General features: G+C 55.7%; 52 protein-coding genes and 1 tRNA gene (1 of these 53 running past the window's edge). 29 read left to right on the plus strand and 24 right to left on the minus strand.

Annotated features, from left to right (window positions below; genetic code table 11):
• Positions 1-150: 150 nt before the first annotated feature.
• The 4 genes from HZB34_14650 to HZB34_14665 all read left to right on the plus strand — a co-directional run bounded on the left by HZB34_14650 (position 151) and on the right by HZB34_14665 (position 4168).
• Entirely contained in the window at positions 151-1641 is a 1491-nt protein-coding gene (locus HZB34_14650) for a DUF692 family protein (protein ID MBI5317200.1), read from the plus strand.
• Positions 1638-2795, plus strand: coding sequence for a tRNA-dihydrouridine synthase (locus HZB34_14655; GenBank protein MBI5317201.1), 1158 nt, complete (start codon positions 1638-1640; stop codon positions 2793-2795). The genes HZB34_14650 and HZB34_14655 overlap by 4 nt, the downstream gene beginning before the upstream one ends.
• Positions 2796-3428 (plus strand): septum formation protein Maf, encoded by a 633-nt coding sequence (maf, locus tag HZB34_14660; GenBank protein ID MBI5317202.1) that lies wholly within the window; start codon positions 2796-2798, stop codon positions 3426-3428.
• A 68-nt stretch (positions 3429-3496) separates the two neighbouring features.
• The gene (locus HZB34_14665; protein MBI5317203.1) at positions 3497-4168 is read left to right on the plus strand and encodes a hypothetical protein; all 672 of its coding nucleotides are present in this window, start codon (positions 3497-3499) and stop codon (positions 4166-4168) included.
• Between the two features lie 39 nt (positions 4169-4207).
• Here HZB34_14665 and HZB34_14670 read toward each other — a convergent pair whose 3' ends face one another.
• Genes HZB34_14670 through HZB34_14680 form a run of 3 tightly spaced genes read right to left on the minus strand, consistent with a single transcriptional unit; the run spans position 4208 to position 8477 of the window.
• The gene (locus HZB34_14670; protein MBI5317204.1) at positions 4208-5800 is read right to left on the minus strand and encodes a hypothetical protein; all 1593 of its coding nucleotides are present in this window, start codon (positions 5798-5800) and stop codon (positions 4208-4210) included.
• Between the two features lie 40 nt (positions 5801-5840).
• Positions 5841-7589: a cytochrome c3 family protein gene (locus tag HZB34_14675; GenBank protein ID MBI5317205.1), complete on the minus strand. Its 1749-nt coding sequence runs from the start codon at positions 7587-7589 to the stop codon at positions 5841-5843.
• A gap of 54 nt (positions 7590-7643) precedes the next feature.
• Positions 7644-8477, minus strand: coding sequence for a hypothetical protein (locus HZB34_14680; protein MBI5317206.1), 834 nt, complete (start codon positions 8475-8477; stop codon positions 7644-7646).
• A gap of 512 nt (positions 8478-8989) precedes the next feature.
• Here HZB34_14680 and HZB34_14685 point away from each other — a divergent pair.
• The 6 genes from HZB34_14685 to HZB34_14710 all read left to right on the plus strand — a co-directional run bounded on the left by HZB34_14685 (position 8990) and on the right by HZB34_14710 (position 19304).
• Complete coding sequence (locus tag HZB34_14685; GenBank protein ID MBI5317207.1) at positions 8990-10525, plus strand: hypothetical protein; 1536 nt, start codon at positions 8990-8992, stop codon at positions 10523-10525.
• 209 nt (positions 10526-10734) lie between these two features.
• Positions 10735-13035, plus strand: a complete 2301-nt coding sequence (locus HZB34_14690) for a hypothetical protein (protein MBI5317208.1) — start codon at positions 10735-10737, stop codon at positions 13033-13035.
• 83 nt (positions 13036-13118) lie between these two features.
• The gene (ccmI, locus tag HZB34_14695; GenBank protein MBI5317209.1) at positions 13119-14396 is read left to right on the plus strand and encodes a c-type cytochrome biogenesis protein CcmI; all 1278 of its coding nucleotides are present in this window, start codon (positions 13119-13121) and stop codon (positions 14394-14396) included.
• A gap of 15 nt (positions 14397-14411) precedes the next feature.
• Positions 14412-15725 carry an NAD(P)-binding domain-containing protein gene (locus HZB34_14700; protein MBI5317210.1) on the plus strand — a complete coding sequence of 438 codons (1314 nt, stop codon included), beginning with the start codon at positions 14412-14414 and terminating at the stop codon, positions 15723-15725.
• 134 nt (positions 15726-15859) lie between these two features.
• A complete protein-coding gene (locus HZB34_14705) occupies positions 15860-16483 on the plus strand; it encodes a sel1 repeat family protein (protein ID MBI5317211.1) in 624 nt (207 codons plus the stop codon).
• Between the two features lie 511 nt (positions 16484-16994).
• Positions 16995-19304: a multicopper oxidase domain-containing protein gene (locus tag HZB34_14710; GenBank protein ID MBI5317212.1), complete on the plus strand. Its 2310-nt coding sequence runs from the start codon at positions 16995-16997 to the stop codon at positions 19302-19304.
• A 212-nt stretch (positions 19305-19516) separates the two neighbouring features.
• Here the strand turns inward: HZB34_14710 and HZB34_14715 are convergent, their stop codons facing one another.
• The 6 genes from HZB34_14715 to HZB34_14740 all read right to left on the minus strand — a co-directional run bounded on the left by HZB34_14715 (position 19517) and on the right by HZB34_14740 (position 25618).
• On the minus strand, positions 19517-19660 hold the full coding sequence (locus HZB34_14715) for a hypothetical protein (protein MBI5317213.1): 144 nt from the start codon (positions 19658-19660) through the stop codon (positions 19517-19519).
• A 136-nt stretch (positions 19661-19796) separates the two neighbouring features.
• Positions 19797-20570 (minus strand): c-type cytochrome, encoded by a 774-nt coding sequence (locus tag HZB34_14720; GenBank protein ID MBI5317214.1) that lies wholly within the window; start codon positions 20568-20570, stop codon positions 19797-19799.
• 11 nt (positions 20571-20581) lie between these two features.
• Positions 20582-21958, minus strand: a complete 1377-nt coding sequence (locus HZB34_14725; GenBank protein ID MBI5317215.1) for a hypothetical protein — start codon at positions 21956-21958, stop codon at positions 20582-20584.
• Between the two features lie 151 nt (positions 21959-22109).
• Positions 22110-24014, minus strand: a complete 1905-nt coding sequence (locus HZB34_14730; GenBank protein MBI5317216.1) for a PAS domain S-box protein — start codon at positions 24012-24014, stop codon at positions 22110-22112.
• Positions 24015-24056: 42 nt separating this feature from the next.
• Complete coding sequence (locus HZB34_14735; protein MBI5317217.1) at positions 24057-24785, minus strand: hypothetical protein; 729 nt, start codon at positions 24783-24785, stop codon at positions 24057-24059.
• A 44-nt stretch (positions 24786-24829) separates the two neighbouring features.
• Positions 24830-25618 carry a response regulator transcription factor gene (locus HZB34_14740; protein ID MBI5317218.1) on the minus strand — a complete coding sequence of 263 codons (789 nt, stop codon included), beginning with the start codon at positions 25616-25618 and terminating at the stop codon, positions 24830-24832.
• A gap of 890 nt (positions 25619-26508) precedes the next feature.
• On the opposite strand from HZB34_14740, the gene HZB34_14745 reads away from it, so the two are divergent.
• The 5 genes from HZB34_14745 (at position 26509) to HZB34_14765 (ending at position 31442) form a co-directional block, all read left to right on the plus strand.
• Positions 26509-26982: a hypothetical protein gene (locus HZB34_14745; protein MBI5317219.1), complete on the plus strand. Its 474-nt coding sequence runs from the start codon at positions 26509-26511 to the stop codon at positions 26980-26982.
• A 117-nt stretch (positions 26983-27099) separates the two neighbouring features.
• Positions 27100-27579 carry a hemerythrin domain-containing protein gene (locus HZB34_14750; GenBank protein MBI5317220.1) on the plus strand — a complete coding sequence of 160 codons (480 nt, stop codon included), beginning with the start codon at positions 27100-27102 and terminating at the stop codon, positions 27577-27579.
• A 70-nt stretch (positions 27580-27649) separates the two neighbouring features.
• On the plus strand, positions 27650-28285 hold the full coding sequence (locus HZB34_14755; GenBank protein MBI5317221.1) for a hypothetical protein: 636 nt from the start codon (positions 27650-27652) through the stop codon (positions 28283-28285).
• A gap of 303 nt (positions 28286-28588) precedes the next feature.
• Positions 28589-29770: an amidohydrolase gene (locus HZB34_14760; GenBank protein ID MBI5317222.1), complete on the plus strand. Its 1182-nt coding sequence runs from the start codon at positions 28589-28591 to the stop codon at positions 29768-29770.
• Positions 29771-29789: 19 nt separating this feature from the next.
• A complete protein-coding gene (locus HZB34_14765) occupies positions 29790-31442 on the plus strand; it encodes a GNAT family N-acetyltransferase (GenBank protein ID MBI5317223.1) in 1653 nt (550 codons plus the stop codon).
• Positions 31443-31741: 299 nt separating this feature from the next.
• Here HZB34_14765 and HZB34_14770 read toward each other — a convergent pair whose 3' ends face one another.
• Positions 31742-31981, minus strand: coding sequence for a hypothetical protein (locus HZB34_14770; protein MBI5317224.1), 240 nt, complete (start codon positions 31979-31981; stop codon positions 31742-31744).
• Between the two features lie 29 nt (positions 31982-32010).
• The gene (locus HZB34_14775; protein ID MBI5317225.1) at positions 32011-32187 is read right to left on the minus strand and encodes a hypothetical protein; all 177 of its coding nucleotides are present in this window, start codon (positions 32185-32187) and stop codon (positions 32011-32013) included.
• A gap of 551 nt (positions 32188-32738) precedes the next feature.
• Here HZB34_14775 and HZB34_14780 point away from each other — a divergent pair.
• Positions 32739-33467: a cytochrome-b5 reductase gene (locus tag HZB34_14780; protein ID MBI5317226.1), complete on the plus strand. Its 729-nt coding sequence runs from the start codon at positions 32739-32741 to the stop codon at positions 33465-33467.
• A gap of 126 nt (positions 33468-33593) precedes the next feature.
• Here the strand turns inward: HZB34_14780 and HZB34_14785 are convergent, their stop codons facing one another.
• Both HZB34_14785 and HZB34_14790 read right to left on the minus strand, forming a co-directional pair.
• Positions 33594-34631: a methionyl-tRNA formyltransferase gene (locus HZB34_14785; protein MBI5317227.1), complete on the minus strand. Its 1038-nt coding sequence runs from the start codon at positions 34629-34631 to the stop codon at positions 33594-33596.
• A gap of 317 nt (positions 34632-34948) precedes the next feature.
• Positions 34949-35593, minus strand: coding sequence for a hypothetical protein (locus tag HZB34_14790; GenBank protein ID MBI5317228.1), 645 nt, complete (start codon positions 35591-35593; stop codon positions 34949-34951).
• 335 nt (positions 35594-35928) lie between these two features.
• On the opposite strand from HZB34_14790, the gene HZB34_14795 reads away from it, so the two are divergent.
• The gene (locus HZB34_14795) at positions 35929-36141 is read left to right on the plus strand and encodes a hypothetical protein (GenBank protein MBI5317229.1); all 213 of its coding nucleotides are present in this window, start codon (positions 35929-35931) and stop codon (positions 36139-36141) included.
• 50 nt (positions 36142-36191) lie between these two features.
• The gene (locus tag HZB34_14800; GenBank protein MBI5317230.1) at positions 36192-37010 is read left to right on the plus strand and encodes a HEAT repeat domain-containing protein; all 819 of its coding nucleotides are present in this window, start codon (positions 36192-36194) and stop codon (positions 37008-37010) included.
• Between the two features lie 11 nt (positions 37011-37021).
• Here the strand turns inward: HZB34_14800 and HZB34_14805 are convergent, their stop codons facing one another.
• The 4 genes from HZB34_14805 to HZB34_14820 form a co-directional block, all read right to left on the minus strand.
• Positions 37022-37477 (minus strand): hypothetical protein, encoded by a 456-nt coding sequence (locus HZB34_14805; GenBank protein ID MBI5317231.1) that lies wholly within the window; start codon positions 37475-37477, stop codon positions 37022-37024.
• A 125-nt stretch (positions 37478-37602) separates the two neighbouring features.
• Positions 37603-39015, minus strand: a complete 1413-nt coding sequence (locus tag HZB34_14810) for a HEAT repeat domain-containing protein (GenBank protein MBI5317232.1) — start codon at positions 39013-39015, stop codon at positions 37603-37605.
• Entirely contained in the window at positions 39009-41168 is a 2160-nt protein-coding gene (gene glgP, locus HZB34_14815; GenBank protein MBI5317233.1) for an alpha-glucan family phosphorylase, read from the minus strand. Before glgP ends, HZB34_14810 begins: the two co-directional genes overlap by 7 nt.
• Before the next feature lie 145 nt (positions 41169-41313).
• On the minus strand, positions 41314-42177 hold the full coding sequence (locus tag HZB34_14820; GenBank protein ID MBI5317234.1) for a hypothetical protein: 864 nt from the start codon (positions 42175-42177) through the stop codon (positions 41314-41316).
• Between the two features lie 154 nt (positions 42178-42331).
• Here HZB34_14820 and HZB34_14825 point away from each other — a divergent pair, with 154 nt between their 5' ends.
• Complete coding sequence (locus HZB34_14825) at positions 42332-42694, plus strand: response regulator (GenBank protein ID MBI5317235.1); 363 nt, start codon at positions 42332-42334, stop codon at positions 42692-42694.
• 56 nt (positions 42695-42750) lie between these two features.
• Here the strand turns inward: HZB34_14825 and HZB34_14830 are convergent, their stop codons facing one another.
• Both HZB34_14830 and HZB34_14835 read right to left on the minus strand, forming a co-directional pair.
• Positions 42751-43605, minus strand: a complete 855-nt coding sequence (locus tag HZB34_14830) for a hypothetical protein (GenBank protein ID MBI5317236.1) — start codon at positions 43603-43605, stop codon at positions 42751-42753.
• A gap of 46 nt (positions 43606-43651) precedes the next feature.
• Positions 43652-45427, minus strand: a complete 1776-nt coding sequence (locus HZB34_14835) for a SagB/ThcOx family dehydrogenase (protein MBI5317237.1) — start codon at positions 45425-45427, stop codon at positions 43652-43654.
• A 170-nt stretch (positions 45428-45597) separates the two neighbouring features.
• Here HZB34_14835 and HZB34_14840 point away from each other — a divergent pair, with 170 nt between their 5' ends.
• The 8 genes from HZB34_14840 to HZB34_14875 all read left to right on the plus strand — a co-directional run bounded on the left by HZB34_14840 (position 45598) and on the right by HZB34_14875 (position 50707).
• Entirely contained in the window at positions 45598-46479 is an 882-nt protein-coding gene (locus tag HZB34_14840; protein MBI5317238.1) for a Dyp-type peroxidase, read from the plus strand.
• A gap of 48 nt (positions 46480-46527) precedes the next feature.
• The gene (locus HZB34_14845; protein ID MBI5317239.1) at positions 46528-46950 is read left to right on the plus strand and encodes a hypothetical protein; all 423 of its coding nucleotides are present in this window, start codon (positions 46528-46530) and stop codon (positions 46948-46950) included.
• A 77-nt stretch (positions 46951-47027) separates the two neighbouring features.
• Positions 47028-47783 (plus strand): tetratricopeptide repeat protein, encoded by a 756-nt coding sequence (locus HZB34_14850; protein ID MBI5317240.1) that lies wholly within the window; start codon positions 47028-47030, stop codon positions 47781-47783.
• 194 nt (positions 47784-47977) lie between these two features.
• A complete protein-coding gene (locus HZB34_14855) occupies positions 47978-48583 on the plus strand; it encodes an acyloxyacyl hydrolase (GenBank protein ID MBI5317241.1) in 606 nt (201 codons plus the stop codon).
• A gap of 8 nt (positions 48584-48591) precedes the next feature.
• Positions 48592-49332, plus strand: coding sequence for a hypothetical protein (locus tag HZB34_14860; GenBank protein ID MBI5317242.1), 741 nt, complete (start codon positions 48592-48594; stop codon positions 49330-49332).
• Positions 49333-49569: 237 nt separating this feature from the next.
• Positions 49570-49645, plus strand: a tRNA-Arg gene (locus tag HZB34_14865).
• 90 nt (positions 49646-49735) lie between these two features.
• Positions 49736-49864 (plus strand): hypothetical protein, encoded by a 129-nt coding sequence (locus HZB34_14870; GenBank protein MBI5317243.1) that lies wholly within the window; start codon positions 49736-49738, stop codon positions 49862-49864.
• Positions 49865-49966: 102 nt separating this feature from the next.
• The gene (locus tag HZB34_14875) at positions 49967-50707 is read left to right on the plus strand and encodes a flagellar motor protein MotB (GenBank protein ID MBI5317244.1); all 741 of its coding nucleotides are present in this window, start codon (positions 49967-49969) and stop codon (positions 50705-50707) included.
• Between the two features lie 214 nt (positions 50708-50921).
• On the opposite strand, the gene HZB34_14880 is transcribed toward HZB34_14875, so the two are convergent.
• The gene (locus tag HZB34_14880) at positions 50922-51302 is read right to left on the minus strand and encodes a hypothetical protein (protein MBI5317245.1); all 381 of its coding nucleotides are present in this window, start codon (positions 51300-51302) and stop codon (positions 50922-50924) included.
• A 337-nt stretch (positions 51303-51639) separates the two neighbouring features.
• Between HZB34_14880 and HZB34_14885 the strand changes: the two genes are divergently transcribed.
• On the plus strand, positions 51640-52827 hold the full coding sequence (locus HZB34_14885; protein ID MBI5317246.1) for a class I SAM-dependent methyltransferase: 1188 nt from the start codon (positions 51640-51642) through the stop codon (positions 52825-52827).
• Positions 52828-53104: 277 nt separating this feature from the next.
• Positions 53105-53845 (plus strand): YggS family pyridoxal phosphate-dependent enzyme, encoded by a 741-nt coding sequence (locus HZB34_14890; GenBank protein ID MBI5317247.1) that lies wholly within the window; start codon positions 53105-53107, stop codon positions 53843-53845.
• Between the two features lie 18 nt (positions 53846-53863).
• On the opposite strand, the gene HZB34_14895 is transcribed toward HZB34_14890, so the two are convergent.
• The 4 genes from HZB34_14895 to HZB34_14910 all read right to left on the minus strand — a co-directional run.
• Positions 53864-54694, minus strand: a complete 831-nt coding sequence (locus tag HZB34_14895; protein ID MBI5317248.1) for a formylglycine-generating enzyme family protein — start codon at positions 54692-54694, stop codon at positions 53864-53866.
• A 211-nt stretch (positions 54695-54905) separates the two neighbouring features.
• A complete protein-coding gene (locus tag HZB34_14900; GenBank protein ID MBI5317249.1) occupies positions 54906-55577 on the minus strand; it encodes a formylglycine-generating enzyme family protein in 672 nt (223 codons plus the stop codon).
• Positions 55578-55828: 251 nt separating this feature from the next.
• Positions 55829-56341 carry a DUF4112 domain-containing protein gene (locus HZB34_14905; protein ID MBI5317250.1) on the minus strand — a complete coding sequence of 171 codons (513 nt, stop codon included), beginning with the start codon at positions 56339-56341 and terminating at the stop codon, positions 55829-55831.
• A 132-nt stretch (positions 56342-56473) separates the two neighbouring features.
• Positions 56474-57671, minus strand: partial view of a methane monooxygenase/ammonia monooxygenase subunit B gene (locus HZB34_14910; GenBank protein MBI5317251.1) — the 3' portion only. It continues 65 nt past the right edge of the window; only the last 1198 of its 1263 coding nucleotides appear in the window; its start codon lies off the right edge, out of view; its stop codon occupies positions 56474-56476.

Here is a 57671-nt window from a genome sequence, read left to right on the forward strand (position 1 = left end):
GCGCCCGGTCACGCCGAGGCCGGATCATCCGTGGCGCCGACGCCTGCGACCGGAGCGACGAACACAGGCAACGGTGGCGACCACATAAACCGGACATTTCTACTTGGGGGGAAAGCGGACATTTCTAAATTGGGTTGACAGGGGGGATCGGTGGTTGATTTGGATTTCATTCATCAGGACTTTCAACGTCGCCTCAGGGAAATTCCAGCACAGGGGATGGGACTGTCAGTCGATGTCTATACTCCCGATCTATTCGAACTGGTGAACAGACTCAGAGAGCGAGGGCTCCAGCCCGGCTATCTGGAAGTCTTTAAGGCGACGACGACCGCAGTGACAAAGGTTCGCCGGGAACTATCGGACATACCGTTGGCCTACCACGGTGAAGGTCTGTGGATCACGCAGCCGGACGTACAAGCGTCTCCGGTTTTTGAGCAGGACCTCGAAGAGATGGTTATGCAGCTGAATAGCTTGCAGAGCCTCTGGTTGAATCATGAATGCGCGACGAAGCAGATGGCGGGCTACTCGTTTGGTACCTATCTCCCTCCACTCTATACACCATTGAGTGCCCGGGTAGTGGCCGGCAACATCGAGCTGGTTCAGCAGGCAATGGATCGGCAGGCTGCTCGGGCAGACGGAACTGCGCCGCTCTTTCTCTTGGAGATGCCACCCCTCACATATTTTGCTGCCGGCACGATACCGATTTCCTATTTTTTCCGGCTCGTTACGGGCTCGGTGCCCTGCGGTCTTGTGCTGGACATCGGACACCTCTGGACGGTGTATCGTTATACGTCCGTCTGTCGACGGATCTCTCTCGAACGATTCATCGAGGAATTTCTCGCCGAATTCCCTCTGGAACGGGTTGTAGAAATCCATCTGGCAGGGCTGGCCTGCCATGAATCGGCTGATCAGCCACAGGGAGGAGAAGGACTTCCCGAATGGATCGACGCCCATGCTGCTCCGATTCCCTCGATCCTCTTTGCCATGCTCGAGCAGGTTCTGGCCCATCCAAACCTTGTCAGTCTCCGGGCGGTCGCGCTTGAAGTAGATACCAAACCGATTGAGGTGATTGTGGAGGAGTATGCAGAGGCAGTTCGGCGCTTCTCCTTCCTCGTTCAGCAGGCGATGGCCCGAGACACGCCGGTAGGACAGTTGAGGAAGGCGACGTGTTGTCCAGTCTCAATTCAGGAGTCTGTATGCCAGTCCGAACGGCAGCAGTTGTGCGACGATTATGAACGGTATGCACGGATCATTATGGGGCAAACTCCGATAACAGGTCCGGAGTGGCAGGAAGTCGCCGTGGAAGGGAGCGGGTTAACACGGTATCGCACGTCCTACGTTCCGCACGAGATTCTCCATTGGGGAGGAGACCTTGAAGGGATGTTTCCGCAGGCCTGCCGGGCTCTAGCCGAGCGGGGCGTCTGTCTGGCTGAGTTCGTGGATTTCTGGTTTCGGTCTCCAAGACCGCTTACCCACTCCTACGATTTTTTCCTCCTCAAGATCGAACGGTTTTTCGAATTTGTGACGGAGCGCGTACCGGATATGCGTGCCTCCGTACAACAGGAATGCGACCTGTTGCGCCTGGCCTATGGTCAAGCCAATGAGGCGGGAGAATCGATGATGGAGATGGAGCGGATCAGATGAGTTTCTGGCAATCACTCCCCAAGCCGATTATAGGGATGGCGCCGATGGATGGGGTGACCGATGCAACGTTTCGCCATACCGTCGCGATGCAGGGAAAGCCGGACGTCTCCTTCACGGAATTCACTCATGTCCATGATGTCTGTCGTGGCCCGGAGTTCCTGTTGGACTCCCTCATCTACCATGAGGCTGAACGACCGGTTGTCGCGCAGTTGTATGGAAAGGAGCCGGATCTTTTCTATCAGGCGGCCCATGCAGTCTGTGAATTGGGGTTCGACGGATTGGATATCAACATGGGCTGTCCTTCGCGGAGTGTCGCTTCATCGGGATCAGGGGCAGGGCTGATCAGAACGCCAGATGTCGCTCAGGCTATCATGCAGGCTGCCAGACAAGGAATTGCCGATTGGGCGGCCGGTCAGACCCTTGAGGGAGCGGGGCTCAAGCCAGGCAGGGTGGCGGCAATCCATAGGCTGAACGAGCGGCGGCAGGACGGCCGCCCGCTCGTCCGACAGAAGATCCCCCTGTCGGTCAAGACACGTCTTGGCTACGATGTGGTCGTTGTCGACCGGTGGATCGGACATCTCCTCACAGAACGGCCTGCGGTCATTTCCCTGCACGGCCGTACCTTGCAACAAATGTATCGAGGGGAAGCAGATTGGAGTGCCATTTCCCAGGCTGCGGGAATCGTTCGGGGGAGCGGGACTTTGCTCTTCGGCAATGGGGATGTGCACAGTTATCATGATGTCATCCGCCGTGTGCGGGATACCGGAGTTGATGGGGTGTTGGTGGGACGAGCCGTCCTCGGGTCCCCCTGGTTCTTCCGAGAAAAAGAGGAGGCGCGACTCGTTCTGCAGCAACATGTGTCTGAAGAGGGGCTTGAGCCGTGGGTTCCTCAGCTGGACTATCGCTTCGAGGTGCTGCTCAATCATGCGAGACGATTTGAAACGATCTGTGGACAAGGCCAGTTTCGACGAATGCGCAAACACTTGGGCTGGTACTGCAAAGGATTTCCTCATGCCGCCTCGCTTCGAGCCGATATGTTTCGAGTCTCATCGGTTGCCGATCTGGAGCAGGTGCTTACCGATTTTCGCGTGCGCAACGCGAGCCTGACCGAGGTCTCCAACCAGGTGCTGCCTGAACCTTTTCCGATGTTGTAGATGCCACTCATTCTGGCTTCCACGTCCCCACGCCGTCGCGAGTTACTTGCTCTGCTGGGTGTCCCCTTCAAGGTCGTGGACCCATCTTTCGAGGAACAGCTGGTAACCGACCGTTCGGCGGTAGAACAGGTGACATCCTTCGCGCTCGCCAAGGCCCAGTCGGTCGCGAGATACGAGCCGGAGACGATTGTGCTGGGGAGTGATACGGTGATCGAGTTGGATCATGCCGTGCTTGGAAAACCAGCTGATCTGCTGGAGGCCCGTGCGATGCTTCGACGCCTGGCCGCTCGTGACCATTACGTACACACGGCTGTCGCGCTCGTCGGTTCAACTCAGAAGGTCGAGGTTACCGCTCTGTCTACCGCTGTCGTTCGGATGAGGTCCTTTGATGCACAGGCGCATGAACGCTATCTGGAGACGGAGGAAAGTCTCGGCAAAGCCGGTGCATACTCGATTCAAGGAGAGGGCGGCGATTTGGTCGATTCCATTGATGGAGATTTTCCAACGGTAGTCGGTTTGCCCCTCCGTCTGGTCGCTCAACTGCTTAGGCAATGCGGTATAGAAGTGCCAGTTGATCTCGACGAACTCTACGCCAGCAAACCCTACGCTAACTGGGATCACTTTTCAGGCTGATTGCAAAGGGATGGGGGCTTTCGTACAATGCCGCCTCATTGATCGCTGTCTCGCTGATGGAGGGAGTCTTGAGTGTGCGATGTGTGACAAGGTTGGCGCAAGTCGGCCCCGTTGTTGCCTGTACGGTTGCGGGTCTGGTGACAGTCTTTGGTGTTCAGTCGGTCTTGGCGATCGATGTGAAGGTTTCAATAGAAGAGGCGCAGAAGGCCTTGGAAGCCGGGCGGGCTCCCATGGAGAAGGCCAACACCCCAGAGGAGGTCAAGAAAGTTCTCCAGCAAGCTTCCATGGTTACGCGTGTAGGAGCCCATCCAGAGAAAGACCCTTGCGGAGCCAGCGCCATTCTCCGGACCAAACGCTATCGACTTGAAGCCTTTGGCCGACAGGAGGCGGCGGAGTCCAAGAAGAGGAAAATGGATGTGCGGATGCCAGACGAATTCATCAGGAAAGTCGTCGACATGCCCAACATGGAGATTGAAGTTCAGCTCTGTGGCGATGACGAATACTTTGCAGAAGGCGCCTTGATCGAGCTGCAGCAGGGCTCCAAGAGGATCAAACCCATCGACATCGGTAAAGCTGAACGTGGTCGAAAGAATGAGGGAAGCGGTCCGATCTACCGGTCGCGTTTTACTGCTCTGTTTGCATATGAAACCTTTGATCCCACCGCCGCGTCCACTTTCGTCATTAATCTGCAGGACGGAAGTGAAGCGAGGATAGCCGCTGATTTCTCCAAAGTGAAGTAGACACTTCTTTCGCTCTCTGACGACCGATTAATTAAATCATTAGGACTCGCGCTCGTTCTCGTGGTGCTTGTGGCTTTCCGCCGACTGGCGTTGAAACTGTTCGTACGACAGGGACAACTTCTGCTGCATTGCCCTCTCTAGCGGCTGTCCGGCCAGGAGCACAGTCATCAGCTGGCGGATGGTGTACATGCTATGTCGATCAACGAGGTATCGAATGGCAGCGGTTGCCGTGAGGTATGCGGTCGGTAATGACGTTGAGGGGAGCCGAACCCATGGTCCGTGCAGGGAAGGCAGAGGCATGAGGGCAGGGTTATGCTGTCGGGACTCTTCAATGTCGGGCCAGGGGTCCTCCGTCAGATGGATGGCCAGACCCTCCATGAGCCATGTTGGAGGAGAGGGGGTGTTCTGTTTAGCCTGTTCGTGAAAGAGGGCATGAACAAATTGATGACGGACCACGCGGCTGAACAATGCGAGATCGTCGAGTGCGCCTTCAGTGGGGAGATGGATTGAACCAGACTTCTGATCGAACAAGGTATCGGCCAAATGGGGGGTTCCCGCCGGACCGGAAAATTTCTCTCCTGTATGGAGGACAACCTTCACTGGTCTGGCGGGTACTTGTCCGAACTTCGGAGGGATCTCCTCATAGGCGTATTCGAGTATGGCACGGATGCGCACCCACGTTTCCTGATCGTCAGGGCCGTCGAATTGAACGACGAAATGAGCGGAGTCTCGATGGGATGACGGTTTTTGCGATGGTTCCACCTGAGTCGTGATGGATGCGGGCGGTGGATCAGCGGATGGCATTGAGGGAGGAGGTGCGAGGTTTCCACGGGGATTCGGAGTTGATAAGGGATCATCTGCTGCTGGTTTGACTGAGGGGGAGAGTGCTTTTGCCACTGCGAGAGGTTGCAGGGAGTTCCCGGTATTCGTTTTTGCGACCAGCGTATTTCTATAAGACCGGAGATGGGGATCATATCGGGCCTGTGTATCCGCGATATTGAGATGGGTTATTGCCGAGGTCTTGTCGCCTTTCTCCAAGAGGAGTTCAGCGAGGGCAAGATGAGGGAACGGATCGGTGGGGTTCAGTCGAATTGCCCTGTTGAGGAACTGAGATGTCATTGCCGGGTCGCGGAGTTCCCAGTACGCTTGTGTCAGGTTCATGTAGGCGAGCGGATTGGCTGGGTCCGACGCAACGGCTTTCTTAAAGGCTTTGACGGAAAGTGCGCTCCCTCCGAACTTTTCCTGTTGCACACCGAGATTGTTCCAGAGTGATGCGGTGTACCGCCTGGCCTCGGCTTTTCCCACCCTTTTGTTCGAGAGGGCCATTAAACGGCGTTCTGCTTCCCTGAAGTTTCCCTTATCCACTTCGTCGCGAATGATCCCGAGCGCATCAGTCGGTGCTTGACCGAGATCAATCAGTCGTGATTGCGGAACATCCCACGACGGGTATTCGTGCGTTCCCGACAACGCGAAGCTGGGTGGGCGTTGTAGGGGGAGAGGCTCCGGGGTCTGCCGCGATACTGGCCCCGAAGTCAAATATGCCGGTTTCAGCCACGTGTGGTAGCCGATAAACAGCACGAGCGCGAGGGCGAGGAATTTGAGGATAGAGGAGATATCGCGCTGATATTTCACAACACAGTGTCCTCGTAGTTTTCAAACGGTCTGTTTGAAGCTATCGGCCGCGAAAGATATTGCTGCCGGATTTCACCGTCTTCCAGAGCGTTGTGTCGTGACACCGATCACATTGTGGGCCGAAACTTCCCTCATGCTTGTCGTCCTTCTTATGACAACTGACACAGGAGGAGGATGAGTTGACCTTCTTGTCCATACGCTCGGTATGACAGGCATAACAATCGAGCCCGTTATGACCACCGTCAAGTTTGAAGCGGGTTCGCGTGTCATGATTGAAGTCCCAGAGTTTCCAATCCCGTAGGCTGTGGCAGTCCTGGCATTCCGTGCCCAGCCTGCGCCGGTGCACATCGTCCTTGTTGTGGCAGGCATAGCAGTCTGTGGGCGTCTTGTCTTGATACAGCCGTCCCTTGTGACAACTCTCGCAGGTCGCTGCGCGATGCTTGGCGAGGAGAGGGTATTTGGTGTCTCGATCATGATCGAATGAGACCGTTTTCCATCGTTCCTCGGCGTGGCATTTATCGCACTTCACCCCGAAGTTGGACCGATGGATATCGTCTTTCTTGTGGCAGGCGTAGCAGTCGGTCGGTGTCTTGTCTTTGTAGAGGGTGCCTTTGTGGCATCCGTCGCATTTGGTCTTCCGGTGGTAACCCTTTAGCCGATACGGCGTATCACGATCATGATCAAAGAGCAGGACTTTCCAGCTCCGTTCGGTGTGACAGCTCTCGCATTTTTCGGTAAATCGTCCCTTATGCTTGTCGTCCTTCTTGTGGCAGGCATTGCAGTCGGCCGGAGTCTTATCTTTATAGAGGTGCCCCTTATGGCAGGACTCGCACTTGGTTGTGATATGCCGCCCCCGTAGCGGGTATTTTGAGTGCAAGTCATGGTCGAACATGATGATTTTCCAATCGCTCTCCGAGTGGCAGGTCTCGCATCTCTCTCCGTACGTCCCTCTGTGTTTGTCATCTTTCTTGTGGCAGGCAAAACAATCTGACGGCGCATCTTTGAATGCGGGAGTCAGATGACATTTCGTGCATTCGACCTTGGCGTGTTTACCCATCAATGGGAAACGAGACTTGTTATGGTCGAAGGGCGCCTTCTTCCATGACCGGTCGTCGTGACAGTCCTCGCACTTCGTGCCTTCCTGTCCTTTATGCTTGTCGTCTTTCTTATGGCAGGAGTAACAGTCCATGGGGGTTTCCTTGTAGCGATCGTTCGCGTGGCAGCCTTTGCAAGGCACCTCCGCATGCTTGTTCCGAAGCTTGTAGCGAGTCTTGTCGTGATCGAACCGGATCTCTTTCCAATCCCTATCCGTATGACAGGCGGAGCAGGCGCTACCGACCTTCCCTTTGTGCTTATCGTCTTTCTTGTGGCAAGCGTAGCAATCTGACGGCGTATCGCGATACTTGATCTTGGGTGTGTGACAGGCCTTGCACTCGATTTTCTTAGAGTTGGCATGGGCGCCCTTGAGTGGGAAGTCAGTCTGTCCGTGATTGAACGTCTGCTCCGTGATCGGTGCGATGTTCTCCGTTCTGCCTTTGTGATCTGTGTGGCAATCCTTGCATTCACGCTGTTCCTTGAATCGTCCGTGCGATCCCAGCTTCTGCTCAACGTCCGTGCGAATGTCTTTGTGACAATCCTGGCAGAGACTATTCATTGCTGCCTTGTCGAACCGTTTGTGGCACTTGGTACAGTCTTCTTCCCATTTGGCATGGCCCTCGATTACTTGCCCTGGCATCAAGGCGGTCTCGACATTGTCTGCCCGGGCCGGTGCTCCTATGAGCATCAACATGCCGAAGAGAGTAATGAGCAGGTAGCAGGGTGAGGCCAGCACAGTTGATAGGCCTCAGTACATGTATGCGGCCACGATGTGAAAAATCGTACAGGCGGCCAGGATGTAGATGAGTGGAATGTGGAGCACGTGCCACCACGAGAAGAGACGTTCGTAGGTACTAAACTGGGCGACGCGCTCGCTTTCTCTCAAATACGAGGACGCCAATTGAATCGCTTCTGATGCCCCGTGATGGAATTCTGGGTGCCGTTCGGTTTTCAGAATTCTGCGCAGCTCTCTCGCGCAGCGAAAAGCCAGGATGTGTCTTCTCAGGCCGATCGTCAGGGGGCTGAAGAGGTGCGAGGTGAAGGAACGGTCGGGTTGCGTCGAGTCCCGCTCGAAAGATTTGAGCCATTGTTCGACTCGAGGCGCAAAGTGTAGTCGGGACTTGGCATCATGTGAATCGCTTGAAAATTTCTCCTGAATTTCCCCCAGCGTGGCACGACGGCCGTAGAGACCATGGTGAATCTTCGTGTAAACAAAGCGGCCGATAATGCCACTGATGACGACACCCAGCATGCTGACGAGAGCTATCGTGGCGTTCAGGGACCTCAGATGAAAGGTTGAGTGAAATAGGATGAGCGTGGGCCCGACGATCCCCATGATCATGTGGATACGAAACCAGTGTTTCAGCGCACCCCAGCGATGCATGAAGCGCACATGCTTGCGCAGTGGATAGGCCAGCATCGCAAGCATCATCACTGAACCGGTAACTCCCAGGTAAAAGCCAAAGTTCGAGCGGGGAGTGTAATAATTACCGGCGGCCACTTTGTAGGCTACCCAGATCGATAAGCCCGCGAGTACGCAGGCCAGCAGTCGCCCCGGCAGGGGGGGAGAATCGGATGTCACGTTTTCATCCGGTCTTGAAGCGCGCCGAGTTGCCGGGCGAGATGTTTCGATTGTTCGCCTTTGGACTCGAGGAAGAGGTTCAGCGATGGCCATAGCAGTTCATCCTCTGTTTGTTGAGAGAGTGTTGGTTCCCTGCATCGAAGATCCTGATTGCATAGAGCAACTCCCGCGCCCGTGTTGCGGTGCACGATCCTTGCGGGGTTTCGAACATTTATGACCTGTAGGTCTGTATAGAGTGTAGGTGCCGGCCTGCAAACTTGTACAGGAAGAGACCTGCGCCTATGGGTAGATCTACCCAGGCAGAATCTACGCCCCTCTTAAGAAATCAGAAGCTTGCGATGTTTCAGTTGTAAGAGGTACGTCGCTTGCTTTGTCCACTTACTTATCCGTGCTGTTGGGATCGCATTTTCGCGATCTGCTCATGAGAGCGTATACCTAGTAATTATAACTAATTGGTAAAACTGGCGCACCCAAGAGAGATTGCGCCAATGCCGAATGCACGAATGACTAGGATGACTAGCCTGACAGGACATCGGTTCTTTGCCTGGACAATTGTTTTCGGGTTTCTGGCGGTATGCAGCACGATGTTGTTGATGCCGGAGGCCGCGTCTGCCCAGGGAAGTAGCCGCACAGGCATTGAAATCGATCACAGTAGTACCGGTTTCCCGCTCAGCGGGGGGCACGCGCAGGTTGTGTGCGAGCGGTGTCACTTACAGGGCATCTTTCGGGGAACCCCCACGCAATGTATGCAATGCCACTCCCCCGGCGGACGAGTCGTCTCCACTTTCAAACCGACGAATCACATACCGACCACTGTTAATTGCAGCAGCTGCCACAGGACGACAAATTGGACGCCTGCGTTTTTTACGCACAACGGCGTGGCGCCGGGAACCTGTTCCAGATGCCATAACCAAACTATCGCATCAGGCAAGCCTGCGACCCATATTCCGACGACCATGGCCTGCGACAGTTGCCACCGGACGGTTGGCTGGACTGGTGCGGCCTTCAAACATACTGGAGTTGGGCCAGGTACTTGCGCTACTTGCCACAACGGTATCCAGGCTCCGGGGAAGTCGGCTGGGCACGTGGCTACTACTGCTTCGTGCGATTCCTGCCATCGAGTGGGTGCGGCGAATTGGGTACTTACCAGCACAGGTTACAATCACGCGGGTGTGGTGCCGGGCACCTGCGCCACCTGCCATAACGGCTCGACAGCGCGGGGTAAATCGGCGAGTCACGTCCCGACGACGCAGGCCTGCGATACCTGCCATAAGTCGACGACGACGTTTGTCGGGGCCGGGTTCAATCACACGGGGATCGTCAGTGGCTGTGCGACCTGCCACAACGGCTCGACAGCGCGGGGTAAATCGGCGAGTCACATCCCGACGACGCAGGCCTGCGAGACCTGCCATAAGTCGACGACGACATTCCTGGGCACCGCATTTAACCACACGGGGATCGTGAGTGGCTGTGCGACCTGCCACAACGGCTCGACGGCGTTGGGCAAATCGGCGAGTCACGTCCCGACGACGCAACCCTGCGAGACCTGCCATAAGTCGACGACGACGTTCCTGGGCACCGCATTTAACCACACGGGGATCGTGAGTGGCTGTGCGACCTGCCATAACGGCTCGACGGCGCGGGGCAAATCGGCGAGTCACGTGCCGACGACGCAACCCTGCGAGACCTGCCATAAGTCGACGACGACGTTTACGGGAGCACAGTTTAACCACACGGGCATTACGACTGGTTGTGCGACCTGCCATAACGGCTCGACGGCGTTGGGCAAACCAGCGAACCACATCCCGGTCACCACGGCTTGCGAGACCTGTCACAAGTCCACAACGGCCTTTTCCGGATCGAGATACCACAGTTCGGTGGTGGCCACGCCAGGGCAATGCAACACCTGCCATGAGCGCGGCATGAATTGGTTAGGGGTGCAGGGTACTAGACCGTCGGACCATACGAGTACTAAACCCAAACCCAACTCAAACGCGCCAAACTCTTGTGACAACTCAGGCTGCCACAGGGTCGGCGGCAGCTTCTAGAAAGTCAGAGGTGATGTGTCTATAGGTGGAACGAACGGGGTGCATTCCGGAGTATGACGGGGCTGTGTCCATTGCGAGAATGTGAAAACGATGTTGGAAAATATGTGATGGCTCGCGATCAGGGATTCACATGACAGGCCAGGGTCTACACCGAGACCTTTCCAGATTCAACTCCGATCAACCGTCATTAAACGCAGAGAGGGTATGTATTGAGATCATGTCGTGGTGGTACGTTGCGCCATGCCCTGGCGGGGCTCGTGCTCTGTGGAATTATGACCTGCGCTGGGCTGTTGTCTCCTGCGTTGACAACTGCCCAAGTGCTCGACCGTATCGAAATTATTGAAACTCCCACGGCGGCCGAAATTCACATCATCTTCAATACCAGAGCGTTGTACTTGAGGCATACGCCTTCTGAAAAGGGTGATTACGTCACCATTTTCCTCGACTTTCCTGGGCAGGATCGCTCCCGTCGATTCGCACGAGAATTGGCCGTCTCGCCGCCCAGCGATTTGATCCCGAAATTTAGGGTCACCTTTCCCGACCAAGGGACGAATGGACTTTCCATCCAATTTGAAAAACCGGTGCGATTCAGAATCAGTCAGCGGGGTATCCCGAGCGCCAGCCGAATTGTGGTTGCGGTTAAATTGGATCGACCGGCGGCGCTCCCGCCAGTCCCGCCTGAAATGAAAATTCCACCGGCTACTCCTCCCGCGGCCAAGGACTCCAAGCTGTCGTTTGATTTCCCGCCGTTCGCTCCCGGGAAGGATGTTGAGACATATGCTGAGGATTTGATGAAGCTAGGCCGCAAGGCGCTGAACGTCGGAGAGAATGAGGCGGCATTGAAGATCTTCAATGCGATCCTCAATCTCCCGCCGAATAAACAATCACAAGTCGCTCAGGAGTGGGTCGGAGTGGCCAGGCAACAAAGCAGAGAATATGAGAAAGCAAAAGCGGAATATGAACTCTACCTCAAACTCTACTCCGAGGGAGAAGACGCGGCGAGAGTACGAGGACGGTTAGCATCGTTGCAGGAGGTCATCGATCAGCGGGCACAAGCCAAAACTGCCAGACCGGCTAAGAAGATCGACGAAATGCAGGTCTATGGCAGTCTGTATACGTACTACTATGGTGGGTATTCTCAGACAAAAATTAAAGACAAGGTAGCGAATACAACCACAACTTCTAACCTTCATGACCAATCGTTGATTCAGTCTGCCCTCGATTTCACCAGCCGCTATCGAAAAGACGAATATGACAACAAGTTGGTTGCCCGTGGCACGCAGACCTATAACGAGCTCGCAACCTCCGATAGCCAGCGGAACATCAGCCGTCTCCGGGCACTCTTTTACGAACATTCAAGTCAGGATTCGTATCTGGTTCGTGTCGGACGGCAACCAGGCAATAGCGGCGGTATTCTGGATTATCGTTTCGATGGCGCATGGGTTCGCTACATAGCCGTGCCACAATTGCTAAGCCTCAATCTGGTCGGAGGGCAGCCGAGGCAATTCAATTTCACCTCCAATTATGTGCCCGATGATCCGCGCAACTTCAGCTTGAACGGGGAACGCTATTTTTATGGTGCGAATGTGGACATCGGGCCACTGTGGCAAGCCTGGAGTGGAAATGCCTATTACATTAATCAGATGGTGAACGGAGTAGTAGATCGACGGGCAGTCGGCACGGAACTTCGGTATGCCGCAAATGGCAAGAATGCCTTCGGTTTGATCGACTATGACATATCCTATGGCGCACTCAATATCGCGATGCTCAATGGTTCATGGGTGACAGAGGGCACAACCTACACTATCTTGGCCGATCATCGACGAACTCCTTATCTCACAACCACCAACGCCCTATTCGGAGTCCCCAATGCCTCACTTGACCTCATTAACACGGCGAATGAATCTGCGCTTCGCGCCCAAGCAAAAGCCATCACCGCAACCAGCGATTTATTTCTGGCGGGAGTGCTCCACGCGGTGAGCCAGAACTGGCAACTCGGCGGGGATGTCCGTTACAACCGGATCTCTGGGACGTCGGCTAACAACTGTCTGGTCATCTTGCCGGGAACAAGCACCATCTTTCTCAATCCGAATGCGATAACGGATGCACCATGCTCCTTACAGGCACTCCCCGGGACTGGAAATATATGGACGTATTCGGCTCAAGCAATTGGGGCGAACTTTCCGTTTGAGGGTACGACCTTCGTGGCGAATGCCAGCTATGTCACGAGCCAGGCATACAGAGGTCAATCACTTACATTAAATTCATTGGCTCGTCTCGGACCGCGATTGCAGTTCGATACCCTTCTCCTCCTCTATCACCAAACCGATAGCTTCGACGTGGAGCTGTACCGCGTGACTCCGACGGTTCGGATAAACTATCGCTTTCTCGACAGCTGGACCTTCGAAGCCACAGGCGGATTTGAGAAAACGCAGTCGGAGAGTTCGACGCAAAAGGATACGACGTCGAGACAATTCTTTTTCTTTGGTCTGCGGTGGGACTTTTCATAGCTCGCATAATATGACCATTGGTACAGGGGTCTGTGAGACCCTCGTATCGGTGCTCAACTGCTTCCGGGAGGAATTACAGGCGCATGACGCTCATATTCTGGCTCATCGCATCAGCTATGACCTTAGGCATAATCGGGCTCCTCTTGTGGCCATTGCTAAGGCGGACCACTGTGATGGCAACGGGAGAGTGTGAGAGCAGACTGGCGGTCTATCGGCAGCAGTTTGCTGAACTGGAGCAGGACCGTAAGAATGGCACGTTGAACGATGAACTGTTTCAGCAGGCACAGCGTGAACTCGAGCGACGGTTGCTCGATGAGTCCGGGAGCACGGACCTAGTGCCGGCTGTGGTGCGACGGCGGGTAAACAGTCTGTTGGTGGCGGTCCTGTTGGCTATTTTCATTCCAACAGCGAGTCTGGGGTTGTACTGGGAACTCGGGAATCCGCTCGCAGTGATCCATCCATCTGTGCCCGCGTTGTCGGCTCAGGGAAACGCGGATTCCGGGCACCAAACTGCTGAAGGGATGGAGGTTCTGTCGGAACGTCTGAAGGCAAAACTCGAGCAGAATCCCGATGATGGCGTGGGATGGGCGCTCCTCGCCCGTTCCTATGTCGAAATGGGCCGGCACAACGATGCCGTGATGATTTACGAGAAAGCCATGAAGTTGCTCCCCGATGATCCTCAGCTGCTCGTCGACTACGCCGATGCTCTCGGCGTGCTGCATGGCCGAAAGTTGATGGGGAAGTCTGAATGGTTGATTCGGCAGGCGCTCAAACTCGATCCGAACCATGTCAAAGCGTTGATGCTGGCCGGGACTGTGGCGTTTGATCGCAAAGAGTTCAGGCAGACGGTGAGGTATTGGGAACGGGCCAGCGCTAACCTTCCGACAGATGCGGAGGGGGAGGTTCGGCAAGAGTTACTCTCCGGTATCAATGAGGCCAAGAGATTCGCCGGCGAAAAACCGACGATAGTCAAGGCGGTCAGTGATGCGGCATCTTCGACGATGCCAGGTAGTCAGGCTGCCGCAATCAGCGGGACTGTGAATCTGGCGCCGCGTCTTGCTGCGAAAGCCGTCTCAATGAATACATTGTTCGTATTCGCGCGCGAGATAAATGGCCCGCCCATGCCGGTTTCGATCGTGCGGGCTACGAAACAGGATATGCCCTTTATGTTCCGGCTCGATGACTCAACGAGTCCCATGCCCTCCAGAAAACTCTCCAGCGCAGGAACGGTAATGATTGTGGCCCGTTTGTCGAAATCCGGCCAGGCCATGCCACAAAGTGGAGACCTGGAGGGGGTGAGTCAGCCGGTGAGACCGGGAGCGAATAAGATCACCGTCGTCATCGATCATGAAAGACCCTAGCACTGAAAGGGCAGCATGTCGCAATCCTATCTCATCACGCTCCTCTATATTCCGCCGGTGATCGTTGCGCTGGCTCTGTATTACCGCCGCCATCGTAAGAAGGACACGCACCATCGCGCTCGCCTAGCAGAGACGGTGAAAGCCGGCATCCCGGAGCCACTCAGTTTGCATCCCGTCATCGATACCAACAAGTGTATCGGCTCAAGCGCTTGCATCAGTGCCTGTCCGGAACAGGCGCTGGGGATAATTAGGGGAAAGGCCACGCTGGTCCAACCAGATCACTGCATCGGCCACGGGGCCTGTGCGGCGGCCTGTCCGGTTGAGGCGATTACGCTGGTGTTTGGGACGGAGAAGCGCGGCATCGATATCCCTCAGGTCAAACCGACCTTTGAAACTAACGTCTCCGGCATCTTCATCGCCGGGGAGTTGGGCGGGATGGGGTTGATCCGAAAGGGAGTCGATCAGGGAAAACGAGCGATCGAGACGATTCGGAAAAACAAGAGCAAGGGGGGCGAGCTGGATGTAGTGATCGTCGGCGCCGGGCCGGCCGGTATTTCCGCCTCGCTGGCGGCCAAAGAGTCAGGATTGCGATTCGTGACGGTCGAACAGGAAGACTCACTCGGCGGCGCAATCTACCACTACCCGCGTCGGAAAGTGGCCATGACAGCGCCCATGACGCTGCCCATTGTCGGCAAGTTCAATAAGTTCGAAATCAGCAAGGAGGAATTGCTCGAGTTTTGGAGCGGAATAATCAAACAAACCAGCATCAAGATCAATTTTTCTGAGCGTATGGAAGCAATCACGAAAACGGGAAGCGGATTCCTGGTGAAGACGTCAAAGGATGGATACAAAACCAAGAACGTACTTCTAGCCATTGGCCGGCGTGGCACGCCCCGCAAGCTCGGTGTGCCTGGCGAAGAGCAAGAGAAAGTCGTCTATCGCCTTATCGACGCCGAACAGTATCGTGGGATGCATGTGTTGGTGGTAGGAGGGGGTGACAGTGCGGCGGAGGCTGCTCTGTCCATCGCAGCTGAGCGAGGGACCACGGTTACCATTTCCTGTCGCGGCGATGAAATCTTTACCCGCCCGAAAGAGAAGAATCGTCAGCAGCTCAAACAAGGCGTGGAGAAAAAGAGGATGACGGTGTATCTGAATGCCAACGTAAAAGAGATCGGAACAGACCGCGTGACACTGATTCACGAGGGAAAAGAGATCGAAATGAAGAACGACGCCGTGATCGTCTGCGCGGGCGGTACGCTCCCGACTCCCATGCTTAAAGAAATCGGCGTCATGGTCGAGACTTACTATGGCACGGCTCTGGCCAAATGAATGTACCCTCTTTCCCTGAAACGTGTCTCGGGAGAATCGTGTCTTGCAAAGAACTATAGTCCTGACCGTGAACGACGATTCATGCTTTCACGAGTAACGAGGTGCCAGAGCAGATGATAATGAAGGAGGTGCCGATGAGAAATCGAGTGATTGGACTTTGTGTTATTGCCTTATTTTCGGCGTCGTGCGTCACCTCTCAGACCCTCCCGCTGGCGCAGGAAGGCCCCCCACAATCCTCCAGGGGAGGTTCGGCTCTGTCCGCTGTGCAGGCGTTACGCGCCAGCGCCGAGCAGGGGAATGCCGAAGCGCAGTTCCACCTGGGTCTCTTGTACGACCATGGCCGCGGGCTGCCCAAAAATAAAGGCGAAGCGCTCCGGTGGTACCGCCGCGCGGCCATGCAAGGGGATACGTTTGCCCAAAACTCTCTCGGGGACAATTACTGGGAGGGCACGGGTGTGCCGAAGGATGATCGAGAAGCCGTAAGGTGGTGGCGGCTTGCGGCAGACAAGGGATTTGTCCCAGCACAGCATAGCCTGGGGAAGATCCTGGCAGGTGGCGGACAGGGGGTGCCGGCGGACAAACCTCACGCATATATGTGGTTGATGCTGTCTGCTGCTCAGGGTGACGACGAAGCAGCCAGACAGAGCGACCTCCTCGCCAAGCAATTGGGGCCCTTGGGAGTCGCGAACGCAAAGAAACTGGTTAATCAGTGGAAGCCGACTCGCGCCAGGATGACAGGCAACAAGATCATGCAGTAACGTAACGACAGAGTCCCATTCGATCCTCTTACCGCCAAATGACCTTCGCAATCCACTTAGCCGAGCAACACCCGTAATACCCCTCTTGAGTAGGGCGAGCCTCTCCGAAAGTAGTGCGTAGCTATCCCCCTTCAAAATTGGGTGGCCTCCCACTCGAAAAGTCGTAGTTGCGCGACTGCGTCGTGAAGTCGCAGGCGCGTATACCTGTGCCCAGGGAAACAATCATCAGTCGCCAGCCGAGATATCAAGGGATGGATGAACGATCAATGAGGGAGATGAGGCGTGGGCAAATCGGAAGAGTCGAGGTGGTGCGCCTCAACCTCGGATAAGGCCAGAAAGCGAGAGTCGCTTCATCACAGTTCTTCACAATGGAGGTCGTATCATGGAGAGTCGGACGAAAGAGTTTGTGGCAAGGCTAATAGTACGTGCGGATCGGACATCCCGATCCTTGCTTCAGGTGAGAGTGCGCCGAAGGCGAATTCGCGTGACAGCAGGGTTCATTGGCGTGGCCATGGGCATCTTGTTCGCCGGCAATGCCTATCAGGTGTTGGCGGACCCGCTGCCGGGCGGCACATTGGATCCCCTGCTTATTCCGAAGTATGTCACGCATCTCGTCATTCCGCCGGTGATGAAGCAGACTGCCTCTGCGCCGGATCAGACGGACGACTATGCGATCTCGGTCCGGCAGTTTAAACAACAGATCCTCCCGAGCGGGTTCCCGGCGACCAGGGTCTGGGGCTATGGCCCTGAAGAGGATCCCACACCGACTGTTGCCCCAGACCCCAATTCACAATTCAACTACCCTGCCTATTCGATTGAGACGACGGCCAACCGACGGGTCAATGTCCGATGGATCAACGGCCTTGTCGATAAGAAAGGGAATTACCTGCCTCACCTATTGCCGGTAGATCAGACGCTCCACTGGGCGAATCCTTCCCAAGACTGCATGCATGGATCGGGCACTGATTGCATGGGGAAGAACCCTGAGCGTTATCGAGGACCAGTGCCGATGGTGCCGCATGTGCATGGGGCACATGTGGATCCGCACAGCGACGGATATTCCGAGGCCTGGTGGCTTCCAGCAGCGAAGAATATTCCTGCTGGTTATGCGCTATCCGGCAAGCTATTCGATGACGCTACGGGAACCAATCCTGGTACGCGCGGTTATGCGGACTACTCCTACCGAAACGATCAGCCGGCGACCACCCTTTGGTACCACGACCATACTTTGGGGATGACGCGGAACAATGTCTATGCGGGACCAGCAGGTTTCTGGCTGATCCGCGGAGGCCAATACGACCGCGCAGTGGATGTGTCTGATCGGCAGCCAGCGGTATTGCCCGGGCCAGCACCGGTTGCAGGGCAGGGGTTGCTGGAACTCAACACACCGGGGAATGCGACGCGCAAAGCCATCCGTGAGCTACCCCTCGTGATTCAGGATCGCTCGTTCAACGCCGATGGATCCCTCTTTTACCCTGGTGATCGTGCTTTCTTCGAAGGGCTCAAGAAGAGTCAGCTCCAGATCACGTTCGCCCCTGAATCTGACGTGGCGCCGATTTGGAACCCCGAGACCTTTTTCAACACGATGGTAGTCAATGGGACGACCTGGCCGAAGCTGAACGTGGCGCAGGCCCGTTATCGCTTCCGGTTGCTGAACGGGAGCAATGCCCGGATGATCAATCTCGCGCTGTTCGTGGTGAACCCGAGGACAAACGAGATCAACAGACGTCGCGAGATCCCCATGTATCAGATCGGCTCGGATCAGGGGTTCCTGCCGCGGGTCGTTAGAATCAGGACCGGAGAACAGATTGCCTTGATCCCTGGTGCCCATGAGCCGGTCCCGAATCCCAATCCGAATGATCCGACAGCACTCCTGATGGGTCTGGCAGAGCGGGCTGATGTCATCGTGGATTTCAGTGGCCTGCCGGATGGGACCATGGTGCGGATGATCAATACTGCGCCGGATTCTCCATTCGGCGGGTTCCCGGCGGATCCGTCCGATCCTGGGACGACGGGCCAGGTCATGCAGTTCGTGGTCAAAGCAGCCTTGACTGGGGCTAAAGGATCGACGGACGGCAAGACGACGGCGCCCGGCAATCTCAACCTGCATGCGGAGCATCCACTTGCTACACCAACCGCGACGCGGTTGGTGTCATTGAACGAGGACGGCGGCATGAAGGTCTGTGTAAAGGTTGATCAGGACGGAGAGTTCGTGTTGGATGAGAGCGGCAATCTCCTGCAGGTCGACTGTGTCAGCGCCGACGCCGGGCCTTTTGGGCCGACTGCTGCCCTGGGCGGCAAAGTTGTTGGCACCGGTGTGAACGCCGTAGGCAACCCGTTGCGCTGGGCAGATACGACGGGAGCTAGCCAAGCCACGAATATCAAGTTGATGAACGGAACGACGGTCACGGTGAATGTGACAGAAAGCCCGAAGCTCGGCGAGGTGGAGGAATGGCAGATCTATAACTTCACGGAAGATGCGCACCCGGTCCACCTGCATCTGGTGAGGTTTGAGGTGATTAGCCGGACACTCATGGACGGAAGCCCGGGTTCGAGCGGCAGCCGGCATCCATGGGAACAAGGCCGCAAAGACGTGGTGATTGCCTACCCGGGCGAGATTACCACAGTGAGAGCCAAGTTCGACATCGACGGGCTCTATATGTGGCATTGCCATATCCTCGAACATGAAGACAACGAAATGATGCGTCCCTATGTGGTAGGAGCCCAGTCTCTGGCGTTCAACTTCCTGACCATGGCGATCAACGATCGGCCTCACCACGAGAGGGTGATGCCCGAGCACCAGAAGGCCCATCAGAAGTAATGATGAGCGGCATGATGTAGGAAGATTCGCTGCACGATCCTGCAAGACGGACGCGCGGAGGACTAACAGCCCTCCGCGCGTTCCTACGATGTGGGCAGCCTCCTCTGACCGGACACAGGACATTATCGAAGCGCCTGATCCCGTATGAATGGATCGGGTATCAGATGAATTTAAGCGTGAGGGAGGCGTTGCCCTCTGTTGGTACGGCGACCTCACGCTGCAAGGTTTCCACCGGCTATCACACGTCCGACAAGGGTCGCGCCGGTCTGTTCGGCAAGACTGATCAGAGGCACTGCGCTGGTCCCGGTCACGAACAGAATGGCGACGGGCAGCCGGGCCAGAACCGCGAAGCGCACGAAACGACCAATGGCTAGGCAAGGGTGTTTCCGTCAGTGAAACAAGAAGATGAGGGCGCCGCACAATAGGGTGTCAATTACCTAAACGTGAGCCGTCGTTTGTTGCCTATGAAGGGGGGCACGACCAGGGGGCCGGTCAGGGGAGGGATTCGCCCGACAGGGAACGAATATAGTGGGCGAGGTCCCAGGCATCGTGGTCTGCCTCGGTCAGGCGGGCAGCATACGAGGGCATCGGGGTGCCGTCGAGCCCAGTCAGGAGGGTGCGGACTAGGTCCTGGAGTGTGGCGCCATTCTTAAAGGACGAGGGGCGGCTGAGATCGGTGGCCTGGATCTGGAGCCCGGATACGTCCCGTAGGTCCCCGGCTTGAGCGACCGGGCCGTCCCCACGCCCCTCGACCCCATGACAGGTCTGACAGTCCAAGCGTCCGTACAAGGCCCGTCCTCTGTCAAGGCTCTCTGGTCCCAGCGGTGGTGGCGTGTCCGTGAACGACAGGGGGACGGGTGTTTCCAAACGAAACGCCGACGAGAAACTCTTTAGGTAGGCAATCACCTGCCAGCGTTCCGCCTCGGTCAGGCTTGCAAAGCTGGGCATATAGCCGGGAATACCTTTCGTGACCGTCCGAAAGAGGTCCTGGTCCGTAGGCAAGTCCCCGGAGGGGGTGCTGCGAAACTTGAAGCTTCCCGTGGTGAAATTGCGGGGGCGCGGGGCGGCGTAGCGGCCTAGAAACCATCCGGCTGGCCCATCCCCCGCGCCGGTCACGCCATGACACCAGAGGCAGGTGCGGTCAAAGATCACCTTGCCCTGTGCTCGGGTGGCCGGATTGTCATCTGGCTTGACAGCGTGGGCCGTCGAACTGGCACCCAGCATCAGGATTAGGACCGCGGCAATAGCAAGGTGATGGCGACGCATAGGGAGCTTCCTTAGAACATGATATCGATGCCGGCGAAAAAGGCGTTTCGAAGATTCCTCGCGGCGGCCTCGCCTCCATCGGCTTTCCGCAGGTTAAAGTCATTGCGGACAAAGATGGCAACGTTGGTGCGGAGGTACTGTTTGGCTTGGACCCCGATGAACGATGCCGACGTGCGTTGATCCAACATTCCACCGGCGTCTATATTGTCGTACCGAAGGGAGAGAAGCGTGCTGTTTGCCACATAGGTATCCACCCCGATCGTCTCGCCGGTAGCCGTAGCATCGAAGTTTCCGCTCACGCCGGTCGGGACCTTATTGATCCGGTCAATTGAGTAGGCGGCGTAAAGATCGACCATCTTATAGGTCGCACGCGTGGAGATCCCATAGCGATTCCAATTCACGTCCTGGTGCGATTGGACCTGCACGTTGCTGTTACCCTGATAGATAAAGCCGGAGAAATTCACTGCAAAGTAATCCGATATGGCATAGTCGTACCGCAGCATGGCGTAGACATCCTTGCCTTTGTTGGTGTCGCCAAAGTTTTCGTTGGCCCCGTTTAACACCCCTACCTGATACAAGAATGAATCGCCGAAGGGCCGGCCATGGACATCGATTCCCATCTCACCGCCTGAATTGTAGAGGGTCGACGCGAACGGCGAAATGGCGCTGCCGCTGCGATCGTACAATCCGTAAAACTTGGTGGCGAAGGCACCCGGGCCCAACCCCACTCGATTTAACGAACAGGAGGCAGAGGGGGTACAGCCGCTTGTTGTACTCTCCCCGATATCATTCAATTGCTGACGAATCGTCACAACTGAGTAGAAGGCCGACGGGTCGAATTTTCCGATACGGACATGGGCCAGGTTGTGAGCGCCCAGATTGTTGAACGAGACGAATCCTCGTTCTACATCCGTTTCTCCCGCCTCGAGATCATGCCCCAGCTCCACCATAAACCCGACATTCTTTGCCACCGTTCCGCCGGCAAATAGTACAAAGTTCTCCGGGAACGTCAACTCCGTCTTGTTTTCAACCACACCGGCATCGGCCCCGGCCGGATTCTGCTGCTGAAAGCTCCAATTGCGCACAGCGTTGCCGACGAGGCGGAAAGCGAGGTACTTCCCGACATCGTCGAGTGTGACGTCTCCGAGTTTTTTCTTTCCGGTGAACCCACCGTCTTCCGTCCCAGGCAACTGATAGCCGTTTTCCAAGAACCGTTGACCAAAGGTATTAAGAACCGGCGGCGCCGTATGACAGGCGGTGCAGTTCACGTCGTACTTCCGGGCAAAGGCCGGAATCGCCTGAGCCTTGTATGGCAACACCAGACAGGACAGTGCGATCAGGATAAGGACCCCTGTCCCCACGGTCAGGATAAATGCTCGGCGCAACATGTACGTGCTTCTTACCTCAAAACAATGTGCTGGCTGTTCAGGCGGGCAGGTAAGTCTGGTTGGCCCATCCCTCCGTGTGACTACGTAGAAGACTAGTACCGACCTGCGAGTAGGCAAGCAATTCAAGAAATTTGACTCTGTCCTCTAACGATCAGAGTGCATAGGCGGTTCCCCCCATGAGCTGTGTCTCTTGAGGTTGAGGAATGGTAACCAGGATTGTCGTCCCTTTCCCTGGAGCAGATTCGATGGCCAAGCGCCCTTGAAGTTTTCTGGCATGAGTAGCCATGTTTATGAGCCCAGGGCTGTTGTTTCCGATCTCGGAGAATCTGAATCCAATCCCGTCATCCTGGATTTCCAGCCTAGCGGCTCCCTCCCCTGGCCCGAATCGGATCGTTCCGGAGCCGGCTTGCGCATGATGCACGACGTTACTGACCGCTTCCCGTGCGAACGCGAGGAGATGGATTTCTTGCTCCACGGACAGTCGGCCAGCGGCAACCGGGTCAACGTCGATCAGGAAGGGGGGGCAGGGCCAAGAGTCGTTCCGCTGGACCAGCAGCTGCAGCGATTGCAATAGACTATCGTGGGATGCCGTTCGAGGCTCAAGCCGTGAGATAAAGTCACGGGTCTCTTGTATGACCCGATGCAGATGAGACAGTGCCTGATCGAGTTGTTTTGGGGCGCGATCCGGGGCTTGAATAAGTAGGAGCTTTGAGGTTTCCAGCCCCATGCTCACCGCCGAGAGAGACTGCAGCAGGCTAGCATGCAGATCGTAATACAGCTGAGCCCGTTCTTCTCCGAGCTGGTGGAGCCGCTGTGCGCTACGCTCTTTCATTTCTTCCATATACCGTCGTTCGGTCACATCACGGACGATGATTGTGTAGTGGGAGACTCCGGCTATGTTCATTTTGCTCACTGAGAGTTCGACGGGGAACGAGGTGCCGTCCATACGTCGACCAACCGCTTCTTCGTTGGATCCGACCACTAGGTGCAGCTGCTCATAGCCGTTTTTTAGACGGTCGGAGTCACGTGGTGTTCGGAAAAGGAGATGTTGAATCCCGCGGCCGAGCAATTCGGCCACGCTATGACCGAAGAGGGCACATGCCGCTGGATTGACCGATTCAATGATCCATTGGGCATCTGTGACCAGGATCCCGTCTGCGGCATTGTCCACGAGGCTGCGGAGGCGAGTTTCCTTCTCGCGCAGCTCTTCCAGCGACCGGACCGCCTGCGCGTGCGCCTCCTCAAGGTCGTTTGTCCGTGCGATGACCTTGGCTTCAAGAGACTGCGCGAGGTCCTGGAGGGCATGTGTCTGTGCGCCCAGCGCAGATGCTGTATCGGTCGCCACTGCGAGGAGCCGTTCAAAATCCCCGCGAGGAGCGCTCTGAGATACGGAGAGTTCGAGTGAAGGTCTCCCATGCCCTAGCGGGACACCTGCCGATTGTAGTGTCGCCACGACGCCCTGCAGCACTGTAGACGTTTTTCGAAGGACCCGACGGATGGCATATAGACCGACCAGCATGATGGCCACCGTGACAGCGAGAAGCTGCCAGAGTGTTAGATCTCGCTCGCGTTCAATCTGGGAGAGAGAGACAACCAGGCGGACCCAGGCCGTGAGTTCATCTCGGTCAAACAATGGTTCGATAATGACGAGCGTCGGCTGTCCCTCGTTCAATGATGTTTCAAGGATGACTTCGCGTTTCGTTTTCCGGGCTTCAAGCCAGGCAGGATCGTTCAGAACGGTCCCGATCCGCCCCGGTTGCTTTGCGGCAACGACCAGGCTGTCGTTGTCCACGATGTCGATTTCGAGTAGAGAGTCGTCTTGCACGTATAGCTGCAACGATTCCTGGAGGCGATAGAGATTGTCGAGTACGGCGGCAGAGCCAACGACGGCGAATGTGCGGGCGACGGCACGCGCCCTCTCTTCTGCCGCCTGCCGGAGCGCATGACTTTGCTGAGCGATGAGAACTCCTGTTCCTGCTCCCATGACAAGGAACAGAATGAGACTGAGACTCACCCCGAGTCGAAGACCGTAGTTGTGAGTCCATGCATGTCGCATGCGTCCCGTGATTGAGAGGGAAGGAGTCTGCATTGGTTCAACTCACCTGTTCATGTGCCGGCCGTGACCGGTCCCGTCTTCACGAAACTCAAATGTGGCGATCGTTTCTCCGTTGGGGGGAACGGATACATGTGTCTGGAGTTGCCCCAGACGTTCATGCCAGACGGAGATGTCGTGGTGGCCCGCCGGCACGTTCAGGATTCTGGTATTTCCATGATCATCAGTCACTCCAAAATATGGATGTGTCGAAGCCAGCACGTAGCCGCCCATGAATTTATGGACATCACATTGCACTCGATACAGGCCTGGTTTCGCCACGGTTTTGGCAACCGGGCGGCCGTTTACCACCATGGCCACGTTAATGAAGGTTCGCATCTCATTGCTAATATGTGTGTTGTGCATGATCGGATCTTGGTTGTGGATCTCGAGCGGCGACCCCGTCTGAAGGGACATCACATGGGGCGAAAAAGAACATCGAGAGTTCGAAAGAACCTTCGGCGACATTCCTGTCTGTGCTGTTTCCAGCGCAGGAATGCCATCGATTGTGACCACTGCATCCTTGAGTCCACCTGAGGGAGAATGGACCGTCAGGGGCTGGAGGAGGATCTTGGTGCCACAGACCTCAGGATCGCGGGTGACGTTCACGTCTGTCGGGGGTGGTATCGTGCCATGATAGAGCACCTGCACGTTCACCACCCCCTGTTCCATCTGTGCCAAGGCCGGCGGCACATTTGAAATAATCAGTGCGAGGAACAGAGTAACCAACAGCATGGGGTACCTCCTCGATCGATGATCGATCCATGAGTAGGGCAGATTCATGAGTTGTCCTCCGACAGGAGGTCGAGCTTGAGCACGCCGGCGCTTGTGACGAGTTCATTCTTAATGGCATAGGCTGTCAGGCCGGCTGTGGTCCTCAAGTTGAGCTTGGTCATGAGGCTCGCACGGTGTTTTTCTACAGTTCTGACACTGATGCAGAGACTCTCGGCGATCTCTTTGCTCGTGGCCCCTTCGGCAACCAATTTCAAAACTTCACGTTCACGATCGGATAGCCTTTGCCATGGACCCTCTTCAATAGGGAGCTTGGGTTGTTTTCCCAGATATCCACAGAGCACTTTGTCCGTGATCATCGGGCTTAGGTAGGTTTTCCCCTGAGCCACGCTGTGAATGGCTGTTCTAAGTTCTTCGAACGACGACTCTTTGAGGAGATATCCGGCGGCCCCTGAATGAAGAGCAGCCCGCACGATGGGCTCGGACATGTGAACGGTGAGAACCAGACACTTGACAGTGGGATGGGAAAGTCTTACCTGGCGGATTATTTCGGTTCCATGCATTCCGGGCAAAGAAAGATCCAGAAGAACGATCTCCGGTTGGAGTGTGGCGACCAAGCGTAGTGCATCGGTCCCGTTGCCGGCTGCGCCGATGACACGAATTTCTTGATCGAGGGCCAATAGAGATGCCAATGCTTCTCGAACGATTGTATGGTCGTCCACCAAGAGAATCTGAATTCGTGGCTCTGACACTGAGCGTCTCTCTTCTCCTTGGAGGGCGTGATTCGAAGTTCCCTTGAGGCTTGGAGGCTTCTTGTCATTCGATCGGTTGTTCATGAGAGGGGTGCTTCACTCTGTTCTCACCCAAGGAGCCTGTCTTGATTGCCGGGCGGGGGAGACCGGTTCCAAGATTATTTATCCCACAGCAGAGCGGTGTCACAAAATACATTCGTAAATCCAACAGGTTGAGCCTCTGGTGGATAGGGGGATGTAGTTGCGCAGTCCCCCTTATGATGCAGATCCATTCGAAGATTCCGTCCGAGTAGCGTCAGCCTATCGTGGCGAACGATCCGCAACCATCTGCGACGTTCTCGGATCCCAGAATCCCTAACAGGTTCCCACAAACAAGCCTCCGATTTTTCCAGGCCTTCGGTCACTATTCTGTACGCACCTCATTTCCCTCATGACGATCGGTTTTTTGTCGAGCCGCCATACAAGACAATGGAGGCGGCCTGAAACTCTAGAGGCCTGTCGGGTTGTTGCCTTTTGCCACTGCACTCTTTTATCCTAGGGTCTAGAATGCCTCATGGTCATCTTTCCTACCTTCAAACGCTTCCTCAGGGGCTTGTTAATTCACAGGAATTAGAGATTCCCTGGGTCAGCTTGTCTGGCACGGCCTTCGCTTTTCAATGGGGCAAGTCACGTTACTCCAAGGAAGAATCGCGATGGACAATCACCATTTGGAATGTTCGTTACAGGCTGGTGCAGTCGCATACTCAGAGGGAGTATGGTTGGAAGGGAGAGGTAGTGGCAAGGTCGAGCAAGAGCCCTTGAATGAGAAAGATGATACCTGTCGTAATTGAGGGCATGTTGTGGTTGTCACTGTGAGCGCATGAGTCCGGCTGAGGATCGAGGTCCCGGCATCCATCCTTTGATGTGATAGCGGGGACTTCAAAATGGCTTAGAACGATGTCCGGTCATTCCGATATGTCATGTGAGGAGAGAGAATGAATAGATTGATGAGTGCCGCTGTGCTGTTTGCCGCTCTGATAGTATCTCAGCCTGTTTGGGCGCATACCGACGAGTCTCTGGATGCGATGCCGGCGCCACATGGTGGACAAGTCCGTGCGGCAGGCCCGTATCATTTGGAGCTTGTTGCCAAGGATGGAGAGCTCGTACTGCATGTAACTGATCATGCGAATAATGAGATAAACACCACCGGCGCAGAAGGTACGGCAAACATTCAACAGGGTAAAGCTGGCAGCAAGACAAAAGTCAAACTGGAACCGTCACAGACCAACACATTGGCTGGTAGCGGCGAGTTTCAAGTCAATCCTGAGACCGTGATCGTGGTATTTGTTAAAATGCCGGAAGAGGAGGCCTATGCCGCTCGGTTTACCCCGCTCAAACCAAAGTCTGTCGGGACGGGAAAGCAAACGGGGGGAGACCATGGCCATGGCGATCAGCATAAAGGGCATTGAGCTGTAGAAGGTTGCGTCGTCAGGATCATGGGGAAGGATATTGTTTCTTGAGTCTGGATCATAGGCGCTCGTCCGTCTGCCTATAGGGTTGCCGTCGGCGTCGATGAAGGAGACATCATGAGTGAAAGGGAAACAATCAGGGGGTTTTTTGAGCAGGATCATGACCGGTTGGACGAGTTGTTCAAGACCTTTCAGCAACTGAAGCGGTCTGACTTTACGAAGGCTGAGCAAGCGTTCAAAGAATTTAAGGTCGGCTTGCAGCGCCATATCGTGTGGGAAGAGGATCTGCTCTTTCCTCTCTGGGAAAAGAAAACCGGCATGTCCGATAGCGGGCCGACGCCCGCTATGCGGAACGAGCATCGCCAGATCGGGCAACAGCTTGAAGCCATTCACCGCAAGGTGGAAACCCAGAATGTGGATAGCGATCAAGAAGAGCAGGGTCTGTTGAACCTGCTCGGCTCCCATAATAGGAAGGAAGAGCGTGCGCTCTATCCCGCCATCGATCAGGTTGCCAGTGCGGAAGAGCGAGAAGGAGTGTTCCTCAACTTGACCAATATCCCAGAAGAGCGTTACAAACTCTGTTGTGGAGAGCACTGACTGGTATAGCTAAAACACGCGATGTGGTGACTGGTGTCTATGGTCCGTCTTACACACAGAGGAGGGTGTTATGTCGAGAATTAAGGAACTCAGAGCCTCGTTCGACAAGAAGTTGGATGCCTTGGAGCACCAGGCGTTGGCATTTGAGGCACAACTGACCCAAACGAAAGATGAGGCAATGCAGCGACTGGAGCAGCGTAAGCAACAACTTCAAGATTTGCTTACGCAGGTCCAGACTGATGTGCAGCAGTCGAAGGAGATGGCAGAGCAAGCGAAGACTGAAGTGCGGGCCAAGCTCGAACATCTTCAAGTGCAATTAGCTCTCGGTAAAGCTGATGCGCGCGACTCGTTTGAGGAGCAAAGAACGAAGATTCTTAAAGCCCTGACCGAGTTTGAGTCCGTAGCGGACCAGAAACTAAAGGGGGCCGCGTTTGAATCGGGCAGGGTCTGGGAGGATCTGGTCGGGCGGGCGAGCACGCTCGAAGCCGAACTTGAAGCACTCAAGGGCCGGTTTGAAACTGAGAAAACCAAGCAGCAAGTCACGCTGGAATCAAAGAAACAGGAGCTACTCACCGAATTGGTGTCGTTCAAGGACCGGCTCAAGGCCAAACGCGCATCCATGCAGGCCAAGACCGATGTATTTGAGACCGACTTGCGCGAGGGACTGGACCAGATTAAGACGGGGTTTAGGAAATTGTTCGAATAGAGGAAAGGGGGGGAGTGGCCAGGCGCCCTTTTTTGCTCGCGGTGCTGTGCAGGGTGAAACTGTACTCGTTCGATGCGCGCAGGAAAGGGCAGCCTCGGCTACTCCCTTAACGAGAGGTGAAGAGGAATGCAAGGTACTCGCCCGGGCTCATGGCACGTCTCGGGGAATCGATGGCGAGGCAATCGAGGGGTAGGGTGAGTCAAAAATGTTCCCAGTGGCCAGTTTTTCAGATCGGCGGTCTGGCCGGACCCGGCGAATCGTAAACCGACAGGTCGTCGTACGTTCATTGCCTAAGTCCCAATCATGCCGTTAATTCCTGAGCCGCTACAACACCGTCTCATTCAGCTTCGCCGCGTGCTCCACGAGTATCCGGAACTGAGTGGGCAGGAAGCGAACACCGCCGCCGTGATCTGCAAGTTCCTCGATGGGCTGGACATCAAGTATCGGGCTAATGTCGGGGGCTACGGAGTCATTGCTGATATTCCGGGATGCGCCGGTGTTCCCCACGTCGTCTTGCGCGCTGATACCGACGCGCTGCCGATTCAAGAAGACACAGGCTTGGAATTCGCATCGGTCCATGCCGGCGTTATGCATGCCTGCGGTCATGATGGACACACCACGATGTTGTTGGGTGCCGCGGCGCTCCTGTCCGAGGAGAAAGACCTGCCAGCTCCTGTTCGATTGATTTTTCAGCCGGCAGAGGAAAAAGGGACCGGGGCGTTAGCCATGATTGAGGCAGGAGCGCTGGAGGGAGCCGGGATGATTTTCGGCGGCCATCTCGACCGCCACTATCACCCGGGGACCATCGTCGTGGCCGAGGGTCCGGTCAATGCGTCGTCGGATAATTTTACGATTGAGATTATCGGACAGGGCGCACATGGAGCCCGCCCCCATGAAAGTATCGACGCCGTCGTGGTCGGAAGTCTCATGATCATGGCGCTGCAAACGATCGTCTCGCGCGAAGTCGATCCGGCCCGCCCGTCGGTCGTCTCCGTGGGTCAGTTCCATGCTGGGACTGCGCCGAATGTCATTGCAGGACAGGCCAGGCTGGAAGGGACGGTTCGTGCTCAGGATCCTGCTGTCCGGCAGCAACTCCTCGCCTCTGTCCGCCGCATTGCCGAATCGATCGCCCAACTACACGGCGCCAAAATCCAGATCACTGTGAACGAAGGTACGCCGCCACTGATCAATATGCCGGAGATGGCAGGTCTGGCACGCCGTGCAGCCGTCGCGGCGGTGGGGGAGGCTAATGTATTGCCGCTCAAGACGGCTAACATGGGGGCGGAGGATTTCAGCTACTACATGGAACGCATTCCGGGCGCCTATGTCCGGTTCGGGAGTCAGGTTCCGGGCAAGGAAGGATTTCCGGCGCACTCCAACAAATTTGATTTCGACGAAGGAGCTTTGGCCGTAGGCGCAGCCTATTACCAGGCGATTGCCAAGATAGCCGGCCAGCGACTCAGTGAGCAAACGAGCCGTTCCTGACCACTCGCAGAGGGCTGTCATGATCCGGATCAGAGAAGCCCGCGAAGAAGATGTCGGCCAGATCCGCGAGGTCTTTCTTGCTGTCTACGGGGCCGACTATCCCCATCATGAGGTCTACGACGAACTCTGGTTGAAGCGTTCGGTTTTCACCGACGATGCGCTGATTCTCGTCGCAGAAGAGACCGACACAGGCCGGGTGATCGGCACAGCCTCTGTGCTGTTTGACTTCGGGGCCCATTCCGATCTCGTCGGAGAATTCGGCCGCCTCGCTGTCCATCCGGACTATCGCCGGTTGCAAGTTGGCAAGCTGCTCATGGACAAGCGGCTCGAAGCCATTCACAACCGCTTGCACGTCGGCCTGGTTGTCGCGCGCACCGTGCATCCCTATGCCCAGCAGATCAGTCTCGCCCAAGGGTTCATTCCCACCGGCTTTCTGCCGCTGAAACATTTTTTCCGCCACCGCGAGAGCTTTGCGTTGCTGGCCCGGTATTTCGGGGACGCACTGGCCCTGCGCCGCAACAATCCCAGGATCATTCCTGAGGCCTATGCCTTAGCCAATCTCGTGATGAGCCAGCCGCCGCTTACGCCGGACTTTATCGTCGACGAGGATTCCGCGTCGTACCCCACCGAGGGGGACTACACCATTGAACAGCTGCAGGCCGAAGGCTATCCGGCCCTGCTTCGCATCGAACGGGGACGGGTACGCAACCGGGAAATCTTCGGTCCCATGCGGCTGGATTATGGATTCTTCAAACTCCATGCGCGGCAAACCACTTACTTTCTGGCCCGGTCAGGCGGCAACATCGTCGGGGCTGTCGGTTACACGATGGATCCGGTCGAGCACACCGTCCGCGTGTTCGAGTTGATCGCCCTGGCCGACAACGTTGTGCGGTTTCTCCTCTCCGAACTGGAACGGAAGTGTCGGGAGGAAATGGGAAGTGAATACGTCGAGATCGACGTCAGCGCCTATGCGCCCCGAATGCAGCGTACCCTATTGGAGCTGAACTTTCTTCCGGTCGCTTATGTGCCGGCCATGGTCTTCGATCAAGTGGAGCGGTTGGACATCATCAAGATGGTGCGGCTGAACAAACTGCAAGATCTAGGGCCGCTCGCGCTGACGGAACAGGTGAAGGCCGTCGCCGACGTCGTGATGCGGGGATTTTCCAGCTGCGTCATTGCGCCGCGAATGGCGCAAGCGATTAAGGAGATCCCGTTATTTCTGGGGATGAACAGCGAGCAGGCCACCAAACTTGCCGGGGTCTGTACAGTACGAGAGGTGCGGGCAGGCGAGCGCCTCTTCGCGCAGCACGATCCCGCAGATCGTCTTTACATCCTATTACAGGGGCAGGTGGCCATCAATTGCGGAACCCCTCCTATCACCATCGGTACCGTTCACATGGGGGAATCGTGTGGCGAAGTCTCACTCCTCTCAGCCAGGCCCCATTCCGCCACAGCCACGGCCGAATGTCACCTGGAGGTGGCCGAGCTGCTCAAACTTGATCTGGCGGATCTCATCCGTCGACGTCCGGACATCGGCGTCATCATCTACCGTAACCTGGCTGAGGGCCTGGGCGATAAGCTCCTACGATCGAGCCAGGTACTGCGAGGCCAAGGGCTGGCTGAGACGGAAGTGTTCCATCTGGCATCGGAAGCTGTCCCAGGAGGGGAATAGGAGTCTTTCAACGCGCATCTCTCCTTTCGTCATTCACGACGCGCTACCGATCTCACGATATACCGGATCGGTTTCGCCATCGGCTTCTGCTTCTCCACTACGCGCCCTCAGTCACTTCATTCCCTGTTCCCGATCACCCGAGCTTGGTTGTCGGCTGGGGGCTTCGAGCGCGGGTTAGGGTATGTAGGGAGGGTGGCGGGGAATGTCGCCGGACATGCGATAGGCGCCAGCGACGTGCGCAATCGAAGACTCGTGACGAGCGTTTCCTCGCCCGCGATCCTATGTGGCCCTCTCGTTGATCAACGTCGAGTGCCGTGGATCACGAATTCTCTGGAGTGATTCGGCAACTGGATCATGTAGCGACCTCCTGTGTCGCGAGTCACCCGTACTTGCCCCTCCCGGCTCAGCCGATCGACTTCAAGAAACACCTGGCCCCAGGATAGGTCGGAAAGACTCCTTGTCAAGGTATCCAGATCACACCCGTGTGTGCGTTGGACTTGGCCGAGAATACGATCAGTGACCGGTGTATTAGAAACCATGATCAGATCCTCCCTTGAGGTTCGGACATTCACTGCCATCTTCGATGCAATCCCTTTCCGAGTGTGGCTTTAAGCGCAAACGTAGCCAGCAAAAATGAGGGAGCTTCATCAGCCTGAATGAGATTCGGCATAACCAAGGAGGAGGCAGGCGGCTCAAGGGTCTGGGCCAAGAGGAGAAGGGGCGCTGGACTACTGACAGTCACCATGGGGATCCTCGTTCCGAAGGATCCGCCTGCTGGCGGTGATGCACAAGGCAAAGAACCCGGCGTACGGGTGAAGGGGAACTGCGGCAAGGTCCAGCGCGCGGGATGACGGAGAGAAGCGTGCGGAGATAGCGCAGCCACCGTCACTATGACGTCAGTAGCATATGCTACGCCGATGTGAAGATGTGGTCAACAGGTGCGGAAGTGTTGACAGAAGCCAGGTTGCAGTAATCATCCGATCAGTATCATCGTGAGCTCTGGCAACCAGGGTAGTATTCCACACCGAGACAGATGGACAAAGCCACGATGGAGACTGCCAGATCTTCATCGAGACACGTTTTCGAGGCGAAAATCGCGGCCGACACGGCAGAAGGCATGCCGGCAATGAGAACCACTACCACAGGCTCAATCCCAGCAAAGGCCCAGTGTGACCAATAGGGCTAGCGTTCCAACTTCATGCTGCCTCGTCAAGCCTCCTGTGCCCCCTGTAGCCCATTTATGTCTGTTGCGACCATCGTGCCGTGATTGTATGATTGCGCGAGGGAGATGTGAAAATGGAGTCAGTGACGCGCATCAAGACCAAGGAGCCGACCTCCTATCAGCTCACGGCCATCACTCAGGACACCCACGACACCAAAACATTCTGCTTTGGCCTGCCTGCTGCTGCGACGTTAGATATGATGCCAGGCGATTATCTGTATGTCCACGCCACCATCAACGGGAAATCGGTGAAGCGGCCTTACACGCCGTCGTCAATGCCTGGGGCCACGGGCTACTTCGACTTGACCGTGAAGCGCTATGAAGCCGGCTCGATTTCGAAGTATCTCCATGAGCAGAAGGTCGGGAACTCCGTGTTGATGAGCGGACCGAACCAGGGAGGCCATTGGGTCGATGGCATGGCGAAGAAGGTGGGGTTCGTGGCAGGCGGTACCGGGATCACGCCGATGATCTCGATCATTCGCTGGATTCTCGCGCAACACCAGGGTGCTGAGTTGTTCCTGGTTTTCGCCAACAAGACCGAAGCAGACATTATTTTCCGTCAGGAGTGGGATCGGAATGTGCGAGAACATGGCAATTTCCACTGCTACCACGTTCTCGAACAGCCACCCATGGGTTGGTCGCAAGGTGTTGGGCGGATCACTGACGACGTCCTAGGCAAGCATCTTCCTCCTCCCGATTCCGAGACGGTGATCTTTCTCTGCGGCCCACCTCCGATGGTCGATCATCTGGAAGCCTCCCTCAAAGGGCTAGGCTATCCAGAGCAGGCCATCATCTTGCCGTAAATTCGTTCGCGGCAGCCCTGTTCTTGTGCTGGGGGGATTCAGATAATCCACAGTAGATTCCTTCGTTGATACACCGGCTTGTTGTGGGAGCCCACCATCTCTTTTCATCGAGATTTCACACCGCGCTCATGAGATTGGCTTAGGTGTTTGGGTCGTTGTTGGCAGAGCAAGGTCAAAACGGTAGCCGACAGACGGCATCAGGACCTTTTGTAAGGTACGATTGACCCACCCGTGAAAGGGAACGATTTCATAGGACTGTATTTCTAGACAGCCCTTGCCGGTCTGTACGAGGAGTCTCCCTGATTTCTTAGCCATGATTTGTCCGGGCATTCCCCCTAACGCAGCTCCCTCTTGAGGGTACGCCTCGTAAATCTTGATCGTTCTACCGTTGAGAGAGGCAGTCAGAGGTTCGTAAGGTTGCAGCGCACGCAATAGGTTGAAGATCTGCCTGGCAGACCCGTTCCAATCGGCCATGGTATCGGCCGCTTTCTTCTTTCCAAAATAGGTGCGGTCTGCGATATTTTGGGGCTTGCGATCGACGGTTCCCTGCGCGATGGCATTGACCACGTTTGCCAGCAGGGTTGCTGCTGCGTGATGCTGCCGCTGCGACAATTGCCCAATGTTCTCGGTCTCCCCGACAATCAGCTCGTGTTGGGCGATAATATCCCCCGCATCGATCCCTTCCGTCATGATATGAACGGTCACTCCTGCAACTGGCTCCCCATTCTTGAGCATCCAAAATTCGGGCTGTGGCCCTGCATAACGAGGAAGGAGTGAAGGGTGGCAATTGATGACGCCGAATCGAGGAGTGCGGAGAATGGCCGTCTTCAATATCTGGGGGAATACACAGACCACGATCAGATCGATGTTTAAACTCTTCACATATTCGACAAACTGTGGCGCATTGATGTTGGGACAGGGCATGCGCTTGATCTTCTCTTTTTCAAGCCATGTCCACGTATCGAACTTCGGTTGAATTGCCCGGACGGGTTTGGGTAGGGCGAAGATCGTTCTGGCGATGGTCCTGACTGTCTGAGAACCGTGGCTATACCCCTCGCCCCGTTCCCACGTGGTGCGCACCCAGGCGACAATCTCATGCCCATACGCTTTCGCCTGTGGTCCAAAGTCCCAGTCGGCAATATGCGAGAGGACTAAGAGCCGCATGGTAGATACGTTAGAGATTGTGATCGTGATCAATAGCCGGGATCATGGCTCGACCTTGTCGTGCGGCTTCTCGGAAAGAGGGCAAAGATTAAAAGTCAGCACGAGCAGGGAGGGTTACTCCTTTGCTTCAGGCTGCTTCCGGAACTGTAGCATGGGAGAAAGAACCCTGTCATTCGTTAGGGTGGAAGGTATCTGTTCTGGGGCAAGGGAAGTCGGCAACCTGTTGATTTCAAGAGCGGGCGCCAAAGGTAGACGCAGCGCGGTTTATCGATGTGTGGGACGTGATGCGATCAGGAATGGAGGTGATCCGGGAGTGGTTACTTGGGGGACTTCCGTGGGCGCGGCAGTTTGTCGGTTCCACTCGAGTCCAAGTCGATCTGCTTTAAGGCTTCGAGCTGATCCGTCAATTCCGCGATCCGTTTATCGCGAGTACGAATCTGCAGTTGAAGGTTGTGTACCGACGGGTCCAGGTTTTTGACACTTTCCGTGTTCGAGCTCTTGGCCGTTCCCACAGCCGCACGCGGCCGTTCTAGCCATGCCCGCACAGTCCCCTTCATCACCTCCAGTAATGCTTCCGAGGGCCTGTCGTTGGAGGTGGGGTAGAGACTCCGACTGGCAAGAAACCGAATCCAGAGTGTGCTTGGGTCTGCAAATGGACCATTCGGCGCGACGGCAATTGCCTGCCGGAAAGAGGTCGCAGCCTCCTGTCTATTCTGGAATAATAAGACCATGGCACGTGTAAAATACACCTGATCACAGGACTGCTGTTGCGCACAGGTGCTCAGCAATGTGTCCTGTTCTCGGCGTACGGCTTGCAAGATGGCTATGTCTGTGGCATCGGCATGAAACAATGGCGCAGGGGTTGGCGGCGATGGTGGAGGTGTACTGGCCACCATCGAACAGCCCCACAAAATCCCTGTCAGCAATAGCCCGGACCCATAGCGAAGCCACATCGTCTTCACCTGTATCAAGCCTTGGTCTCAGTGTCTTTGCTAAGAGAAGCATAGCATATGGTCTGGAATTTGCCGGATCGGAGGCAGGCCCTCCCATGAGAAATACCATAGCGAGATCACTGGGATACAAAGGGGGAGGGCGCCAGTACTTTTAAAAGGCAGTGAAGCATGGCGTCACAGTCAGGCAGCCTGCGACCTTCACGAGTTCATTGGAAGATCTGTTCCGAAGTCGGGGTATGGGCTCATGTTGACAGGCTGCGAAGCGCTCCACTACACTGCTTCCTTGCTCTGGGGACTAAAAGACGAATTCAATCAATCAGGTATGCAGGGAGGCCCGTATCCGGATGGCGAAAAACACGGCAGATGAATCGGACGAAACCAGACTGAAAAAGAAGATCGCAGCGAGAGGCGCTGACCACAAAGGCTCTCAAGAGGGTGGAGGCCTTCGCTCCCTCAGGAAACGGCTGAAACGGACACAGCGGAAACGGCGTTCCCTGGCCCTGCGCAAGAAAAATTCTGCGAGTAAGAAAACGACCGCCCCCGAAGCCAAAAAGTAATGCCCCTGTCGGGACAATCGATTGGCGAGTGACGTATCCGGGTGATACAGATGGAACAACTCCAAAAAAAAGAAGAGCGGACGAATCCTGATGGTTCAGAGTTGGTGACCGATGAGTTGACTGACCAGGTGGCGGCCGATTTTACCGGAGAGCAGGCGGGACGAGTTGAACCGGTAACAGCGACGACCGAGCTGGTTCTTCTTGAAGAAGAGAAGGTCAAGGATGAGATCGAGATCCAAATCGATCTGCTCAAGGATCCCGACTGGGTGGTCCGGCGCGAGGCCGCCATCACGCTCGGAGAGATGGGCGATGAACGTTGTGTGGAACCCCTGTGCCATGCCTTGCGAGACGGCGACTGGCAAGTTCGTGAAGTTGCAATCGAAGGGTTGGGACAGATCGGTTCTCCCGCCGTCGAACTGTTGATCAGGCTGCTCCGGGATTGGGACGTTCGCAAGTACGCCATTGCCGCGCTAGGGAAGATCCGTGACGAACGTGTTCTCGACCCCCTCATGCTTCAACTGCGCAACGACGAGTTCAAAGACGATGCGCTCAACGCGTTGGTCGAGCTGGGTCAACCGGCGGTATCGCGATTGATCAAGGCGCTGAAAGACAAAGACGAGAACATTCGGAAGCAGGCGGTGCTGGCTTTGGGCCGGATCAAGGAGGCTGAAGCGATCGAGCCTCTCATCGAGATGCTCGGCGATGGTGATTGGTTTACCAGGTTGACGGCCGCTGCCGCGCTCGAGGCCATCGGCGATGAGCGGGGTCGCGAGGCCATCAAACCGTTGATGAAGGATCCGGATATGGTGGTGCGGATGCGGGTAGAGAGGATCTTGGCGAAGTGGAAGAAACAGTCCGCAACCGCGTAGCAAAAGTCAGCTTATTTATTCAGCTGCCGGTCAACTTCCAGCTGAATCTCATCGAGCTTCTTCATCGACACCGGTTTCCCCATCGACAATTCCAGCCGTACTTCCTGAAGCGTTCCGGTGAGTGCCCGTAGGGCGAGGATCGACTCGTCCTGCTTTGCGCCCTTCACCACCGTCTCCAGCGTCTCGGCAGCCTCACCCAATTGCTTAGCTGCCTCTCCAAAGTTCTTATCGAGCAGTTCTGATTTTGCCTGTACCACTCGAGACTTGCTGTCGATCAGTCCCTGTCGCCTGCGGAGGTCTCGCTCGATTCCCATTGTGGTATCGATGATATTGCGCGATGTGTCTTTAAGCGAATGTTGGAGGCCTGAGACCGTCTCCTCCAGTGTCCCGATCGGACGTTGGCCGAAGTAAAATCCTACACCGAACGACGCAGCGATCAAGACAAGAACTGCGACAAATTTCCACATCACGCACTCCTTTCCTCTAACAAGGCGGTGCAAACTACTTAAGTATGACAGAAATGCGATGTGTAGACACTCACAGAGTCGTTCTTCACTCTTCCAAGGTGCTGGCGGATGTTATCAACAGCTTATTAGCGAGCTTTGGGAGCAGTCGTGGGGCGGCGGAGTTGTTGGAGAAGGCTGCCAGCAGCAGCCAGACGAATGGCGACGTCTGAATCCTGTAGCCCTTGTTTGAGCAATGGCGTCACCGGTGCTCCACTCTTACCCAATGCCTTCACCGCAGCGAGCCGTGGTTGTGGCTGCTGATCTTGCAGGAGCGTTTGTAAAATTGCTACCGCCTGCTTGTCAGATGTGGCCGAGAGCGTGTGGGCCGCTGCAGCTCGGATGGAGGGGTCCGGGTGTTTTGCCAAGTCTGCGGCGAGCTCGACTGCCGATACGTCTCCCAGCCGAAGGAGTCCTTCCACCGCGCTGGCCCGTACCTGCAGGCTGGCATCACGCGTGAGAGCCCGCAGCAGTGGATGGTTCTCGCGAATGCCCAGTCGCCCAAGACTCGTGGCTGCCACTGCGCGCACACGTGCGTTTTCGTCTCCCATGGCATGGGTCAACGGCCCGACGCCACCGGCCTGTCCAAAGTCTCCCAATGCCCCGGCGGCGAATGCACGAACAGACGGTTCAGGATCGTACACGGCTTGGCTCAAGACCGATAGACTGGATGCTCGCTTCAGCCGTCCCAATATGCCTAAGGCTGCCATGCGGACATCGGGGTCCGGAAGCGTCGCCGCTCCTGTGATATCGGTCAGCATGTCCTGTTTGCCGAGTCGATATAATGCAGCAGAGGCAAATACGGATTCCGGCCCGTCATCCGTTCTCGCAACTTCGATGAGATAGGGTATGATGTCGGTAACGTTGGCTTCACTGAGCGCGTTCATTGCGGCAATACGCACGGCCGGCATCGCGTCACTCAGGGCTCGTCGTAAGGGGCCGGACTTCCCTGCTAGCCCGGCTTTGCCGATGGCGTCAGCGGCGCGAGCCCGCACGAGGACCGAACTATCGAATAGCCCATCTTCCAGTACCGCTCGTGTTTCAGCAAGGCCTAATTCGGCCAGCATAGTATAAGCCTCGACCCTCACGTACTCCTGTTGGTCGCGGACATGGCTGGTCAGGAAACTGAGTGCCAAGGGCCGGAGGAGCGCCAGATCGTCCGGTCGACCTGTCGGAACGAGCCGTTGATAGAACGTGAGGGCTTCCTCTGGCCGTCCAAGCTTGAGAGAGCTCTGGAAGGCGAGGAGAACAAGCGGTTTCGATGCGGCGGTCTCTGGTGGAAGCGATTGCCAGAACTTAAGTACCTGGTTGTATTCGGCGTGGTCGAACGCATCTCTGGCCTCACGTTCGAGGGCTGGGCCGGTCGACGTTGTTGGCGTGCCTGCGTCAACAAGGGGCTGGCCCATGACAATCGTCATGGTGAGCAGCAGGAGCATCTGGAGCTGCACGGTGATGGCACAGCGACGGCTTTTCTGGAAGAATTCTGGTCGGCGGTCTACCATGTCGAGGGTGCACGGACCATGGCTGGCGCGTATAGATTGTCGACGTATTCCTTGACCATCCGTTTGGTACAGAAACGGGGAGCATTGGTCCGCAGGCTTTCCTTCACGAGTTGCAGCCAACCTCGTGGGATCCCATCCAGGTCTCGTTGATAGTAGAGTCGAATGGCTTCCTGCTCCAGTATGCGATAGAGCTGTTGCGCGTCATGCTCGTCCTGGGCCTGAATGTCCTGGTTTCCGACTAGGGGCTCAATACCCCATCCGTTCGCTCCGTTGTAACCTTCCTTCCACCATCCATCGAGCACGCTGAGGTTGATGACGCCGTTGAGCGCGGCTTTTTGCCCGCTCGTTCCGCTCGCCTCCAAAGGAAAGCGCGGGGTGTTGAGCCAAATGTCGACCCCTTGGACGAGGAACTTCGCCATGTGCATATCGTAATTTTCAAGGAATGCCACATGGCCGCCAAGTTTATGGTCGTCACAAAAACTCAGCACTTCATGAATGAAATAGCGGCCCGGCTCATCGGCGGGGTGGGCCTTGCCGGCAAAGATCAATTGGAGAGGCCTCCATTGATTATGCAGCAACTGTTTCAGCCTTTCGAGGTCACGGAACAATAATGTTGCCCGCTTGTATGTGGCAAAGCGCCTGGCGAATCCGATGGTCAGCGCTTCGGGGTCGAGCAATGTGCCTCGCGTTAAGACCTGCGAGGCTTGGAGGTGTCCCTGCATCCAGCCGCTCCGGGCTCGTTCTCGGATGAAGCTCATGAGTTTGCGTTTCATCGTTTGGCGCACGGCCCAGAGTTCCTGGTCTGGGATATCGAGCACCCGTTGCCACATGGCCGTGTCGTCGGATTTTTCCATCCATTCGGGGCCCAGATATTTGCCATAGAGCTGGTTGAGTTCCGGTGCGATCCAGGTTGGCACATGGATACCATTGGTCACGCTGCGAATCGGAACCTGCTCGATCGGGAGGCCGGGCCACAGATGCCGCCACATCTGTCGTGACACCTGCCCATGCTCGCGGCTGACCCCGTTCACATGGGAAGCCATCCGGATGGCGAGAGCCGTCATGTTGAAACCTTGTCCCTGGGATTCTGGAGTATCTCCCAGACGGAGGAAGTCTTCACGCGAGAGACCCAGTTTTTCCCAATAGCCCGCAAAGTACCGGTCCATGAGATGATGGGGAAAGACGTCGTGACCGGCCGGCACCGGTGTGTGGGTTGTAAAGACTGTGCTGTGACGGATGATTTCGCAGGCATCTGCATGCGTTGATCCTTTCTCGACCAATTCGCGAATGCGCTCCAGGGTGAGGAAGGCGGAGTGGCCTTCGTTGGCATGCCAGACCGTCGGTGAGATGCCCAAAGCCCGAAGCATACGGACTCCGCCGATGCCCAACAGAAACTCCTGACAGAGGCGCATCTCCTGATCGCCGCCATAGAGTCGAGCCGAGAGAGCCCGATTCTCAGGACTGTTCTCAGGAACGTCTGTGTCGATAAGGTAGAGGGGGACCAATCCAACAAGCACTTTCCAGACCGTTGCTGCCACGATTCGGTTACCGATTTCAACCGTGATTCTGCAGGCGTCTCCTGTTGGAGTGAGGGCTGGGTGAACTGGCGATTCTGCCCGGTTGAAGGGGGCATAGGCTGCTTCCTGCCATCCTTCCGGGGTAATCCGTTGCCGAAAGTATCCTTGCGGGTACATGAACCCTACTCCCACGAGCGGCACACCGAGATCGCTGGCTTCCTTGCAATGGTCTCCCGCGAGAATGCCTAAGCCGCCGCTGTAAATGGGAATGGATCTGTGCAGGCCAAATTCCGCAGAGAAATAGGCGATGGTGGGATTTTTCAAATCGCTGTGTTGTGTGTTGAACCAACTGCGTTCATTTCGAACGTACTCGTCGAATACTCTGAGGGTGGCAGAGTACAGACGCATATACGAGGGATCTTCGGCCAGGTGCTTGAGGCGTTCTGGTCTGACGGAGGCCAGTAGTTCGACAGGATTGTGGTGGGTCAGGACCCAGAGGGTTGGATCGATGTGTTCAAATAACCTCCGTGCTTCCGGAGTCCAACTCCACCAAAGATTCCGAGCCAATTCGTTGAGACGTGAGAGACCGGATGGAATGGCATGTGATAAGGCGTCTGCTGTCTGCGGATTATCCACTGCACCTCCTCAAATTCTAGGGGTCTGTCTGGTTGATCTGTTCTGTCTTGTGTGTAGTCGAACGAGGTTACACGGAGATACACCAACGAGTCCTGATAGACCGAACAGACAAGATTAGCCCGACACACTTGATCGACAAGAGCGATCAGGCATGACCAGCCTTATACCACGAAGTCCATTCGTCTGAGAATGCCACGGAGGCATATCGTTCGCCAAGTATTTTTACAACTCGGTTCATCAGCGCGGCGACTTGTTGCATGTCTTCCGGAGAAAGGTCTTGTCGGAACCGAGGATGCAGCCCCCAGCGAGTTTCCACTTCCTCTCCCGTGACGGTCGACATCACACTCACCAACTTGATTTCAGTTCCTGTCGGTGTGAGGGGGTTCGGTCTGGCAGCCTGTGGTGGCGGTGCGGAAGTTGTATCCGGCGCCGTGGGAGTGGCGGTACGGGTTGCGTCGACTGGAAGAGGGTCTCCGGCCAAAATGGCTGTAATGGCTGGAATCGCGGCGCTCGCGCAGAGCGTTGCGGCGGCTGATACCTGTGCGTTTCCTGCGATACCCATCGCGTCCGCGACTCGCCCGCCAAAGTCTTTCAACATCGCATCTTTCTCGGGAGTGTTTTCGGTGACAAGGAACCGATATCGCTCATAGGCCTGCCGACTCTCCGTCACTGCCGCACCGACTGTGAGCATGATTTCCATTTGGTCGGCTCCGGAGCCGAATGCTGGTTCGAGCACATTCTTCAATTGCAGCGTGACTGCGTCTTCGAGATGGTTCATGAACTGAGGCTGCTCTTTGAGCGGTAGGTGCAGCAGGGAGAGTCGATCTGTCAGGTTGAACAGGATCTTGACGAATTCCAGATAGATGCCCCATTCATCTTGGCGTTTGAGTTTCAACGCCTGAGCAGGAGCATTTTTCTTCATGACGGTGACCGATTCACCCGACACGGCCAGCATCAGTTCAGCGAGGGCGCGTAATTGTTGCTGATACTCGGTCTGGGCACTGGCCATGGGGTACTAATCGCTCCTAACAGAAGGGAGCGCGCATTATATACAAGTTGTAGCTCAGGCTCCAAGGGGTGAGCACAGTCTTCTCGATCAACTTCTGCTAGACAGAGGAACCCAACATAGGTAAGATGAAAGAATTGGAGGGGTATTTCACGCGATGGCCACGATCCTCATTATCGACGACGAAGAATCGATCCGGAACCTCCTGAAGGAAGTTCTTGAGCGGGCCAACCACCGTGTGCTCGAAGCCCGCGATGGGCGGGAAGGCCTAGCGCTCTACCAGCAGAACAAAGTCGATCTGGTCCTCATGGATATCCTGATGCCGGGAACCGATGGCCTCGAAGCCACCTTACAGCTGACGAAAGAATATCTCGACGCGAAGGTCATCGCCATGACCGGTGCCCAAGCCGAACGAAACTTTCTTGATGTGGCGAAATTGTTTGGCGCCTGTCGTGTCTTCGAAAAACCATTCAACCTCGATCAACTCATGCAAGCCGTCAACGAAGAGCTCGCCAAGTAGCGCTCCTCTGTGCTCTGACAACCATCAGCGTGGGCCGGCCTGTTTACAGTATTGACTCATCTGCCCGCACTAAGTTCTTTCCTAGCCAACGAGCGCATCATCACCGGATCGTTGTAAGCCACCTCGCTCAACGCATCCATCAGATGTAATCGCTTCGTCGCCGCCAACTCCTTCGCCTGTTTGTAGTTCTGCGCACTGAATCGAGCCACTGCCGGCTGGCCATTCACAATCTGACAGGCCAGGAGCTCGCCGTTCACTTCCAGTGTGCCACCCTGCTCAACCAACGTTTTGGCTTGCGCCGATGTGATGCTATGAAGTTGGGCAAACTCTTCCAAGCCTCCTGTCTCAATTAATCGGCCATCCGGCATGATGCAGAGTCGCTTGAAATGGGGGGACCAGTCCTTCCGGAAATCGATGTACTTGATATCGCCACCCTTGGCAACAGCACGGTCCAACGTGCGGTAATCGATCCCAAGATTCTTCTGCTCGAGTTTTGTTCTCAGCTCCTCCGGCAGTGTCCAGTGAAAAACGAGCGCCGCGACTTCATCAAGCTTCATCCCCCGCGCCTGAGCCAACTGCTCCGCCTCAGCAAACTGGGTGAGATCCAAGATCCAGGTCTGTTTCGGGACTTCACCGGTTGGATCGATTCGACAGGCGAATAGCCCCCTCGTCAGCAACCCGCCGACTTGGGGGTACACATAGACCCCGCCATCAGTCAGGAGGGTCGTCATCGTCTCCAGCGGAATATCGTTGCTTTCTGACAGAACCTTGGCATGTGCGGGCAGGTCCTCTGGATATGTCATTGCGCAGGCCGTGACATTCCCTGGTGCGTCGAACTCCGAGTAGTCCTCAATGATGTTATAGAGGATAACAGGTCTTGGCTTCCCGGCCTTTTTTTTAATTTTGAACATGAGACGTAGCGCTCCAGGCTAATGGTGTAGATATAATCTTACATTCTCATCGATTCAGGTGATGATAGGCCCCCAGCGTCATCAGTCTGCTATCCTCGACCGGACCGCCTACCGTAAAGTGGTAGAGCGACTGAAACGAACGTTCTTTGATCCCCATGATCTCATGGACTGGGTCGTCAAAAAAACAGCCGATTCCAGTGGCTCGCACCCCGGCAGCTTCCGCCTCCAGGTAGAGCACTTGTCCCAGCAGACCAGCCTCCCAGAAGAGACGTGGGTACCACCAGGCTCCCCTCTCCCGCAAGCGCCCTTCGAACTCAGCCAGCATCCCCAATGAGAAGGCACTGTCCCCGGCAATGTCCTGGTGACAGCTCACCTGGGCGGCGAGTTTCCTAGCGTCGCCTTCAAGCAGCCAATAGAGCGGTAGGTTTTCCGGACAACCCGGGGCCGGAGCCCAGGTCAGCTCCGGATTCATGCATTGTTGGATGGGTGATAGCTTCTGTGGGTCACGGGCCAGAAAATAGAGCCCTGGCGTGAGACCTTCGACGCGATGGACAAAGAGCATCAAGTGAATTGCCGGATCATAAGGCCAGACGTCCCAGGGCATCGGTCGATCCAATTGCGGCAAGTCCGGACGAGACACCACGCGTTGCATCATGCGAAAAAATGTCGTCGTTGTGATCGATGTCTTGCCATCGAACGATACCGCACTCCGGCGTTGTCTGATGATCTGGCCCGCATTGAGGCCAGTGTCGTTCGTTGCTCGTGAAGCGTGAAGCGTGTCGGATGCGGAGGCAGAACTCATTGGGAGTGAAATTGTCAGCTTGTCAGCCTCTGCCTTCCAGGAGGCCTCTGCCGCTTCATCGATGATGTCCCAATGTACCCCATGTTCACGACTCAGGCAATTGGCTTTCCCATGCCAGGGTCCAACCGCAAGTTCCTTCACCATTGCTGGATCCAGAAACAACGGCATTTCCTCATCACTGCGCTTCACGATCGACGCTTCACGCTTCACGTTTTCCGGTGACCATACTACCGCCAGACAGTCTGGATGTTCCTGTTCAACATCCGCAAAATCCTCTGTGCGATTGGTCCCTAACAATAGGGCGATCGTGTTCTGTTCCATGCCATCCAGCAGCGCCATGTTCCAGCCCAACGTAGCAGCAGCAATCCGCGCTGACCCAATCGCATGGCCGATATCGTGATTGCAGTAACGGAATGCCCGCTCGCCGTACTTCCAGGCTTCCCGCCAATGTATCGAGGTCAGTCCGAAGAGAAATGCGCCAGGAGGAAACGGAGCCAACAAGCGAGCGACTTGCTCGACGGGAAACTCCGCCCGACACTCCAGGCCATGTTCCTTCGGCGCGTAGTGATAGAGACCAGGCTTGAGATTGAGTCCGTCAACCTGCGGCAAGATGAGATAGCCTTCAGTTGGATGCAAATTGCCTGACGAGGGGTTACTCCGCAGCGCCCATTCCGACTCCCCGGCCTTTTTCCACGCCGATAATGCGAGGGCGAACTCAAACAGTCGCGAGACGGTCTGCAAGTTGACAGGCTGACAAACGGCATCTGCTTTTTGATAGATCGCGTCGTAGGCGGGTGACAGCGGCGCCTCATCAGGCTTCAGTAAGGGGAGTGGGATCAGCTGTGCGCCCTCGAACCGTCGAAACGGATCCGGCTGATTAGCCCAATCCAGGTACCCAAGGGCGCGAGCACACCGATTGAAGTGGTGTTTGGTCTGAATGTGATAGTGGATGATACAATCAATCGGATCGGACGAAGCAAGCTCGGTCGGCAAAGCAGCTGGTGGCTTCTCAATACTCATAAGTAAGGACCTTCGTAGTCTACAGAGTCATGGGAAGGAAAGTAAACGCGGGCGTAAGACGATGGGGGCCGCTCCCCTTATTGACCTGCTTTTCCCTGCGCGAGTATCCTGCAATCGATGTCACAGCACGGAGGACGAGACACGGTGGCCTATTAGGCTGAGGAGATCCCATGCGTCACGCTCAGAAGGGCATTCTCGCCCCAGTTCCACCACTGGCCCGGTATCTGTTGTTCGCCATTGCGCCAGGAAAGAATCCCGCTGGTTCCATGCGCAATCTGTGCGAACTGGCGGACGGTGATACAACGATCGTTGGATTGGGTCAATCGCTGGTGCGTGCCCTCGGTCGTGAAGTTCCAGGACTGGAGGTATTCCCAAGCTACGCTGGTCCCGGATTCGACGTGCCTTCGACACCGGTATCGTTATGGTGCTGGCTGCGAGGAGACGATCGCGGCGAACTCATCCATCGCGCACGTGCAATTGTCGACATCGTCGCCCCTGGTCTTCAACTGCAGTATACGATCGACGGCTTCCGGTATCGGTCCGGTTTCGACCTTTCCGGTTATGAGGATGGAACTGAAAACCCGAAGGGCGCAGCGGCTATCCGGACTGCCTTCGTCACCGGGCAGGGAACAGGACTCGACGGAGGGAGTTTCGTCGCGGTTCAGCAATGGGTTCACGATCTGAACAGGTTCGAAGCCATGACGACTCGAGAGCAAGATCGCACAATCGGGCGCCGGAAACGTGATAACAAAGAACTCGGCAAGGCGCCGGTTTCCGCCCATGTGAAGCGAACGGCTCAGGAAAGCTTTGACCCCACCGCGTTCATTGTGCGGCGGTCTATGCCCTGGGCTGACGCATGCCGGGCAGGTTTGGTGTTCGTGGCGTTCGGGAACTCCTTTGACGCGTTCGACGCGCTGTTGCGTAGAATGGTCGGTGCCGAGGACGGCATCGTAGACGCCCTGTTCACATTCACACGCCCCATTTCAGGGAGCTATTTGTGGTGCCCGCCGATGGACAACCGACGCCTCGACTTACGCAGGGTCGGTCTATGACGGAGACAAGAAGCGCAAAGCCTCCTGTTTGAACTTGTGAGATAACCCATGCAATTCGATGCAGCCCTCGCCGCGCAGGCGGCGCTTCAAGAAGCAGAAACTGGTCTCGGTGCCGATTGGGATATCGCCGTCGAGCTGGAATCCACCTTTTCCTCCAATGCCGGATCGACGGCCCGGGAGGCCTATGAGGAATTACTGGCGCTGGCAATCCGCCATCCACAGGCGCATTCCTTTCACGCCTTCTGCATCTACATCACCTGGCAGCAGGTGACGGAGGAAACGATCGCCCGGCATTTTCAGACAGGCGTAAGGCTTTGTGAAGCATATCTCGCCTCTCGTGACAAAAAGAGCGTGAGGCACATTGAGCAGATCACGGAACTATACGACTCATTTCGAGCAGGACTTGGATTGGACGAGGAAGACGAGATCCAGGTCGAATTTAGAAAAGATACACCGAAGGGGGGTGACTAGCGCAACGCGTATCTCGTGAAACGTGAAGCGTTCTTCGTCAGACGAGATACGGGACACGAACGGCGCTTCACGAAAAGATGTCGGACGCGGACAAACATCGCGCGCGCATTTTCCTCCACCGAGGCCAACTGGCTCAGGCCAAGGCAGCCTATGAACAGGCCGTCGCAGATGATCGCCTGGCCCATGACCAGCGCGCGCTCTCCGATTCGCTCGGCAATCTGGGCAACGTCTGTGCCCTATCGGGTGATCTGGATCGGGCGGAAACCTGTTACAGAGAAGTGCTCACGATCCAACGTACTGAACAGAATCAGCAGGCCATTGCCCATACGCTGGTGAACCTCGGCAATCTTCACGTCGGCGCCGGTCATCCTGAAAAAGCGCGCCCCTACTACCTTGAGGCGCTGGATTTGCTGCGCGATCTCAAGGACGATCGCGCGCTCGGCATTCTCTACAACAATCTGGCGCTCCAAGAGGCTCGCGAAGGGAAATGGGGGCAGGCTGTTACGTCGTTCACGCAAGCGCTCGACTCTCATCGGATTGTCGGAAACGAAGAAGGGCTGGCTGTGACCTACAGCCAACTGGGGAAGTGCTTTCTCGACCAAGGCGATCTGACTAGAGCCGAACGTTGTCTCAACAATGCTTCGGAACATTACATCAAGCTCGGTAACGAGCCGGCTGAAGCAGCGGTGCTGCGGCACCTTGCCGCGATCTACGACAGCCGTCGAGATTCTGTTTCAGCACGACGGTGTCTTGAACGAGTGGTCTCTCTCGACCAGCGATACGGGTTGCCTGACCTTCAGGCAGACTTGGCTCACCTTGTCAAGCTGAAATAATTCGGTGAGCCTTTTTTCATGCTGGACCTCCCCGAATAGCCTCGATCAGTTATCCAGGATTCTTCCACTTTCTGTCTGGTCAATCCACTGTACTTCTGGACAGAACTCAATCGTTCTTGGTATCTTGACCCAGTCGCCCCTGTTGCTTAACCTTCACCCTGAAATAGCTGACAGGATATTGACGTGGATATCGGATGCCATATCTTGCTCGGATCCTGGCAGCGTTGGTTCTTGGGTCGCTCATGATGGCTAACAACGTGTCTGCTGCAAATGACTCACCCACGATCACCGTCGGCACTCAAGAAATTGGACTCTCTGCCGGGTACTTGTTCCCCCATCGCCTCGTAGAGGGGAAAAGCAAGACCGAACAGAGGGGACCAGCCTTCATGCCCTCCTGGATGATCACGCTCACCGATCCTATCGGCGACAGCTGGTATCGGGGGCAAATATCACTCGGCGGCGAGATGGTCTATATCCAATTTCAGGAACCGGTGCTCTCGCACGGCATCGGCTTCACTCCGAAGATCAAATACAGTTTCGTCGCACTTGACCGGATCAGGCCCTATGTAGAATTCGCCGGAGGCCCATTTTGGACCGATCTCGCAGGGAATATTCCTGAACAGCAAAGCCAGTTCAACTTCATCTTGACGGCAGGGCTCGGAATCAGTTATTTCATGAACGACGGATTCGCGCTCAATGCCGGCTACCGTTTTCAGCATATCTCCAATGCCCACACGAGCAGTCCAAATGTCGGACTGAATGAAAGTCTCCCCTTCGCAGGCTTTTCCTTTTACTTTTAGGAGCCGATATGCAGGCTACACCGCGCGTCATCTGGACGATCATCATAAGCTGTGGGTTGGTCGTGACACTCACGTTCGGTTGCGGTCACCGGATTGAGATCAAGTCCACGGCCGACAGCAGTCCACAGCCAATCACCAGGGACATCGCGCGAGCGGAGCAAGTCCCGCTCGTCATCGATAGCGTCGATACCACGCGCAACGGCTCACCGCAAACTTCGTCATTGGAAACTGAGCGCCGCGTGCTCAGCACGTTGCGAGCAGTCGGGCTATTCTCACGCCTCGGGGATACGAATTCCCCCGAACCTCCAGCCAGTGAAAAATTCATTCGCGCCCGTCTTGTGTTCGATGAGGCCGTCGATTCCCATCCGGGCGATGTGACATGGAAGAGCATTGCCATCGGCGCCTCGATGTTCACCCTCGCCCCCTTCATTCCACTGGAATATGACTATTCGGCGCACATGACTCTGGAATTGGAACGCTGGGATGGGCGGGTCAAACGCTACGAGAGCCAATCCACCGGAACCGCTCATTATAAAATGTTCGGCGCGACGCCCCTCATGATCGATGAATTGAAAGGCCATGTGACGGAATCCTGCCTCACATCATTGATGGAGCAAGTGGTGCAGGACACCGCCTTTTATACCGCTAGCAGCGCTCCCATATTCGATCGGCCTATTCGTTCCGTCTCAGTCAAGTCGAAACGGTCAACAGTCACGCTTGTTCCTGTAGCCACGTCGTCCGGCAAGTAAGTATTTCCTCTCGCCTCGCCCCTGTATCTCTATTTTCATATGGAGAAGAGGCCGATCCCTTGACCCGCCAGGCCAGAGACCTGTATAACCCCTTCCTGTTGCAAACAGTGGAGTTATGAGTTCTGAGTTGTAAGTTCTGAGTTTCGTAGCAGGTCGCTTCGGGTTCTCATCCAGCTTTGGAGCCCTCCGAGCCGTTAACTCAGCACTCAAAACTAACAACTCATAACTTCGAGGAAAGCGCCCGTAGCTCAATGGATAGAGCACCAGACTACGGATCTGGGGGTTGGGGGTTCAAGTCCCTCCGGGCGCACCACAGAATCAATAGCCTGCATCCCCACTCCCCGTTTTCCATCGTGACTGGTTATGGTTTTAGTCACGGTTCCATCAAGCCAGATTTGACTTTATCATCGTCGCTTTCGTAATCTTTGCGCTGGTGACGCAAGTCAGCCGCTTCAAGAATGAACTTCACCCCGCACCGCCCGCTGGGCCAACGAACGAAGAGAAACCCTTGATGGAAATTAGAACGCTCTGAAAGGTTGCCAAGTACCACCTCGGTACGAGTATTTCCACGAGGTGGCGGGAGAAGACTCACAGGATCGATGACCCGCACACAATTTAGGAGATGGAGATCATCATGCAGACATCCAAAACCGTTATCCTCGTAGCAAGTTTAGCTGCTCTAACGGGCTGTGCAAGCTTGGATAAGAGCCCTATTTGTCCGAAGACTGATGGATGGCAGGCTTGGAATGACGTTCGTTGCAATGTCGAGGATGCACCAAAGAATCAGGCCGACCCTCTCGCTGCGATGGACAGCATGGCAGCCGAATTGGCTGCCAGCAAGCAGCGTATGGCGGAGTTGGAGCGACAACTGGCAGGCCGGGACAAGGAACTGGCAGACCTCCGAGGAACTCTGTTAGCTGATGAACAAAAACTGAAAACGGCCCAGCGGGGATTAGTCAGGGCACTTCGCCCTCAGATCGAAAAGGGCGACATTACGGTCGATCTGAACAACGAGCGGTTGTTGATTAGCCTGGCCTCCAACTATCTGTTCGGTTCCGGCCATGATGAGTTGACACAGGAGGGCATCGATGCGCTCAAGCAGGTTGGGGCGGTCTTGAAGGATTATCCTGAGTACAAGGTGGCGGTGGACGGTCACACTGACAATGTTCCCATAGGCGGGGAGCTGAAGAATAAGTTCCCCACAAACAAGGAACTCTCTGAATCCCGTGCGGTTAATGCGGCAAAGGCCCTAACAAAAGGTGGTCTTGGCGCTGCGACGACAACCGGTTACGCAGACAGCAAGCCGGTTGAACCGAACACAACCCCTGCGGGTCGGGCAAAGAACCGCCGCGTCGAAATTCGTGTCACGAAGTAGAAGACGCGACTCAGCTGGTGGGGCGGGGGCAGTAGTCCGTTACTCCTCCGCCCTCTACCGGTCATGCTTTCCGCATCCACATCTCCTCCCTATTCGAACTCGTTCCGATTCTTGCGTCGCAACTCTGTCATGAGCTCGAAGAGGATTTGCAGAGGCCCTTCTGTTCCAGCACGTCGACAATCGCGACGATCTCCGAATGTTGGAGATGATTCAGTCACTTCACTTTCACCAACCATCCCCCTGTCGCTTCGCATTGATTGGGGCCTTTGCCCATCAGGTTAATTTTTGCGTAGGTCGCTTTTACCGTGGCAGGGATTTTGCCAGTTACGTGAAGCCCGTCATGTTTCGTAGTCACTGTGATGGGTACTAATTGCTCTTTTATCGTCACCCTTATGCTACTCGGGTTCGTCGAAGTAGATGCATAAAAAGAAAATTCAGATTTTTGCGCTACCTCTGTATTATTCGGCGGCGTAAACCTTGAGAACTTCGCTGTGCAGGGGATCATATTATTGCCTGCGTTGATGTCACCATAGGCCCAGGCTGTACCGGGGAGTATTAATGCGATCGCTATCCACAACACGTTCTGCAATTTCATGACGATCCCTCTTGTGTGGTTGTTGAAGCAGATGGCCGAGCGATGACTCGGTTGATACACCGGTTTCATTGTCAGTTACTTTGCTATAAAAAAACAACCCCCATGGGCGGAACAGTGCTATAGGGGAGTGTGGTTCTCGATGCCATTACTCCACTCAAGGCAGGCCCTGTGCACCGACAGAGCGCTACTGTTTCTTCCTCGCCTTCCCTTCTTCACCAACATCTTGACAAGACCCGGGGAAAGAGCTTATCACAGGCATCTATTGGGGTTTCTTGAGGGTGTTCAAGCGTCAGCCCACCTCAAAAGTAACCTCCTATTCACCAGGACAAGGTAGGTCATGCGAAAAACTCTTGAGCAGCTGTTCGATAAATTGAGCGATCATGCGCCGGATATTTCTTTTGAGGTGCAGTTTTGGGATGGAAAGAAGAGTTCATACGGCACAGGCAAGAGGCAGTTTCTTCTCACCTTTGTGACGAAGCAGGCGGCGGACCATGTCCTCGAAAGCGGATCATTAGGGTTCGGCGAAGAGTATATGGGAGGGGATATTCAGGTCGAAGGGGATTTCAGGCAACTTCTTCGCTTCGGGACTGACGCCGCGTTCCTCAACCTCCCTCTCGGCTTGAAAACGAAGCTTGCGTTTCAGCACCTGCGTCAGACTTCGCTCAACACGCTCTCGCGTGCGCCCAAGCACATCGCCCACCATTACGATCTCGGGAACGACTTCTACAAACTATGGCTGGACGAGACCATGGCCTACTCCTGCGCCTACTTCCGTCATGAGGACGACACACTTGAGCAGGCACAGCAGCAGAAGTACGAGCATATTTGCCGGAAACTTCAGTTACAGGCTGGAGAAACACTGGTTGACATCGGCTGCGGGTGGGGTGGGATGTTGATCTACGCGGCCAAACACTATGGCATACGCGGGGTCGGCTGCTCACTTTCGAAGCAACAAGTTGAGTATGCGACGGATTTGATCAAACGCGAGGGGCTGTCAAAGGAGATTTCTGTCGTCTTCGAAGATTACCGTAAGCTTGAAGGCACGTTCGACAAATTCGTTTCAATCGGGATGTTTGAACATGTGGGGAAGCAATTCATCCCTACGTTTATGCAAAAGGCGCAGTCGCTCTTGAAGCGTGAGGGGATAGGATTGCTGCATACCATAGGAGAAGAGCGATCAATGCCCGGCGATCCCTGGACGTTGAAATATATCTTTCCTGGTGGGTATATTCCCTCGCTGGATGAGATCGTTCGCACGATGGGCGAAACCGGACTCGTTCCGACCGATATCGAAAACCTTCGTCTGCACTATGCAAAAACGGTTGAGGAGTGGTGCACAAGATACGAGGCACATGTCAAAACAATCGAAAAGATGTTCGATGCCTCGTTCGTTCGAATGTGGCGCATGTTTCTCAATGGATGCGTCATCAACTTTCGCTACGGCAACCCACGGCTTTATCAAGTCATTTTTACGAACGGATTGAACAACGCTCTTCCTCTGACGCGCGAGTATATGTATCGCTAGCAGGATGCTCAAAAATTCCGTCAGCGGCGTTCTCGCATCGCTCAAACCCTCAACGTACCCCAAGGGTACGCCTCGGGCCTTCGCTCGCTGCGGCCTTGCTGAACGGTCTTTTTGAGCATCCTGCGTGGAAGGCTCGTGTTATCTCACGACGTGCAAACAAGTGCTATTCAGGCATGCACAGAGATTATTCTCGCAGCCTGCTAGACCGTGAAAAATATGATCTACATGACGCTTCATTATCTGTGGGCCAGTTCAAGAAGATAGGACACCAGGATACATGACGACAACCATCGCCTCACGGCTCCAAGCGGTACATGACCGTATCACCACTGTGGCCCAATCCTGCGGCCGGAAACCTGGGGAGATTACGCTGCTCGCAGCGAGTAAAACCAACCCTGCCGAGCGATTGCGGGAGGCCTGGCAGGCGGGGCAAAAGATTTTTGGCGAGAATTACCTGCAGGAAGCGCTGGCAAAAATGCAGCACCTGACCGATCTTCCGATCGAATGGCATTTTATCGGCCCGATACAGAGCAATAAGACGCGGCGCATCTCGGAGAATTTCTCCTGGGTTCACAGTGTAGACAGGGCAAAAATTGCCGACCGGCTGTCAAAGGACAGGCCTGAATCATTGCCACCGTTGCAAATCTGTTTACAGGTCAATGTGAGCGGGGAGGCAAGTAAGAGTGGTGTGGCTCCCGAAGAGCTGGCTAGCCTGGCCGAGCATGCCGTTCGCCTGCCGCGCCTGAAACTGCGAGGATTAATGGCCGTCCCTGAACTTACAACCGCCACGGCATTGCAGCGCAGCCAGTTCCACATGCTGTGGGAACTATTTGATCGGCTCAAGCGGGATGGATACGAACTCGATACGCTCTCTATGGGAATGTCAGAAGATATGGATAATGCCATTGCCGAAGGCGCAACGATGGTACGCGTCGGCACCGCGATTTTCGGACCCAGGCGTTATCTGATCCCCGAGGAGATAGCCGCCCTCGCGGCCAAAAGAGCACAAGAGCTTTGAAATGTTGAAAGCCAACGGCTATGGTTTTTTCACGCATCGCAAACCAGGGAGATATTGGCTTCTGAATGTCGGGGGATCCCAGTACCGATCTGAAGAGCGCAACGCTCGTGGACTGCTGTTCCAAGCGCCGCCACGAATCCCTTTGAACCCACCAGTCGGCGGTCCTTCCGGATTCCTCTGCTGGCTGCTTTTGTAATAGTCATGGTCATACCAGTCACTGACCCACTCCCAGACGTTCCCGGCCATATCGTAAACGCCATAGGGACTTTTGCCCTCTTCGAATGATCCCACCGGTGCCAAGGCTCCATGATTGTTCGACCCTGTTTGTCCATAATTCGCATGGCGGGGTGTTGGTGGCTCGTTGCCCCACGGATAGAGGCGGCCATCGGTCCCTCGAGCCGCCTTTTCCCATTCCGCTTCCGTCGGCAAACGCTTGCCGGCCCATTTACAATAGGCCGCTGCATCCTCCCAATCCACATTGGAGACCGGCCGCTTCTTATTCGAAGGCTGATTCATCGTCCTCCAGTCCGACGGTGCACTATTCCCTGTTTCCTGCAGAAATGCAGCATACTGCTCCACTGTCACTTCGTGCCTGTCGATCAAGAATGAATCCAGGTAGACCTGGTGGGGCGGGCGTTCGTCCGCGTCTCCGTTTGCGCTCCCCATTGTGAACTCTCCAGCCGGCACCAGCACCATCGGCGGTTCTTGCGATTGAGCCGACACTGTCCTCACATAACCCTGGTTGTGCCCTGTAGCTGGTTGCAGGGGGCTATTCTCACCGGCTATTGCCGCCATAGCTGGGTATGTAACAAGGCCGAACCACGCGACCATCACAAACATCCTTCTCATGAACTCCCTCCACAATATTTGACTGAAGAACCATTTTTCGCCCCACGCTCGCATGAGCTAATGGGCAAAAACTATAATGCCTGGTACCTCAAAAAAACAACCATATAGGTAGTCAGGCGAGGCTCAGGGCTACCCTGAGCTATGACCTCCCAGAACTGTTCCTCTGCCGGGACTTTACCATCCCAATAGAGGAAGTAAGGCCTGTTCTTGACTAAGGATTCTTCGCACAGCGGAACCCGGTGAGTCCCTGGTCTGTCGGCGAGATGACGCTCCGATTCGCCGAGCGCAGGGCCCGTGCGTTCCCGTTCCAGGCCCCCCCGCGGATCACTCTTGTTCCACCAGAAGACGGGCCTGTGGGGTTCTTTGGCGGGCCGCTCTTGTAGTAACGGAAGTCATAGAAGTCACTGACCCATTCCCAGACATTCCCGGCCATATCGTAGAGGCCATAGGGACTCTTGCCATCTTCGAACGACCCAACCGGTGCCAAGGCCCCATGGTTGTTCCAATCCGTCTTGCCGAAATTCGCGTGACGAGGCGTCGGTGGCTCGTTACCCCATGGATAGAGGCGGCCATCTGTTCCACGCGCTGCCTTCTCCCACTCTGCCTCTGTCGGTAAACGCTTGTTGACCCATTTGCAGTACGCAGCCGCATCCACCGAATCCATATTCGCCGCTGGGCGTTTCTGGTGTGCAGGTTGGTTCATTATCTTCCAGTCCGAAGGCGGTTCGACCCCTTTCGCCTGCAAAAAAGCCGCATATTGCCCCACGGTGACTTCATATTTATCCATCAAGAATGCATCCAAATAGACTTTTCGCTCCGGCTTTTCGTCCGAATCTCCCGCTTCACTCCCCATCGTAAACTCTCCTGCGGGCACCAGCGCCATATCAGCTGGTTCCGAGGCCATAGAGGGGGGTACAGCGAGTCCCAACAACGCGACCAGTACGAACAATCGTCTCATAAACCGCCTCCGGATATTGTTATGAAATCATGGCGCCTGCTGACCTGACAGCATCTGATAGGCGGAAACTATAATGCCTCTCGCATCAGAAACTCAACCGGACATGAATGATAGCTGATGCGCAACGAGCCAGAAAAGCGGGATCGGAAAGATAGGGATGAAACGACAACCCATCTCTATTGGGCAATGGCATTCCAGAGGTGTATGACGATCCACAGCACTGCTCCAATGGTGAGCAGGAGAAGCACGACGGTTCCCCCGATGATGCAGACCATATAGAGCCAGGCCTGCCGTGTTTCCCGATAGGGCTGTGCTGTAGCACGCCGCAGCAACCGTGCATTTCTAGCGTGACTCTTAAACCAGATGGAGAAGAGGTCGCCGACAATGGGAATGGCGCCAACCGCTCCATTAATGAGGAGATTCAGGCTCATCCGTGCCAGAACGATCTCCGGCACATGGAGCCGTGCGGCCAAGACCAGAATGGCGGTCCCGATCAGGTTGGCCAGCATGTCGCCGACTCCGGGAATCAGTCCGAGCAACGGATCGAGTCCGACAGAGAGGGGCGTGCCTGGGATTTTGAGCGAGGTATCCAGAATTTTGGCTAAGAGTTCAGCTGTCTCTACCAGGGTCTCTCGTTGATGGGTGGAATCTGACGAGTCTGATGCGCGATGTGGGGCTGGGGCAGCCACGATATGACAGGGCTATCTGAGTGGGTACCATCTCAAACGCACTTATCACGGTCGTTAAAAAAGCCGATCCGCCATCCCATCTTGCGATGGGGGCGGATCGGCTTCACGTCTACACGTGTTTAACCCGGGAACTTATCCCTGAGCCCTCGTAAAGACCGGGATAATGGCACCGGAAATGCTGTTGATATGACGATTTCCGGAATCATCCCAGGACATCACCAGCCCCCCGAACCGTTGTTCCGGATCGTGGACCAGGTCCATCAGTCTCTGGAACTCCCACAGCGAATCTCTGGAGTCAAGCTTGATATCCTTCGTTTCGCCTGGAAGGATCGGGGAATCATCTTCCATGTTCAAGCCGTCGGTGGCCATAATTTCTGCTGGATAGTTCGGATCCAGGTTATTGGCCACGCCGACCTTGTTCAGGAATCTGATGCCTGCCGTTGTGAACTCTCCGATCCTCAGTGGGCTCTCGCCGTTATTGGTGACGGTCAGGGTCATGCGGAGGGCGCGACCCGGAACGTCATAGTCTGCCGCGAGAACTTTCATTGTGAGGTCCGACTGCAAGTGCGTCGGCTTAATAAGCGGCGCACCGGCCTGGAGAGGAATCGTATAGGGATACTGGGAGTCTGTAACGAAGAAACCGATTGCGATGATTGTAAAACACACTCCGAGCATGACATAGGCTGCCACTCGGTCGGCCGGGTCATTCAGCAATTCATCCCCGCCTTCCTGTGCCAGCACTCTGGCGCGAATCAAGAACATCGGTCTGACCATGAACCAGCCGATCCAGAGGAATCCGAGGCCTCCCCAGAGAATATGCCAGAAGATCCCTGTCCCGAGACCTGCGGTCTCCGTATCGACGGTTCCTCCCACCAACAATTTTATCGGGTTGGTGAAATCTTTATGGTTGCCAGTGATATCCATCCAGCCCCCGGGGCCTGCAATAGGACCGGCCCCGTTGACGGCCAACATCGGGTGAATGTGGTGATGGCCAGGTAGGCGAGCCCTCAGCTTGATTACGTACTCGTAGTCCCCGCCCAGCTCCATTGGGCCGGACGTGAACATCGGTACGCCGTTCACTTTCGAGCTCAGACGCGTGAACACTGAACTCGGGCTACCTACGTTAATAAAGGTACGACTGGGTCTCACGACGGCCCTTGGCCAGTCTTCAGCAATATGCATCTTGCCTGACAGCATCGCCTCATCGTTGACGGAGGTCTTCCCAGGATTCCACCTTGTATCGTACCATTGGGCAGTACGCATCCGAAGGAATGGTTCCTGAGAGCGCTCTCCATGGGCGACAGCGGGAGAGGCGCTAAACATCAGGGTA

Source organism: Nitrospirota bacterium (assembly GCA_016219645.1).
In the GTDB taxonomy this organism is placed as follows: domain Bacteria; phylum Nitrospirota; class Nitrospiria; order Nitrospirales; family Nitrospiraceae; genus Palsa-1315.

Bases quoted from the DNA above. Each gene is read 5' to 3' on its own strand.
- HZB34_14835 (MBI5317237.1), bottom strand. From the start codon at position 45,427: ATGAGTATTGAGAAGCCACCAGCTGCTTTGCCGACCGAGCTTGCTTCG.
- HZB34_14895 (MBI5317248.1), bottom strand. From the start codon at position 54,694: ATGAGAAGGATGTTTGTGATGGTCGCGTGGTTCGGCCTTGTTACATAC.
- HZB34_14810 (MBI5317232.1), bottom strand. From the start codon at position 39,015: ATGGTAGACCGCCGACCAGAATTCTTCCAGAAAAGCCGTCGCTGTGCC.
- HZB34_14875 (MBI5317244.1), top strand. From the start codon at position 49,967: ATGCAGACATCCAAAACCGTTATCCTCGTAGCAAGTTTAGCTGCTCTA.
- HZB34_14845 (MBI5317239.1), top strand. From the start codon at position 46,528: ATGCAATTCGATGCAGCCCTCGCCGCGCAGGCGGCGCTTCAAGAAGCA.
- HZB34_14860 (MBI5317242.1), top strand. From the start codon at position 48,592: ATGCAGGCTACACCGCGCGTCATCTGGACGATCATCATAAGCTGTGGG.
- HZB34_14655 (MBI5317201.1), top strand. From the start codon at position 1,638: ATGAGTTTCTGGCAATCACTCCCCAAGCCGATTATAGGGATGGCGCCG.
- HZB34_14785 (MBI5317227.1), bottom strand. From the start codon at position 34,631: ATGCGGCTCTTAGTCCTCTCGCATATTGCCGACTGGGACTTTGGACCA.
- HZB34_14700 (MBI5317210.1), top strand. From the start codon at position 14,412: ATGTCGCAATCCTATCTCATCACGCTCCTCTATATTCCGCCGGTGATC.
- HZB34_14795 (MBI5317229.1), top strand. From the start codon at position 35,929: ATGGCGAAAAACACGGCAGATGAATCGGACGAAACCAGACTGAAAAAG.
- HZB34_14720 (MBI5317214.1), bottom strand. From the start codon at position 20,570: ATGCGTCGCCATCACCTTGCTATTGCCGCGGTCCTAATCCTGATGCTG.
- HZB34_14830 (MBI5317236.1), bottom strand. From the start codon at position 43,605: ATGTTCAAAATTAAAAAAAAGGCCGGGAAGCCAAGACCTGTTATCCTC.
- HZB34_14775 (MBI5317225.1), bottom strand. From the start codon at position 32,187: ATGGTGACTGTCAGTAGTCCAGCGCCCCTTCTCCTCTTGGCCCAGACC.
- HZB34_14840 (MBI5317238.1), top strand. From the start codon at position 45,598: ATGCGTCACGCTCAGAAGGGCATTCTCGCCCCAGTTCCACCACTGGCC.
- HZB34_14675 (MBI5317205.1), bottom strand. From the start codon at position 7,589: ATGTTGATGCTCATAGGAGCACCGGCCCGGGCAGACAATGTCGAGACC.
- HZB34_14850 (MBI5317240.1), top strand. From the start codon at position 47,028: ATGTCGGACGCGGACAAACATCGCGCGCGCATTTTCCTCCACCGAGGC.
- HZB34_14755 (MBI5317221.1), top strand. From the start codon at position 27,650: ATGTCGAGAATTAAGGAACTCAGAGCCTCGTTCGACAAGAAGTTGGAT.
- HZB34_14765 (MBI5317223.1), top strand. From the start codon at position 29,790: ATGATCCGGATCAGAGAAGCCCGCGAAGAAGATGTCGGCCAGATCCGC.
- HZB34_14685 (MBI5317207.1), top strand. From the start codon at position 8,990: ATGACTAGCCTGACAGGACATCGGTTCTTTGCCTGGACAATTGTTTTC.
- HZB34_14890 (MBI5317247.1), top strand. From the start codon at position 53,105: ATGACGACAACCATCGCCTCACGGCTCCAAGCGGTACATGACCGTATC.
- HZB34_14710 (MBI5317212.1), top strand. From the start codon at position 16,995: ATGGGCATCTTGTTCGCCGGCAATGCCTATCAGGTGTTGGCGGACCCG.
- HZB34_14820 (MBI5317234.1), bottom strand. From the start codon at position 42,177: ATGGCCAGTGCCCAGACCGAGTATCAGCAACAATTACGCGCCCTCGCT.
- maf (MBI5317202.1), top strand. From the start codon at position 2,796: ATGCCACTCATTCTGGCTTCCACGTCCCCACGCCGTCGCGAGTTACTT.
- HZB34_14750 (MBI5317220.1), top strand. From the start codon at position 27,100: ATGAGTGAAAGGGAAACAATCAGGGGGTTTTTTGAGCAGGATCATGAC.
- HZB34_14880 (MBI5317245.1), bottom strand. From the start codon at position 51,302: ATGAAATTGCAGAACGTGTTGTGGATAGCGATCGCATTAATACTCCCC.
- HZB34_14780 (MBI5317226.1), top strand. From the start codon at position 32,739: ATGGAGTCAGTGACGCGCATCAAGACCAAGGAGCCGACCTCCTATCAG.
- HZB34_14730 (MBI5317216.1), bottom strand. From the start codon at position 24,014: ATGCGACATGCATGGACTCACAACTACGGTCTTCGACTCGGGGTGAGT.
- HZB34_14885 (MBI5317246.1), top strand. From the start codon at position 51,640: ATGCGAAAAACTCTTGAGCAGCTGTTCGATAAATTGAGCGATCATGCG.
- HZB34_14855 (MBI5317241.1), top strand. From the start codon at position 47,978: ATGCCATATCTTGCTCGGATCCTGGCAGCGTTGGTTCTTGGGTCGCTC.
- HZB34_14745 (MBI5317219.1), top strand. From the start codon at position 26,509: ATGAATAGATTGATGAGTGCCGCTGTGCTGTTTGCCGCTCTGATAGTA.
- HZB34_14805 (MBI5317231.1), bottom strand. From the start codon at position 37,477: ATGTGGAAATTTGTCGCAGTTCTTGTCTTGATCGCTGCGTCGTTCGGT.
- HZB34_14825 (MBI5317235.1), top strand. From the start codon at position 42,332: ATGGCCACGATCCTCATTATCGACGACGAAGAATCGATCCGGAACCTC.
- HZB34_14800 (MBI5317230.1), top strand. From the start codon at position 36,192: ATGGAACAACTCCAAAAAAAAGAAGAGCGGACGAATCCTGATGGTTCA.
- HZB34_14760 (MBI5317222.1), top strand. From the start codon at position 28,589: ATGCCGTTAATTCCTGAGCCGCTACAACACCGTCTCATTCAGCTTCGC.
- HZB34_14770 (MBI5317224.1), bottom strand. From the start codon at position 31,981: ATGGTTTCTAATACACCGGTCACTGATCGTATTCTCGGCCAAGTCCAA.
- HZB34_14735 (MBI5317217.1), bottom strand. From the start codon at position 24,785: ATGCTGTTGGTTACTCTGTTCCTCGCACTGATTATTTCAAATGTGCCG.
- HZB34_14725 (MBI5317215.1), bottom strand. From the start codon at position 21,958: ATGTTGCGCCGAGCATTTATCCTGACCGTGGGGACAGGGGTCCTTATC.
- ccmI (MBI5317209.1), top strand. From the start codon at position 13,119: ATGACGCTCATATTCTGGCTCATCGCATCAGCTATGACCTTAGGCATA.
- HZB34_14900 (MBI5317249.1), bottom strand. From the start codon at position 55,577: ATGGCGCTGGTGCCCGCAGGAGAGTTTACGATGGGGAGTGAAGCGGGA.
- HZB34_14740 (MBI5317218.1), bottom strand. From the start codon at position 25,618: ATGAACAACCGATCGAATGACAAGAAGCCTCCAAGCCTCAAGGGAACT.
- HZB34_14705 (MBI5317211.1), top strand. From the start codon at position 15,860: ATGAGAAATCGAGTGATTGGACTTTGTGTTATTGCCTTATTTTCGGCG.